Below are 57671 nucleotides of genomic sequence, written 5' to 3' on the forward strand. Positions count from 1 at the left end.
ACAAGGGTGCCGGCATTGCCATGTGCTGCACGTTCGGCGATGTAACCGATGTGCAGTGGTGGCGCGAGCTGAACCTTCCCACCCGCCCGATCATCCAACGCAACGGGCGCATCTCGATGAGCGTGCCGGAATGGATCGAGGACGAGGGCGGCCGCTCCATCTTCGAAGAGACAGCCGGCAAGACGACCTTCTCCGCGCGGCAGATCATCGTGGATCATCTGCGCGAATCGGGCGATCTGGACGGCGAGCCGACTCCCACCAAGCGTATGACGAACTTCTACGAGAAGGGTGACAAACCGCTCGAAATCGTCACGTCGCGCCAATGGTACCTGAAGAACGGCGGCACTGATATGAAACTGCGTGCCGAACTGTTGGAGCGCGGCAAAGAACTGGAGTTCCATCCCGATTTCATGCGCGTGCGCTACGAGAACTGGGTCAACGGTCTGAACACCGATTGGCTTATCTCCCGCCAGCGTTTCTTCGGCGTACCGTTCCCGCTGTGGTACAAGCTTGATGAGCATGGCGAAGCGGACTACGCCCACCCCATCACCCCGGCCGAGGACCGTCTGCCCATCGACCCGACGAACGATGTGCCGGAAGGCTACAGCGAGTCCCAGCGTGATGTGCCCGGTGGATTCACCGCCGAGCAGGACATCATGGACACGTGGGGCACCTCGTCGCTCACCCCGCAGATCGTAACCCACTGGGCCGAGCCGGACCAGGAGAGCAAGGATCTCTTCGAGGCCACCTTCCCCATGGATCTGCGCCCGCAGGGTCAGGACATCATTCGCACGTGGCTGTTCAGCACAGTGGATCGCGCGCATTTGGAGAACGATTGCCTGCCATGGAAGCACACGGCGCTTTCTGGGTGGATTCTTGACCCTGACCATAAGAAGATGTCGAAGTCCAAGGGCAATGTGGTGGTTCCCAAGGAGCCGGTAGACAAGTATGGTGCCGATGCGGTGCGCTATTGGGCCGCTTCCGCGCGACTGGGACTTGATGCCACCTACGACGAAGGCCAGATGAAGATCGGCCGGCGTTTGGCCATGAAGCTGCTCAACGCCGCCAAGTTCGCTTTGGCCATCGGCCGTGAGGACGACAACCATCATGTAGGCTCCCCTGCTGTTGCCTCGTGGAATCCAGCCGATGTGACCGAACCGCTCGACCGCGCGGTAATGGCGCGTTTGGCCGCTGTGGTGGATGAGGCCACGGCGTCCATGGAAGCCTATGAGCATTCCAAGGCGCTCGAAACCATCGAGACGTTCTTCTGGCAGTTCTGCGACGACTACATTGAACTGGTCAAGAACCGCGCCTACGGCACTGCCGATTCGACCGGTCGCACGCCAAGCGAAGCGGCAGTCAAGTCCGCTCGCACCGCGCTGGGTCTGGGCCTTGAGGCATTCACTCGTCTCTTTGCTCCCTATCTGCCGTTCGCAACGGAAGAGGTATGGCATTGGATGCACGCCGGCGAGGGTTCCGTGCACACTGCCAGCTGGCCGGATGCCGCGCCATACCAGGCCGCTGCAGGGGCCGCTCAGCCTGAGGTCCTCGTCTGGGCAGGCAAAGCGTTGACCGAGCTGCGCGGTTTGAAGTCTCAGGCCAAGGTTTCCATGAAAACGCCGATTCTTTCGGCCACGCTTTCTGTACCGGCTCCGGGACTGGCTGCCGTTCAAGCCACGCTGGATGACATCGCGGAAGCAGGGCGCGTTACCGGATCTCTCACGGTGGAGATCACAGGGGGTACCGGTGCCATCGAGAAGAATTCCGAGGGAGCCGGCGCCACTGCCACACCTGCTGCCCCGGGAATGAATTCCGGCACTGGAACTGCAGATGAGGAACATGTTGCCGTCACGCAGTTCGAGCTTGGCGAAGCTCCGGCAAAGAAGAAGTAAGGCTATTCACGCGTAGGTGAAGGTGTTTGGGTCGTGGCCCATGATGCCTTCACCATCGAGTGCGCTGATTGCAGCATGCTCCTGCTCACTCAGCGAGATGCCGAAAATATCGAGGTTCTCACGCTGGCGATCCGAGTGCACCGATTTGGGAATCACAATGGTTCCTTCTTCAATGTGCCAACGCAGAATCACCTGAGCTGGTGAAACACCATGCCGGTGCGCAATGGATTGTACGGTGCCGTCCGCTAGGTCGGCACCGCGCGCCATTGGTGAGTATGCTTCAATGGCGATGCCGTGCTCCCTGCAGAACAAGACGACTTCACGCTGCTGATAGGTGGGGTGCAGCTCGATTTGGTTGACGGCAGGCCACTCCCCCGTCTCCTCGTGGAGCCGCTCCAAGTGCTCTGGGAGAAAATTGCATACACCGAGTGTGCGTACTCTGCCTTCTGCGCGCAGCTTGGACATCGCTTTCCAGCTTGCGCCGCTGCGCCAGTTGAACGGTGTAGGCCAGTGCAGCATATACATGTCTACATAGTCCAAACCCAACAGTCCAAGTTGCCTGTCGAAGGCGTGCAGTGCACTGTCGTACCCCTGTTCGGAATCCTTGAGCTTGGTGGTAATCCACAGATTCTTACGCGCTTCACCTGCATTGACCCCTACGGCACTGAGTGCACGCCCTACTCCACCCTCATTCTCGTACCCGGCCGCAGCATCAATGTGCCGGTAGCCGGCAGCGAGCGCCGATTCCACGACCGCCTGCACGTCATGGTCACTGATGCGCAGCACACCGAGACCCACCTGTGGTATCGCGTTACCGTCACGCAATACCATTGAAGTCGTAGTGCCGCCCCTAAGTTCACGTTCGTCCATGCCCCCTCCTCGAGTGTCAATTTCAGTCTACGGAAGCAGCGGGAGAACCGCATTCGGTCGCAGCGGCATCAACGCTGTTCCACAGCAGACCGGCCACGCAGATGACCGTAGATAAGGGGTACCGCCGGCATACCGAATGATGGCAGCGAACCACAGCAACACCTCATGCAGACATATGTTACGACACTCACTATAGATAAATGGCTAAAATCACATTGAGAGATATTTGTCAGATACCTTCATCGCCTCACTGCCGTAAGCCGCACAGTCCCACCCTCGGTTATCTCGGTTATTGCGCAACATACAACATACCGGACAATGCATTCCTTTTTGTCGAATAAAATGCATCTCTCTTGGGCACGTAAAGTAGTGATTACGCATGTATGCCAACAAACTCTTTTATTTTTGTACATACAATCTGGCTAATATCCTAGACATCCGCGCCACGAGAGCGGTATGAAGTTAGTACACCAAAACATAGGAAACGATACGCTCCATGAAGCACCAACGCACCACTTCGCGTAAAACCATGAATCGTGCACTCCGATTGGTACGTAACCCCCGTGCCGCCGCTACAGCATTGACAGCGCTCACCTGTGCCATAGCACTAACCCTCACCGCCACTTCCAGCAATGCCGAACCGCTACCCGACACCTCTATCGCCAATTCTTCCAGTTCCGACACCGCCGCACCCCACCAGATCGACACCGCTGACAGCACTGCCAATATAACAGTGCCCTCCGCCGGTCAGCAAACCAGCACGCCGATTACCTCAGCAGGCAGCACCGCGGATCACACCAACACCACCGACAAAACCGCCATCAAAGCCGTCCCTCAAACACAAGACCAACCCGCCTTTACCACCGACACCACATCGGGACCAGACCAAGGCGGCACCCGCATCGCCCTGACACCACACGACCCCGCCCCGGTCAGATTCACCCAACTATCAGCCGGCTACTACCACAGCCTCGCCCTCACCGACTCCGGCAGAATCTACACCTGGGGATACAACAACGTCGGCCAGCTCGGCGACGGCACCGTCATCAACAAAACCACCCCTACACCCATCACCATTCCCGGCAACCCCACCATCACCCAGATCAGCGCAGGCCAATACCACAACCTCGCTCTGGACAGCAACGGCCACCTCTGGGCATGGGGATGGAACATCTACGGCCAAATCGGCAACAACACGAAAACCAACCAAACCAAACCAACAGACATCACCCCCGCAGGAGTCACCTTCACCCAAGCCAAAGCCGGAGGCTACAACTCCATCGCCCTCACCAGCAACGGCAGAATCTACACCTGGGGATACAACAACAGATACCAGTTAGGCAACGGCACCACTACATTCACTATCCAAACCGTGCCCCAACCCATCGCCGTTCCCGACCTGCAAACTGGAGAGACCATCACCACAGTCAGCACCGGCGAATACTCCGTCTTCGCCCTCACCAGCATAGGCCGCGTCTATGCATGGGGATGGAACCTGTATGGTCAACTCGGCAACGGCACCAAGACCGACAGTCCAACTCCCAAACCCGTCAGCCTGCCCGCAGGAATCCGCATCGCCACCTTGGCCAACGGACGCAACCACACCCTCGCCCTCACCGATGACGGCAAACTCTACACTTGGGGATACAACAACCAATCCCAACTCGGCAACAACGCCAAAATCGACCGAACCACACCCGTACTCATCACCATCCCAGACCTGAGCTCCGGGGAGCGGATCGATATGCTGTCCGCAGGCGAGGCCAACAGCCTCATCCACACCAACCAAAACCGCGTGTTCACCTGGGGATGGAACAACGTCGGCCAACTCGGCAACGGCACCACCACCAACAGCCTGACCCCCAAACCAATCCCCAACCTCACCACCCGCAGCGCCATCGCCTGCGGATACAACCACACCCTGACCCTCACCGATAGCAGCAACGGCAACCTCATCGCATGGGGATACAACAACCAATCCCAACTCGGCAACGGCACCAACACCAACCAAACCAAACCCACCACACTCAACAGCATCACCCCGAGCATGACCGTCACTTCCGTCATCTTCGACACCATGCCAGGCGTCAATCTCGGCCTGCACCAAGCCGACGGCCACTGGATCGTCTACACCCCCGCTCACCCTGCAGGCCAAGTAACCATGACCATCAACCGGACACTCGACGGGCAACCCCAAACACCCATCACCACCCCTTACACCTATACTTTCACCCCCACCTACACCGTCACCTTCGACACCAAAGGCGGCAGCACACCACCAGCAGACCAACACATCCTACAAGGCAAAACACCAACCTGGCCAAGCACCAACCCCACCAAACCAGGCAGCCTGTTCAACGGATGGACCCTCGACGGCACCACACCATACGACTTCGACCAACCCGTCACCCGCGACACCACCATCACCGCCATGTGGGGCGAATTCACCGCAACACCCCTACGCGGACCCAAAGAAGGCGGCACCCAAGTCAACATCACCCCGCCAGAAAATTCCAAATTCCTCACACTCAGCTCGGGCGGATACTTCACACTCGTCAGAAGCGCCACCGGAGACGCGTACGGTTGGGGACTGGATCATTATGGACAGCTCGGCAACGGCACCATCAATAACAACGGATACAATCTCCCGCAAACGACCATGCAGCCGTCAGGCGTAAAATATACCGATATCATCGCCGGCGGATGCTCCGCCAACGCCATCGGTAACGACGGCAACACCTATGCTTTCGGGAACAACATGCAAGGCGTGGCCGGAATCGGCGACTATGAGCACATCAATCTCACCGTCCCGCAAAGGGTACAGATTCCGCAAGGGATCACACTCAGCCACATTGCCAAAAGCAAAACCACCATGTGCGTTCAGGAGTTCGCGTTGGCCGTGGGAAGCGACGGCAACACGTATAGCTGGGGCAGCAACACGGACAATACTTGGGACGAAGACGAACCGTATGATCGTGAACCGTTGCCGGGAAACGGTACCTTGGGCAACGGTACAACCGACAATTCGTCCGTACCGGTCAAGGTTATCCTGCCAGCAGGAGTGAGGTTTGTTCAACTCGCTGCCGGTGGCAACTTTGCACTCGGCCTTGGCGATGATGGCCTGATATATGCTTGGGGAAACAATTCCCTTGGTCAACTCGGCATCAACAACCCCGCGATCGCCGAATCCGCCGCCCCTGTTCGGGTTTTGACCCCAGCAGGAAAAACCTTCACTTCCATTAGCGCAGCATACAGCTCGGCCTATGCCATCGCTTCTGACGGCACGGCATGGGCTTGGGGAAACAACACCGACATATACAACGGCTCGAACATTCTGGGCGACGGCGTTCTAGGCGACGGCACCACCACCAATCGAATGGTGCCAGTGCAGATTACCCCTGCCGGAGTAAAATTCTCGCAAATCCGCGCGGGGCAGGAAAATGTCATCGCCCTCAGCGACAACGGTACCGTGTACTCATGGGGCAGCAACAACTCACATGGCATTCAAGGCAATGGCACCACACGAGCCAACTCCACACCAACGCCAATCAACAACAGCCTAGGACAACCGTTCGTAGCCGTCCAAATCGGCATAAGCGACGTTTCCTCCTATTTCACCACCACAGACGGCACCATGTGGGCATGCGGATACAACGAGGAAGGCCAGCTGGGCAACGGCACCAACCTCGACAGCAGCACACCGGTCAGAGTCAACATGCCGTTGGTCAACGTCACGCAGGTCAAGTTCGGCACAGGCACCGGTGCTAAGCCCGGCACACGGCTTGCTTGGGATTACCATAACGCAGTCTGGACAGTAATTTCTCCGGCTTATCAGCCTGGCGAAACCGACATGACTATCACTTGGACACTAAGCAATACAGCGCAAACACCAGCGGTCTTACGGTACACATACACCACCGCTATCCCAGCACTCAGCGCCTTACCATTCACTGGCAGCGACATCACCGCGTTGAGCATCACTGTTCTCAGCTCCACCATAGCCGCAGTGTTCCTCGGGATAGCCATATGGCTTCGTCATCGACAACTCACCGCCCTATAAGCGCACCACTCGGTCGGCGATCAGCATGGCCGAAGGGCGGTGGGACACCAGTACCATAGCTTTGCCTTGTTCGGTGGCGAACGCTCGGATAGACCCCAGAATGACAGCTTCGTTCAGCGTGTCCAGCCGGCTGGTCGGCTCGTCGAACAACATGAGGTCGGCATCTGTCAGGAACATTCGAGCCAGACCGATGCGCTGGCGTTCACCTTCAGAAAGCCTTCCGCCAAGCTCACCCACGCGCGTGTTCAGTCCATCAGGCAGACTCTCCACCAAGTCGGACACCGACGCCTGCCGCAGTGCCTCATACAGCTGTTCGTCGCTGGCCAAGGCATTGGCAACCCTGAGATTTTCTGCGATGGTGCCATCGAACAGATATGTTTCCTGGCTCATCATGGTCTGTACCTTGCGGCGGTGAGAAGACTCCACACGTGGCAGAGGCACCCCGGAAAGCCGTACCTCGCCACCTTGCGGATCCCAATAACGCATCAGCAACTTCAACATGGTGGACTTGCCGCGACCGGAAGGCCCTTGTATGCCCAGTACACCGCTGCTCGGCACATCCATATGCCAATCGCTCATTACCAGCGATTGCGGGGCACTGTCATAGGAGAACGATACCGACTCCATGGCCATGCCGGTATATGTCGGTCGTTCAGTTCCCTCTTCACACACTGCCGGCTGCTCGTCCAACAGCGCAAACAACCGACGTGCGGATGCAAAGGTCTGCGTCAAACTGGCCGGCAGCGAGTTCAGCGCAAGTGTGGGACCAAACGAACTCGACAAGAGCACTACTGCCACCAGCGCACTGCCTGCAGACAGACCACCTCCGGCAACCAGCAACAGCGCCAGAGAAGCAACTACTATGGTACTTCCGGTAACCGCTACGCCACCCAAACCGTTGAATATGCCGTTGCGCCGGCTGAGCCTGTTCTGCTCATGCCATAGTCCGCGGCTTCGGGTCAGAATGCCTTCCAACCGTTCGTTGCTGCGACCAAATCGGATGATCTCGTCGAGGCCACGCATGTCGTCAAGCATCACGTTATCAAGCGCTGCAGCGTCGCGCCGCAAGCGCCCGCCCACACCGCTCACCGCCATGGAGAACAGTTTGGGAAGCAATACGCCAACCAGCAGATGTGCCACGATGAGCACCAGCGCAAACTCTAGCCGGAGCGTGGCCAGCATGATGGTGTAGACCACGGATGTTATCACGGCTATGACCACCGGCGAGATGGTATGAGCAAAGAATATCTCCAACTTTTCAACGTCAGTGGTGATGAGCGAAACCAAGTCTCCGCTGCCTTTGCCGTCCAGTTTGGACGGAGCCAGTTTGCGCAACGCCGAGAACGCTTTGGAACGGAACAGCGCGAGCAAGCGGAAGGCCAGATTATGGTTCATGAATTGCTCTCCATACCGTGCCACGCCACGCAGCAGCGCACAGAGCACCATCGCCGCCGCTGCGACGCCGAGCGATATGCCCCACACGGGCTGCCCAACCGCGGCCAACAGCGCACACACGGCGAACACCGGCAGGAACGTACCGGCAAGATGTCCGATAACACCAAAGCAGCAGGCCGCCACCATGAACGGCGCCAACGGCCCAACCTGTCCCAACAACCGACGAATCACAGCGAAAGAGCCCATCGGTTTGGCATCAGGAGAAGAGCCGGAAGATGAGAGCGATGCAGCGGTACCGGATTGCGATGCGCCCATTGAGGAGTGTACAGACGAGTGTACAGAGGAGTGCGCCGGCTCAGTTGCCAGGTCCGGAAGCTGCTCGGCAAGCTCATCCTCAGCAGGCACCTGCGCATGCAATGACGCTGCATCATCACCGTATACAGTTCGTTCGATGCTGTTCTGCCCCTCATAAAGCCGTGCATACTGACCGTGGACACCAAGCAGCTCGCTATGCGTGCCACGTTCCACCACTTCACCTTGACGGAACACCACAATCTGGTCAGCCTCCACGGCGTCCGCCAAACGATGCGTGACCATAAGCACTGTTTTGGATTGCGCCAAACGGCGTATGGTAGTGACAATCATGCGCTCACTTTCAGCATCCACACTGCTGGTCGCCTCGTCAAACACATAAATGGGGCTGTCTCGCAAGAGCGCCCGTGCGATGGCGATACGCTGGCGTTGTCCACCGGACAGATTGCGCGCATCCTGATCGATACGCAGGTCCAGACCATCGGCATGCGAGCGCACGAACTGGTCGATGTGGGCATCTTCCAGCGCCTGCCACAGTTGGGATTCGCTGGCCTGTGGGTTGGCCATGAGCAGATTGTCACGCAACGTGGCCGGGAACAGATGGCTTTGCGCCGACACCAACGTGATGGTGTTTGCCGATGCAGCGGAACTCAATGCTTTGATTTCGACAGTGCCGGGCGCGCAAGACGTTGAAGACGCAGAATCGAAGGTGAGTTTGATGGAACCGTCATAGCCGTATATCGAACCGGCGAGAAGATCGACCGCCGTCGATTTACCTGATCCGGAGGAACCTACGATGGCCGTGAGCGAATGAGGTTTCGCCTCAAAATTCACGTCGCGCAGAGCCACAACCGGTACAGTATCGGATTGTTTGACATCATTGCCGGTCTCACCTCTGCGCGGCCGTCCGGTTGATTTGCCGGCATCGATACCACTGTTGGTGTAGGCAAATTCCACGTGAGTGAAAGCGACTGCCACATCATGAGCGTCATGCGGCATCTCTGCTTGCCCACGTTCTGGCACCGGTGCGTCCAACAGGGCGAAGATGCGCTTGGATGAGGTCATGCCATTCATGGCCACGTGGAAATACGAGCCAAGCTGACGCAACGGCAGGAAGAAACTCACCGCAAGCAGCACGATGACCACTGCGGCGGAAAGGTCAATGCGCCCGGTGGTGAACTGCCAAATCGCCACGCCCATTCCGGCTGCGGCACCGCCATAAGCCACCAGATCCATCGCAGCCAATGACTGCAGTTCGATCTGCAGCACTTTCATGGTCGAAATGCGAAAACGCTCCGATTCCTTGTCCATCTTCTCGCCCGCCACCGCATCGGCGTCGAAAATCTTCAGTGTTTCAAGACCTTGCAGATTATCGAGGAACGTAGCTCCCAAATCAGTGTACGATGTCCAGTATTTGCCGAAAATACGAGCGGCGGTCATCGACACCAGTCCCAGCACCACAATGATCATGGGTGAGCAGACGAGCAGCACGAGCGCGGCGGGCACACTGATGGGAGCCAGTGCCACAAACAATGTCAGTGGAGCCAATACCGCAAAGAACAGTTGCGGAAGGAAGAGCTCGAAGAAACTTTGAATCTGGTCAATGCCTTCGCCGGCGGATTGCACCACATCCGAGGTGCGCACCTGCTGCGCATACGAGGGGCCCAAGTCAAGCATTTTCTGGTACAGTTTGCCGCGCAACGCCACCTTGGATTGCTCCGAAGCACGTGTACCGAAATACTGCCCACAGCGGGTGGCGATATATTTGAGCAGTACCACCAACACAAACACCACCACATACGCGCCCAACGGTGCCGGGTCAGACTGTGCGCCGCTTAAGGATGAAAGCGTACCGTCCACAGTACGCCATAGGGCTTGCACTGATGACTGACCGTGGGAATGCCAACCCAGCTGTAAGAACAGGTTGCCGGTGAAACCCACCAAGATGAACGCAAAGGCTATGTCCGTGAGCAATGAGACCCACAGCGAAAGGACTTTGGCGGCAACCAGCCAGCCTATTTGCGGGGTAAGAGAGAAGAGACGCTTATCGAACATTGCACCAATCCGGTCAGGTGGGCGCACAAGCCAAGCTAGGCCACACGCCCACAAGGAGCCACAACGGCCTTGTCAGGTTTCTTGATTGTAGCGGAGACGAGATGCAGATTCAATACTTTATGTGGAAAAATGCATAAATGACGGTTTCAGCAACATTGTTGAATACCGCCGGTATATCCCTCGGCACTGCCGTCAGCGATGTTGCGCGGCAGAGATGCACTGATGGTGTTTTTTGACCTCGGTCGTCACGAAATGCAGGTACTGCCTGGCAATGTCCGGATCGAGATCAAGCTGTTCGGCCTGCCGTTCGAGCTGCCGCCGCTGAGCTGCCTCGCGAGACCGATCTTCGGGAGCAAAACCGGCATCCGCCTTGAGCCGCCCCACCTGCGCCGTGCATGTAAAACGCTGTGCCAGCAGTTCTACAATATCAGCGTCGATGCGGTCAATGGACTTGCGCAAGCGCCCAATGGCCTTCACATCCTCAGCAACCTCAGGGTGAAGCGCAGCTTGAGTCTCATCAATGGTAGTGACCTGCCAGTCGCCTTCCTCACTGAGCTCGCCACCAGCCATTTGAGCGCCGTCTTGCAGTCGCACAGCATCACCATTGCGCTGTGCCGCAGCTCCAGCAGCCTCAACTGCACCACTATCGTTCACCTTGCTCATGCTCTTAAGAATACCTCACTCATCCGCATACGCCGGTGGCCGGCTCACGCATGTGCAAACCGGCCACTCTCGCGTATCACTCAGGCTGCGTCTGTCAGCCGTTCTGCTGCTGAACCAAACTCTGCAAAAAGTCGCGGTTCGTAGCCGTCTTCTTCATACGCGGCACCAGCGTCTGGTAAGCCTGCTCGGGTTCCATACCGCCCAACAGACGACGCAGTCGGTACACCACAGCCAACTCGTCGGCAGGGGTAATCAGTTCCTCGCGGCGCGTACCGGAAGCGTTCACATCAATGGCCGGGAACAGGCGCTTGTCCGCCAGCTCACGGTTGAGACGCAGCTCCATGTTGCCAGTGCCCTTGAACTCCTCGAAGATGACCTCATCCATCTTCGATCCGGTCTCCACCAGCGCGGAGGCGATGATAGTCAGTGACCCGCCGTTCTCGATGTTGCGTGCGGCACCGAAGAACTTCTTGGGCGGGTAGAGCGCCTGTGCGTCCACACCGCCGGAAAGGATGCGACCGGAGGCAGGAGCGGCAATGTTGTACGCGCGAGCCAGTCGAGTCATGGAGTCGAGCAGCACCACCACATCCTGACCAAGCTCCACCAAACGCTTGGCACGTTCGATGGCCAGCTCAGCCACCGCCGTGTGGTCGGAGGCAGGACGGTCGAATGTGGAGGAGATGACCTCTCCCTGCACCGTGCGCTCCATATCCGTCACCTCTTCGGGACGCTCATCCACCAGCACCACCATCAGGTGCACCTCAGGATTGTTCTCCGAAATCGAGTTGGCGATGTTCTGCAACGTTATCGTCTTGCCCGCCTTGGGCGGCGAGACGATAAGGCCACGCTGACCCTTGCCAATGGGAGACACCAAGTCGATGAGGCGGCCAATAAACTTGTTGGGCGCGGTCTCCTGCTTCAAACGCTCCTGCGGATACAGCGGCGTGAGTTTCGAGAAGTTCGGACGCTGTCCGACCTCTTCGACCGCAGTGCCATTAACCGTATCGATGTTCTGCAACGGCACAAACTTCCGACGCTGACGGCGCTGCTCGCCCTCCCGCGGAGGACGGATGGAACCGGTGACCGCGTCACCCTTGCGCAATCCGTATTTGCGGATCTGCCCCATGGAGACATACACATCATTCGGTCCAGGCAAGTAGCCGGAAGTGCGCACGAACGCGTACGAATCCATGACATCGATGATACCGGCTACAGGCACTAGGCCGTCGTTCTGCTCTTCACGACGATCGTTGCGGCGCGAACGCAAGTCAGCGTCTTCACGCTCGCCGCGATCACGGTCGTGACCCTCACGGCTCTCCATGTCACGCTCACCGTTACGGCCGCGCAACCTGCGCTGACGGCGCTCACCGTTGTCATGCTCGAACCTGTCATTGTGCTGACGCCCGCGGCGAGCAAAATCACGGCCGTGCGACTCATGGAGACGACCATCCTCATCGTACCCGTCATCGCTCTTGGGAAGCGTGGCGAGAATATCGTCCAAATCGCGCACCGAGTCTTCACCGGCATTGCGATCGCGACCATCACGTCGAGCATCATCATCGCCCCGACGGCGGAAATCACGGTCGTCGCGGTCGTTATGACCACGGTTCAGTGACTCGCGGCTGCGACGGCGTCCGGATTCCAAATTCAAACCATCAAGCAGATCATCATCGCCAGCACGACGAGAGGAGCGCTCGTCATCACGCTCGTCACGGCGGGTATACACGTTGCGTTCGCGACGCTGCACCCGCGCATTCCCACGGCTGCGTCCGGCATAATCGCCATCTTCGCGAGCACGTTCCCCACCGGCCTGACCGGAACGCTCATCTTGAGATTCAGCAACGTTCGACTGGTCGTTGTCCCCGTGCGCTGCGTCTCGCGCAGTCTCTTGCTCAATCGGCAGTTGTGCCTGATCGGACTCATCGGCCGGCGCGCTCTTCTTGACATTGCGCACCGAAGAACGGGCGGAGCGTTCCTTGGCCTGAGCTTTCTCAGACGCCGTCGCCCCTGCGCTCACACCACTGGGAGCGGCGTCTCCATTGCGTGCCGCCTGCAGCGTGGCCACCAATTCCTGCTTACGCATCGTTGACGTACCGCGAAGCCCCATCTGCTTGGCGAGCTGCTTTAGCTCAAACAGCTTCATATCCTCAATATTCTGGCCTGTTGCCACTGGTAATACCTTTGATACCTTTCCGTGACTCTCGGCGCACTATCCGCCCGGGAGTTATATGAAAAAGATGCGGTACCGATACCGCGATTCAACATTCGTTACCGTCTTACCTACAAGACTTCGAACTTGAGACCACTGTACAACCCCGCTCAGACCAGAGCATGAATCGTGTGCCGTGAGCAATATGCAAACGGCGGGCACCGATTACGATGCCCGCCGATACATAGCGCAACCAACCTGAAAAGACGCTACGCCTGCTTCTCCTCGTGGTAGGACTTTTCGGTATTCACCGACCACACGTTAGCCTTGGATGTCTTGCCTGATTCGATGTTGCCGACAGCCTCGATGGCCGTGGCCATGGAATGATCCTGGTTGTTGTACCGGTGCTGACCGTTGCGGCCTACGCAGTACAGATTGCCGAAGGAGTCCAAATATTCCACCAGTTCCGGCATACGGTCGTACGTGTCGAAGTAAGCGGGATATGCCTTCTTGACACGCTCACGATGAGAGTCGATCACATCGTCGGCGCCGTTGATGACGCGCATGCGTGTGAGCTCCTTGATGGCAAACTCGGTGGCTTCCTCATCGCTCATGTTCCAGAAGTCGTCACCCTCCTCGCAGAAGTACTCAAGACCCACCCACACGGTATTGTCCACGTCTTTGACGAGATACGGGCTCCAGTTGTTGAACACCTGAATACGCCCCACCTTGTAACCGGTGTCCTGCACATAAATCCAGCAATCCGGCACGATCGGAGGGTTGCCAAGTGTTGGGGTATCGGTCGTGTTCTTCAAGCGCAGGTTCTTGACCAGCAGACCCACAGTGACGAAATCGCGGTAGGGCAAGCCGTTGGCCACTGTGACCATGTCTTGTGGCACCGGCTTGGCCGCAACCTCCGCCGTCTGTCCGTCCTCTTGCGCCGCGGCACCAACTGCAGGAGCGGCCAGAGCGTTGACCAAATCCTTGATCGGCATGGAACTGATGAACTCGTCGGCGCGCAGCACGGTCTGCTGACCCTGCGAATCGCGGTATACCACAGCGCTCACTGCGCCATTCTCCTGGCGAATCTCCACCACGTTGGCGTCGGTGATGACCTTCGCTCCGGCATTGGTGCAGCGTTCTTCGACGGTTTCCCAAAGCTGTCCCGGGCCGAGCTTGGGGTACCAGAACTCCTCGATGAGAGACGTCTCCACGTCCTTCGCATCACGCTTCTTGGGCAGGAGCTTCTGCACGGCGTTCTTCAGTACCGCCACCACACTCAGGCCTTTGACGCGCTGGGCGCCCCAGTCCGCGGAGATCTCGCGCGGGTGCCGACCCCACAGCTTCTCCGTATATCCTTCAAAGAACATGGAATAGAGCTGACGGCCGAACCGGTTGATGTAGAAGTTCTCCAGATTGTCTTCGGGCAGCTTGTGCACCATCGACTTCAGGTAGCTGAACCCGGCCTTCATGGTCAGCTTGAAGCCCAGCGCCTTGAACAGGGAGGGCGAAAGGGAAATCGGGTAATCCAAGAAGTGACGGTTCCAGAAGATTCGGGAGACGCGGTGACGCTTAAGCATCACCTTGTCGGTCTGCTCCGGATCCGGGCCACCGGGCTCCAGGTCGTGGTGGCGGCCGAGCTTCTTGTCATCGTAGGAGGGAGCACCCTGCAGCGGCAGCACGTCCTTCCACCAGTCCATGATGCGGTCGTCCTTGGAGAAGAAGCGGTGGCCTCCGATATCCATGCGATTGCCGTTATGCTTCACCGTACGGGAGATGCCACCGAACTCACGGGTGGCCTCAAGAACCGTAACATCGTAACGTTCGGCGCCGCCGTCCTTAACCAATTCCCAGGCCGCGGTCAAACCTGCCGGACCGCCGCCGATAATTACCACGGAGCGCTTGCTCGCCATAGTACCTCCTAAAACCAAATCATGCCTACCCTACACGAACATGTGACATGTTCGCCGCCCGCGTCACCAAACGCTACGCCAGCGAGTCAGGAATATCGATATCTGTTTTCTGCACTTCTTCCACGTTGACGTCCTTGAACGTCACGATGCGTACGTTTTTCACGAACCGGGATGAGCGGTATACGTCCCATACCCAGGCGTCTGTCAGCTGCACGTCAAAATACACGTCCTGCCCGGCAGAACGCACGTTGAAATCAACCTTGTTGGCCAAATAAAACCTGCGTTCGGTCTCCACTACATAGGTGAACAGTTTGATGACATCGCGGTACTCACGGTAGAGCGACAGCTCCGCACCGGTCTCGTACTCGTCCAGATCTTCCGCACTCATTGAGACCCCTCCTGCTTACGCTGCCCCAAGTTACGCCACCAGGCACGCTTCGACTTCTTCTCGTGGTTCGCCGCATAGGGCCAGCGATTGCCTCCGCCCTTGCCGGATTCGACTCCGGTTGTATCCGAGTCGATGCCAATCTCGGCCGCGACCGGAGTTGTTGGCGCAGCCGCTTGCGCTTCCGGCTCCTGCCGTTCGGAAAACTCCACATGCTGGCGAATCTCCACCGAATGCTCATGGGCAGCCAAAGCCTCGGCCACACCCGGATTCTGTTCGATGACATGCATGCCGAAGGCGTCAAGCGAACGGATGGGGTCGTACTCGTCAGCCAACGTGTCCATGATGATGAGGTCCTGATACTTACCAATCTCAGCATCCCACAAGGCGTCACGCGACGTTCCGGAAGGCACGAAACCCAACGACTGGTAGACCGAAAGCGAACGGTTGCTCTTTTCCGGCACCGCCACCCAGATTCGATGCATGCCCAAGCCCGAGGGCTGAGAGGCGAATCCGTAGGTCATCACACGAGGCATGGCATCCCTGGAGTAGCCACGACCGCGATAATCCTTGCCCAACAGCACCTGGATACGAGCCGAACGAGCCCAGCCGTCGATGTCGATGAGGAAAATCATCCCGATGACATTATCGGTGCCTTCGGCATCCACCACACCGTCGGCGTCATGGTCGGCATCCGTAAGCACCGCCCAAGCAATGGTACGGCGTGATTGGGCGTCTCCCACACCGGATTCCTGGGGCTTGCTCCCGTTCTCCCAAGCCACCGAACGCTTGACCCACGCGTGCACCAACGCCCGTTCGGACTCGCTGTCCTTGCCGGTGATGCCGGAAGCGTTGTAGTACGCCTCAAGTTCATCGAGCTTGGGCAGATCTTCCAAAGTGGCTGGACGCAGATGAATCATCTCACCGCGAATTTCGGGAATGTTCAACCGCTGCTCAAGCTTGCGCAGCGTCTCCGTATCAGCTTGATCCCCGGGTTTTTCGGCCATGCTGTTTGCCCCTTGCGATTACGTGAAAACACTTTCAGCCTACTGCATCAGTATGACTATTAGCTGGGAATTCTGCGGGACCCCGACAGTGGCAGCAAGGCGAAACGAGCAGATGCCACAGCACTGCAGAACGGACCTAAGAACCACGCACAGCAGCTCAGCGAACATGCTCCAGCCAGCATGCGCTTTCAGGTAACACGAAGTGCCACCCGCGCAGACGCATTGCAGCGCAGGTGGCACTTCTCAGAGGACAACCTTGGGGCAAGGTCATCGCACAATGACAACTGCCCCGGGCATCACTCAGCCTTTGATCTTCTTCATGACCAGCGCGGTGACGGCCTTGGCGTCGGCCTGGCCGCGCGTGGCCTTCATGACCGCGCCGATGATGGCGCCCATCGGCTTCATGTTGCCGCTCTTGAGCTTCTCGACGATGTCGGGATTGGCTGCGAGCGCCTCGTCCACGGCCTGCTCGAGCGCGCCGTCGTCGGAGACCACCTCGTAGCCGTGCGCCTTGACGACTTCGGCGGGGGTGCCTTCGCCGGCCATCACGCCGGAGACGGTCTGCTTGGCCAGCTTGTCGTTGAGCTTGCCGTCTGTTATCAGCTTCTCGACCGCAGCCACATCGGCTGGGGTGATGGGCAGCTCCTGGAGCGTTACCCCACGTTCATTGGCTTCGCGCGAGATCTCGCCGAGCCACCACTTGCGCGCACCGGCGGCGCTGGCACCGGCTTTGACGGTGTCCTCGACCAAGTCGAGCGCGTCGGCGTTGACCAGGTCGCGCATCTGCGTGGCCGTCAAGTTCCACTCACCCTGCAGACGCTTGCGGCGCTCGGCCGGCATCTCGGGCATGGCCTTCGCGATCTCGTCAATGTGCTCCTGCGTGATGTGCAGCATGACCAGATCGGGATCCGGGAAGTAACGGTAGTCGTTCGCGTCGGACTTGACGCGGCCGCCGGCGGTGGTCTGCGAAGCCTCGTCCCAGTGGCGGGTCTCCTGCAGGACTTCCCCGCCCGCGTCCAGCAGCGCGGCCTGACGGCGAATCTCGTACTGCAGCGTGCGCTCGATGCCGTGGAACGAGTTGACGTTCTTGGTCTCGCTTCGGGTGCCGAGCTTGGTCTCGCCTTTGGGGCGCAGCGAAATGTTGACGTCGGCGCGCATGTTGCCCTGCTCCATGCGGCCGTGGGAGATGCCCAAGGCGCGCACGATGTCGCGGATGGCGCGCATGTAGGCCCCCGCGATTTCGGGAGCGCGATCGCCCGCGCCTTCCACCGGTTTGGTGACGATTTCGATCAGCGGCACGCCGGCACGGTTGTAGTCCACCAGCGAGTGGTCGGCGCCCTCGATGCGGCCGTCGGCACCGCCCACGTGGGTGTTCTTGCCGGCGTCGTCCTCGATGTGGGCGCGCTCAATCGGCACACGGAAGACGGTGCCGTCGTCAAGCTCCACGTCGAGGTAGCCCTCGCCGTTGGTAGGCTTGTCGAACTGCGAGATCTGGTAGTCGCGCGGCATGTCGGGGTAGAAGTAGTTCTTGCGGGAGAACTGGCTCCACTCGTTGATGTGGCAGTGCAAAGCCAGGCCCAATTTAATCGCGAAGTCCACGGCGGTCTCATTGACCACCGGCAGGCTTCCGGGCAGGCCGAGGCTCACCGGGGTGAGCTGGGTGTTCGGCTCGCCGCCGAACTCCACGCCCGCCGGGCAAAAGAGCTTCGTGTTCGTGCACAATTCCACGTGGGTTTCCAAGCCGAATACCGGGTCAAATTCCTTGACGGCATCGGCGTACTTCATCAATTTTTCAGCCATGATATGGTCTCCTTCGCCGATTCCTACTTGCCCAGCCATGGGGTCTTGAGCCCCTGCCAGATTGGGCCGCCCCACTGCTCCTCAAGCACCGCTTCCAGCGCCGCAGCCGGCTTGTACATCACATCGTCGCGCTTTTGCGGGGCGATGAACTGGAAGCCGACCGGCAGACCGTCGTCCGACAGGCCCGCGGGGATACTCATGGCCGGGGTGCCGGCCATGTTCGCCGGGATGGTGGCGATGTCGTTCATGTACATGGAGAGCGGATCGTCCATCTTCTCGCCAAACTTGAACGCGGTAGAGGGCGACGTGGGGGAAATGAGCACATCAGCCTTCTCGAACGCCTTGTTGAAGTCGTCGATGATGAGCGTGCGCACCTTTTGCGCCGAGCCATACCACGCGTCGTAGTAGCCCGCGGAGAGGGCGTAGATACCCAGGATGATGCGGCGCTTGACCTCGTCGCCGAAACCGGCCTCACGGGTATAGGCCATCATGTTCGCGGCCGTCTGCGGCACGCCTGCCGGCGGCATGACGCGCAGGCCGTAGCGCATGCCGTCGTAGCGGGCCAGGTTGGAGCTGACCTCGGAAGGCATGATGATGTAGTAGGCCGCCAGCGCGTAGTCGAAGTGGGGGCAGTCCACCTCCACGACCTCGGCACCCATGTCTTGCAGGAGTTTCACGGACTCGTTGAACCGCTGCTCCACGCCGGGCTGGTAGCCGTCGCCGCCGAGCTGCTTGATGAGGCCGACGCGCATGCCCTTGAGGTCGCGGCGCTGGCCTTCACGAGCTGCGGCGGACAGCGCCGGAACCGGCATCGGGATGGAGGTGGAGTCACGCTTGTCGTGACCGCCGATGACCTCTTGCAGCAGCGCAGAGTCAAGCACGGTGCGCGAGACGGGGCCGATCTGGTCCAGCGAGCTTGCCATGGCGATGGCGCCGTAGCGGGAAACCGCGCCGTACGTAGGCTTGACGCCGACGGTACCGGTCAGGGCGCCGGGCTGGCGGATGGAACCGCCGGTGTCGGTGCCGAGGGCGATCGGGGCTTCAAACGCGGCCACCGCAGCGGCGCTGCCACCGCCGGAGCCGCCGGGGACGCGATTGGTGTCCCACGGGTTGTGGGTGGGGCCGAAGGCGGAGTGCTCCGTGGAGGAGCCCTGCGCGAACTCGTCGAGGTTGGTCTTGCCTAGAATCGGCATGCCCGCAGCCTTGAGCTTCTCAACCACCGTGGCATCATAGGGCGGCACCCAGCCTTCCAGCATCTTCGAGGCGGCGGTGGTGGTGATGCCGCGGGTCACAATCATGTCCTTGACGGCGATCGGCACGCCGGCAAGTTCCGGCAGGCCCTCGGTTTGCCCGGCGGCATGCTTCTTGTCGAACGCATCGGCCTGGGCGCGAGCCTCGTCTGCAGACACTTCCAGGAACGCGTGCAGGCTCGGGTCAGCGGACTCGATCACGCTCAGCTCGGCGTCCACCAGCTCGCGGCTGGACACCTCATTGTCCTTGATTTTCTGCGCCATCTGCGCGGCAGAAAGCTGCACCAGCTCCTGCTCGTTGCTGTTACTCATCACTCATCACCTCCGAGAATCTGCGGGGCCACAAACATGCCGTTCTCCGTGGCCGGGGCACCGGCGAGCGCCTCGTCGCGATCCAATGGCTCGACCGGCACGTCGGGGCGCAGGTAGGCCTCAAGCGGCACGGGGTTGGCGGTAGGCTCCACGTCGTCGGACGCGACCTCCTGCACCTTGTTGATGGAATCGGCGATGACGTTGAGCTCGCCCTGCATGCGGGCTGCTTCCTCATCGGTGAGCGCTATCTGGGCCAGCTGACCCAGGTGCTCGACTGTTTCTCTAGTGAAAGTAGACATAGCGCAATTGTATGCGTCGATTGTGACACGCATGTTTTGAACCGGTAAGCACGGTGTACCGCCACCAGCTTAACCCTCAAGCAGGGTGTCACGCAGCTCCTCGACCTTGTCCGAGCCAAATCCCAACGCCTGCTCGGCATAGCTAAATACGTCGCCATAGGTGTCTTCCATCAGCGCCTTGGCAGAGAGCAGGTATTCGTCTTTGACGTACAGTGCCACTGCGAGCGCGTCGAGCGCATCCTGGTTGAAACCGTTACCACGGAACTGGTCAAGAATCTCGTTGTTGGCTTCCACACGGTCCTCATTGGTCTGCAGATAGTCCCGCATCACTTCCTCATCGTCCACCTCAAGTAGCCACAACACGAGCGCCGCCGCATACCCGGTCCGGTCTTTGCCTGCAAAACAGTGGAAATCCGTGGCTCCCGATTGGTTGGCGAGCACAATGTCGAGAAATTGCGCATACCCTTGCTGCGCGCCGGGATTGAGCACCAAGTCGCGGTAGGTGCCACGCATGTGATCGTCCACTTTATCCACATATCCCAGCGAAGCCAAGTCGTCAAGGCTCACGTTCTTAGTACCAGTCTGTCCCAGCAAATCAATGTTGGTGTAGTGCGCGCCCTCAATGTGGTCTTCGGGCTGTTCCGCAATCTCGGCTGGACGGCGAAAATCGACGATGTGCGTGACATGGTAGTCTCGCGCCAACGCTCGCCGGCTGTCTTCGTCCAGGCCCACAAGCTGACCGGAGCGCAACAGTTTGCCTGAGCGCACCGTCTGCCCATGCACGTTAGAAATACCACCCAAATCCCTGAAATTAACGACGTTCATCAACCCGTTCCTTCCATTTCTCGTGTTTTCCTTCACACTAGCAGAAGGAAACGGAGCACTCCGACTACCGTCAGTTATGCGTCTTGGTATGGGTCAATGGGCAAATTGTCAGCCATGCTCCCCAGACCTACAAGACGAGACTGAGAGATAGCACCAGCGCGAAGATACGGCCACACTGCCCGCAATACCGCATTGAGATCATCATCCTCAAAATGCTGCGCCGTCACCTGATATTGTACAGTCACTTCTGCATCAACTTCACCGTCATCATGCTCTCCTTGAGCAGAATTCAATGTCTTCGTAAAACGCAACTGCAGCTCAGTCAAAATCTGGACTTCATCCCCCATCGAGGCTGACATCTTATATGCCGTACGCCACTGAACTTCAACGTCAGATGAGACATCCCCACGCAACATGCGTATGACAGCGTCGGTCTGGGTTATATCAAATCGTGTTATCTTTACTGTCATATTATTCTTCCCTCACTGGCATATAACTAGACTACGCCGGAACTGTACCTTGTAACCACTGTTTACTTGCACTGCCGCTATCTCTGGCATCAATACCTAAATCGCTTGAAACAGCTGAAGCCTTGTACTCATCTCTTATGACAGCACCACTAAAATCTGGCTGGAATCCAGAACTTTCCATCTTGATTTCCGACATCACTGCGAGCGCATATTCGTGCAGCTCAGAGATTTTCGGATCAGCATCGTAATCTTCGAAGGCAGCAATGGTCTCAGGCTCTTCTCCCGAGAAATCAGCGACCTGCTGGAGTGAAAGAGATGCTTGCCGTTTCTCAACCAGTTCTTGCTTCATCATCAGAAAATTGTGGTGATTCCTTTCGGCAAGACACAGAAAATCATCTTTAGCGTGCATATCTTCAATGCGACGTACACCGCCGTTCACTGCGCCAGCACCAGCACCAGCACCAGCACCAGCACCAGCACCAGCACCAGCACCAGCACCAGCACCAGCACCAGCACCAGCACCAGCACCAGCACCAGCACCATTGTTATTCTCAATCATCTCACACCCCCAATTCGTCTGTAATCAACCGATTATTATCTATGCAATACCGGCATCTAAGGTTGGTATGCCCCCAGTTGTTCGAAGCATATGTTTTGAATCTAGCTTGTGCGGTTGTCATTTTCAAGTTTTGTCTACGCTTGATTTCAGCATCGTCGAGCTTTTCCCAAACGCCATTTTTCTTTTCTGCTACCTCTTTGCGATGTATTAACAGCATAACCAACTCTGGTGCATGCGCTCCGTCACCCTTCGGCTCAGCGAAATACAGACGATAGAGTTCACCTTTTCTCCCTCGATGCCGCAGCTCCCATATATCTGGCTGCGAGATGCACGGGGATACAGGAGGAGGATCTTTTCGCCGCGTCACGGCTCCACTGCTATCTGCAATATATTGTTCAGCAGGCTTTAATTCACCACGTGCTGCAGTATTGACCACGTCACGCAGAGTCCCTTCGAGCACCATTCGACTAGCAAATGGTATCCCCGAAACAATCTGCTTAAATTCATTGTCAAAGAAGCACTGCGGACTAGACCCTTTGGTCGTGCACTTGTGAAACTGACGCTCAGCGTCAACAGGCCCATAGCATATAGACTGACTCGATACCGATGCCATCAACTCCACCTCCCACCACACCAATGTAGCGTCAAAGTTACACATAGATGCTGACCTGTGCACCGGAACGCTACACGCGAACGACAAGACGAAATCAAATCACTACTTCCACCTACGCATGAGCGGAAGGAAACTGCTCGTAGAGATGTCACCTGATCTCATCATTATTCCCCAATCCAACACTAACCTAACGCGTACGGCGGGCAGAAAGGATGACGGATACGGCAAGGAGGGCACCGGCGAGCAGGAGGAACAGCGTTACTCCAGGGCCTCCTGCGATAGGCAGGGCGGGGTGCCTGCCGGAAGCAAGTTTCCACTGCGCGTAGAGCGTCATGCCTCCGCCAGACATCGTGTATGACTGGTGGGGCTGGTACCGGACGCCCATGCCATCCGCCGACGTGTTCCACCCGGTGAACTCGTAGCCGGGGCGCTCGAACCCGTTGTCCGCCAGTTCTATCACATCGTCGGTCACGCCCGACTGCACCGGCACAGCCCCTCCGCTGGCCCCGTTGGCGAGGTAGGTCACATGCGCCGGATTCGCACTCCACCGAGCGTACAGGTCGTTTAGTCCGTTGGTCAGCAACACCTGTTCCCCAGGTAGATAATTCGCACCGCTGCCGTCGGCCGCGGAATTCCACTGCACAAACGTGTACCCGGAGCGCGCATAAGTATTACTGGGAGCCGGAACCGTATCTCCCTCATACTTGTCTTGACCGACGTAGTCCATATCGCTGCCTCGCGCTCCGTTGGGGTGCAGCGAACCGCCCGCCGCGGGAACCCATATGGCGATGACGTACGTGTTATCGGTGAGAGGCATGTTCCTGTCGAACTTCACACCGGTATCCGTGCCAGCTTCTCCGGTCAGATAATTCCAGTGCTCAAAACGATGCCCGGGCCAGATTGTAGTGCTGCCACCGTCCGGGTTGCCAGCTACCAGCCCCCAGTCGTTAAAGTTGTAGCCGACAGTGCCATATGGATGCGCCTGACAGTCCACAGGACCCCACGGATCATTCGTGAACCCGGCTGTGTCGTAGCACAACAGCGGGTTCTTTACCCATACGGCGTGCAGAGCGACCGGACGGTCAGGCATGGTGAAATTCGCGTCGATGAGCGTGAGCCGAGCGGCTTCATATTCCGTTTTCCCCACTGCGGCAACAGCTTGGTCAGTTTCACTCCACCCCATGAACGTGTACCCGGAGCGTGTGAGTGTCGGCTGCGCCACCCGATCTCCTTCGAACAGTTCCTTCGATGCAGGCACGCTGCCGCTACCGCCATTGACGTCGTAGGAGAGCGGATACTTGGGGTCGAAGGTGATGTCGTCCACATCGTTGCCGTAGTTGGGCGATGAAGAGGCGATGTTACTGAAGGTGAAGCGGGTGACGGTCTGCCCTTCCGGCACCGTATATGTGCCGGTATAGGTCTCCCACTGTCCTTCATGCTTGAAGTCGTGGGACGCGTTGGCCGCCTTCGTGGAGATGACCGTGCCCACCGGGCCGAGCGTATCGCCGTTGCCGTTCACCGAGGTGCGCGTGGCATCCTGCGCGACCTCAGCACCTACAGGCCCGATCAGCACACTCATTTTGTCCAAGTATGTGGAATCCATTGACGTGTGGCGCAGACTCCAGGTATAAACCGCTCCAGGAACCGTGGCAATGTCCTGATAGATGGCAGTGCCGCCCTGCGCTGCGGCAAGTTCCGCATATGCATTGCCGCTGATGGCGTCATGTTGTAGCTCCACACCGTTGGCCCGCTGTTCCGACCCTGCCGCCGGACCGCCGGGCGGGTCGGTCTGGGTGGAATCCCAACCGAACGCAGCGGTGTCGAAACCTTCAGGAATTGGTTTCCATCGCCACGAACCGTAATCGAAGTATTGTTTGGTGCGACGTGCAATTTGCGTATACCCGGTGACACTGGACGGTGTCATGGAAAAATCAGGATAGTCAAAATCGCCGTTGACGATGTGCTGGGGCAGCTCGAGAACATCCCCGCTCTCTTCCTGTACAGCAGCTGCCCCTGACTCGCTTTGCGGCACGGGGCTTGCTGGGTTGCCGGCAGTCTCGCCCGAATGCCCAAGCGCAGTCAGCGGGGCAGCGCTACCGTCACCGAGAAATCCCCCCCCCGCGAGGTTTGTCTGCTCGGAAATGGGTGTGTCAGACGTAAATCGAGACGAGGAATCGTCACCTTGTGCATAAGCGGGAAGTACCTGCATGCCCAGCACCGCGAGCGACGCCAAGCCTGCGGCGAGGGCGGCAACCAGCTCGCGACTGTAGTGCGCGTTCACTTTGGCATGCCGGGCACGGCTCAATGATGTATGCATATGCAGCACCTCGCTCCTGGCTATACTGGCACAATCAATGTCAAATATAATCGAAGCCACCAACAACAAGTGCATATATGTGCAGCATCGTTAAAGGTTATACGTTAGGTGCTAAGCGTTATGCGCTAGAGGCGAGCACTCACATATGCTGCGCCAGGCAGCAGTGCATGGCGACGGCCGCCGCAGCCCCGGCGTTGATGGAACGAACCGAGCCGAACTGCGAGATGTAGACCACGTCGTCGGCCAGTTCGAGCGCTTTGCTCGACAATCCTGGGCCTTCCGCACCGAAGAGCAGCAAGCACCGAGCCGGGAACGCATAGGTCTCGATAGGCACGGCACCGTCGATGATGTCGAGCGCAATGATTCGGGCAGCACGAGCATCGGCTTCGGCCTGCTGGAACCGCCGTGCCTCATCAGCGGTCCGTGCACCGTCCCGAGCCGCACGTGCCTCGTCAAGTTCGCAGGCAATATCTCGCCTCCACGAAACAACCAGTTCCTCAATGGAAGGATGGTGATCCACGTGCTGGTACAGCTCGGTCATGAGCGAGCCTTTGCGGTTCCATTTGTGCGGCCCGACGATGTGCACCCGGCGCGCACCGAACGCGTTGGCGGTGCGCACCATGGAGCCGATGTTGAAATCGTGGGTCCAATTCTCCACGGCCACTTCGAAACCGTGCCGCCCCTGCCGGTCAAGCTCGGTTTTGATGGCATCGACCGACCAGTAGCGGAACCGGTCAAGCACATTGCGCCGGTCGCCCTCATCGAGCAGTTTGGAATCAAACCGCACATCGAAGTTCTTGGCTTGCGGGTCGTCGGGACGCGCCTCATCCGGATGTGTCTCACTCCACGGGCCGACGCCGATCTGACGGAATACCGGTTCTCCCGAAGCCTTGGCCGCTGCGGTAATCGGATTGGGGTCACGCATGGCCGCCCCCACACAGCTCATGCTCACGGAACACCTGCACGAACGGGAGCGTATGCCCCTCCCCGCTCACCGGATCCACCACGTCGAGCATGTCCTGACGCGCACCGCCAATCAGCGAAGCCACCGCCACCACTTGTGCACCTTCACGTTCCACAATGCCAAAATCAAGACTCAACTCGTTGCCGTGACGCAACGTGACCAGCGACGAGGTCTGCACATAGGACTTCTCGGAAAGCCAGGAATCCAGCAGCACCACGCGCTTGCCGGCCACATCGGGGCCTTTGACCGACGGATATACAAAGTCCATCACAAACCCGTCCATGTCCCAACCTCGAGACTGGGCAGCCTTCACCGTCGCCACCACAAGCGGAACAGCCGCGGCGGTAAGCGCACCGACAGCATCGACCCTGCCGGAGCCATACCCGTGGGATTCAAGCGCATCCAACACCACGTCGCCCATCAGTGAAGCGCCTTGCCCGCTCAACGTCACATCGAACAGCTCGCTGAACGGCTTGCCTGCCACAGCCTTTCGCAACAGTTCCTGCAGACTGTCCTTAGCGTCCATTCTTGCCCTTTCTCCTTGGAATAGCCTCAATCGTGCTCGCACCACTCATAAGGTCAGGGTACCGCCGTATCTCGCCAAACCGTGCACATTCCTTCTACAGCAGCAACGGCTATCCCGAAGCGCCGCCGGCAAGCCGCACATATGCAAACAGCCGCCCGCCTGGCCCACCACATGCAGCGGCAGGTCACGCGGACGGCTGTATAACAGGAACGCTACGCTTCTTCCTCAAGCTCAGGCGCTGTGAGTTCACGAATGTTGGCCTTCTCGGGGTCCACCATTTCGACCGACTCAATCACCTTGCTCTGATCGATTTTCTGCATCTTGCGAGCAGTGACGAGCACTCGAGACTCAAGCGAGGAAGCGAACTTGTTGTAGGCGCTCACCGTACGAGTGATGGACTGGCCGAGCTTATTGGCATTGGTGCCGAGCACCGCGAACCGCTCATACAGCTCACGCGACAAATCGAAGAGCATCTTGGCATCGTCGGTCAGACTTTGCTGCTGCCATGCGAACGCCACGGACTTGAGCACAGCCCACAACGTGACCGGCGAGGTAAGCGCTACCTTACGAGCAAACGCATCATCCATAAGCGTGGGGTCCACCTGCAAGGCCGATTCCAGCAACGCGTCGTTGGGGATAAACGCCACCACGAAGTCCGGCGACGTGGGGAACGCGTTCCAATAGGCCTTGTCTCCCAAAGTCTTGACGTGCTCACGCAGCGCCTTGGCATGCGCTTTGAGCAGGTCGTCACGCCGACGCAACTCGTCAGGGTCTGCGGTGTCAGGAATCTCGCAGGCACGCTGATAGTCCGAGTAAGGCACTTTGGCGTCAATAGGAATGCTCTTGTCCCCGGGCAGATGCACCACCATGTCGGGACGCTGGATGCGCCCCTCGGAGTCGGTGACCACCACCTGTGTGTCGAAGTCCACGTGTTCCAGCAGCCCTGCCGATTCCACGATGTTCTTGAGTTGCGCCTCGCCCCAAGCACCACGCACCTTGTTATTGCGCAAAGCCGCGGAGAGGGACGACGTCTCCTTGTCGAGCCGGGTCTGCTGCTCGTTCAGCCCCTTGAGCTGCTCGCCGAGAGCACCCATCTCATGCTTGCGCCCCTCTTCAATCTGCACCACCTTGCGCTGGAGCATGTCGAGGTTCTTCTGCACCGGAGCCAAGGCGGAGAGCACCTTGCTCTGCTCCGCCATCTGCTCTTGCTCTTCCATTTGGCGACGCTCGGCGGCTTCCTTATCGCGCTGGATACGCAGCTGCTCGGCCTTCTGCGCCTGTGCCAGTTGATCCTTGACGAACATAAGCTGCTCGTTGAGTCCGCCGGCCTTGGCGCGATACTCCACCATCTGCGAGGTCAGCTCGCCCACTTTACGACGCAACTCGTCGTTCTGGGCTCGCACTTCATCCCCTCGTTCGTCGCTGCGCGCAGCAGCCATACCACGCGCCCTGCCGAACAGGAAACCGATTATCAGGCCCACCACTGCAGCAACGACGGCAGCCACCACGAGACTCACCACAGAATTATCCATACCTATTAAGTGAAGTGCAACACATGGACTTCTCAGGTGTTTCTGAGATGATAGGTGTAACAGAGGAGGACACGTGCACATCGACTTGTTTAGAGGAGGCCTGACACTGGTTCTTGCAGCACTGGTGACATGGCTTATTATATGGTTTTTCAGCTCTTCCAGAGCATCTGTCTCAGACACCTCCCAGCATTCGCAAAACCTTCGCTCGGCACCTGTCAGGAGCACAGATTCCAGCTCTGAAAAAGTAGACATTTCCGCACTCAACACACCAATAAAACAAACTCGTCGATTATTGGTTATCTCCGCAACGCTAACAGTGTTGACACTGATACTCGCAGCACTGGCACGATTTGCGCCAAACCTTCTCCCATCTTGGATTAGCAACTCTTGGGTACAAGCCATACTCATCACACCGGTTATGTTTTATTGCGGAGCCGCCGTGCATGGCAAAGGATGGCACTCACTCATTAACCGGACACCAAGCATGGAAGTGTTGATTTCTTTAGGCACCATTGCCTCATATGTTTACAGCCTGGCGTTTTGCGTTATGGCCGGCGTGCTGCCCGATAACTCACACCCCTATTTCGAAGTCACCGGTCTGATCATCACCTTGGCACTGCTCATCGAGCTACTGACCATGAACATCACACGCAACAAGCTGCAACACCAAGAACACAGCCAAGCATCTGCGCTGGCACGTACCCCCAGCGACTCCCCTACCGCAGCCGATAATGGTGCAGCCAGTCGGCAAGACACCGCCACAAGTTCTGATACTCGACCCAATGAATCATCAGTGAGTTCCCGACGGCTCACAAGAGCGAACCGTTTCATCCAAATTTTCGTTATCGCCAGCCTGGTGGTTTCGGTGTGGATGTTCGCAATAGCGTTGGTGGCAGGGCCTCAACCCCGCCTGGCCAACGCCATCATCCTCACCGTGAGCATACTTGCCCTTGGAGGTTTTCTGCTCGCCGTCTACTCGATTTGGGAACTCACTCGTCTTGAGCGAGCGGATCGGCCGGCATCACGGTAAGCTCCAGGTGCTCTCCACCGGTCTGATCAACCAACACCGTGTCACCGTCGTGCACCTGACCCGACAGCAGCATACGCGCCATCTGATCGCCTACCTCGCTCTGCACCAAACGACGCAGAGGACGGGCACCATACGCCGGGTCGTAACCCACGTTCGCCAACCATTCGCGTGCCGCATTCGTTACCGATAGCGAGATACGACGGTCGGTAAGACGAGATGCCACCTGCTTGACCTGAATGTCGACGATGCCGCCAAGCTCGTCACGCGTAAGCGGTTGGAACACGACCAACTCGTCGAGTCGGTTGATGAACTCCGGCTTGAAGTGCGCATGCACCGCATCCAGCACTGCGTTGCGTTTCGCCTCATCATCCAAATCTCCCTGCACCAGGAACTGCGAACCCAGGTTCGAGGTCATAATGAGGATGGTGTTCTTGAAGTCGACCGTGCGCCCTTGCCCATCGGTAAGACGCCCATCGTCGAGCACCTGCAAGAGGATGTCGAATACTTCAGGATGCGCTTTCTCAACCTCATCAAACAGCACCACGGAGTAGGGACGACGGCGTACAGCCTCGGTAAGTTGACCACCCTCGTCATAACCCACATAGCCGGGAGCCGCACCGATGAGGCGCGAAACCGAAGATTTCTCCATGTATTCGCTCATGTCAATGCGCACCATGGCTTTCTCATCATCAAAGAGGAAGTCCGCGAGCGCCTTTGCCAGCTCCGTCTTGCCCACACCCGTGGGGCCGAGGAAGAGGAAGGAGCCAGTGGGGCGGTCAGGGTCCGAGATGCCGGCTCGCGATCGGCGTACCGCATCAGACACAGCCTGAATGGCTTCTTTCTGACCGATGACGCGCTGCGAGAGGAAGTCTTCCATATGCAGCAGCTTCTCGTTCTCGCCTTGCATCAGTCGACCTACCGGGATGCCGGTCCATTCCGAGACAATGCCGGCCACTGAATCAGCATCCACATGGTCAGGCACCATAGGCTCGGTGGCCTGCCCTTGCCCGTTCTCTTCGTCCGCTGCCTGTTGCGCCAGATCGAGTTGCTTTTGCATCGCCGGAATCTCACCGTACAGAATGCGGCTGGCCTCCTCGAGGTTGCCTTCGCGCGTGAATTTGTCGGCCTCGACCCGTTTGGCATCCATTTGGGCACGCAAGTCGCCCACCTTGTTGTGGCCAGCCTTCTCCTCATCCCAGCGAGCCTTGAGACCGCTGAGTTTCTCACGGGTGTCGGCAATATCGGACTGCAACTTCTTCAAGCGCGCCTTGCTGGCAGGATCCTCGGCTTTCTTCAGCTGCATCTCCTCCATTTCCAGACGCGTCTCACGACGTTGCAGTTCGTCGATCTCCTCGGGCTGGCTGTCGAGCTCCATACGCAGGTGCGCGGCGGCCTCATCCACCAGATCGATGGCCTTGTCCGGCAGCTGGCGGCCGGAAATGTAACGGTTGGAGAGGGTGGCCGCAGCTACAAGAGCATCGTCGCCGATAGTCACCTTGTGATGAGCCTCGTAGCGTTGCTTGAGGCCGCGCAGTATGGCGATGCTGTCTTCCACGCTCGGCTCGCCCACGAACACTTGCTGGAAACGACGCTCCAACGCCGGATCCTTCTCGATGTTCTCACGATATTCATCCAGCGTGGTGGCACCGATCAAACGCAGTTCACCGCGCGCCAGCATAGGTTTGAGCATGTTGCCCGCATCCATGGAACCTTCAGCAGCACCGGCACCTACTATGGTATGAATCTCGTCGATGAAGGTAATGATCTGCCCGTTGGAGCTTTTAATCTCATTGAGCACGGACTTGAGACGCTCCTCAAATTCGCCCCGGTATTTTGAACCGGCCACCATCGAGCCCAGATCAAGACTGACAAGCCTCTTGTTCTGCAGGGTAGTCGGCACATCTCCAGCTACGATGCGCTGCGCCAGCCCTTCCACTACGGCGGTTTTACCTACACCGGGCTCACCGATCAACACCGGGTTGTTCTTGGTGCGGCGTGAGAGAATCTGAATAACTCGGCGAATCTCCTGGTCTCGCCCAATTACCGGGTCGAGTTTGCCGTCTTTGGCCTGGGCGGTCAAATCGGTGGAATACTTTTCAAGGGCTTTGTAGTTGCCTTCGGCGTCTGCGCTGGTGACTTTCGCGCCGCCACGCACTCCTGGTACCGCCTTGCGCAGCGACTTGGGAGTAACGCCGTGCGATTTGAGGATATCGGCCGCCTCGCTGGGAGTAGCTTCGGCAATACCGATGAGCAGGTGTTCGGTGGAGACATACTCGTCCCCCATCGCACTCATTTCCTCTTCCGCCTTGGAAAGCGCCGCCGTCATTTGCCGGCTGGCTTGCGGCTGTGACGTAGACGAGCCGCTGGCACTGGGCAGCTTGACGAGCGCGTTGCGAACGGCGGCACCGATCGCCTGACGATCACCGCCAGCCGCTTCAACCAATCCGGGGACCACACCATTATCTTGACGCAGCAGCGCGTCCAGCAGATGAAGCCCATCAATCTGCGGGTTGCCCGCAGCAGAAGCGCTTTGAATCGCATCACCAATCGCCTCTTGAGCCATAGTCGTAAAGTTCTGTTCCATCAACTCAACCTTTCATTCGGGACCGGCGCGACTATGCACGCCGGTTTCGTACTCATCTGTTTGATTCAACAGCACAGATGCCGCATCTATTCCCAAAGTTGAGCGAAGTAGACTCAAGTTTATATTCGGCTGCGTTCTCAGGCATAGCATTACGCGATGTTATACGGTGACGCTATGCGTCCTTGACCACCACGTTCCGCAGCGAACCGATACCATCCACACTCACCACCGCCTCATCGCGAGCGTTCAGCTGCCCGGCCGGATAAGGGGTGCCCGTCAGAATCACATCGCCCGGCAGCAGCGTAGTGAAGTTTGAGATCTCGGCGATCTGTTCGGGAATCGAATGAATCAGATTCGCCGTGGTACCACAGGCCTGCGGCACGTCTTCGCCATTGAGCGCAAACGAGATACGCGCATCCTTCCAATCCAGGTCGGTCTCAATCCACGGACCAAGCGGGCAGGAAGTATCGAAAGCCTTGGAACGCGTCCACATCGGATCCTCACCTTGCACATCATGCAGGGTCACATCGTTCACGCATGTGTAGCCCAGCACATAATCCATAGCGTGCGCCACCGGAACGTTCTTGGCAATACGTCCCATCACCACCGCCACTTCAGGCTCATAATACACGGCGCTCGAATAGGACGGCATCACAATCGGGTCGTCGGGACCGATCACCGAAGTACTCGGCTTCATAAAGATGACCATGGGATCAGCCTTCCCCGCTTTGACCCCAGCCTCGTCAGGCGCGTAGTTCTTCGCCAAACCATAGACCTTGGAAGGAATGACCGGGGAGAGCAGGCGAATACCATCACCATCCACCGGGTAACGCTCCCCGGTGGGACTCACCTGCTGGGCACCGAGCGGATAGCCGTCGAGCGCCACCAAATAATCCTTACCGTCCGACTCGTCGGTCTGAACGAAGGCATACTGCGGAACATCATGATACGAAAAGCGTGCGATTCTCATGCCACCAGTCTACGCCAAGCTCACCGCAAGCACGCACCCCCAGCTTCAGATGAAAGCACGTTCTCCGAAGATGGCGGTACCCACACGCACCATGGTGGATCCCTCAGCCACAGCGAGTGCCATATCGTTCGTCATACCCATGGAAAGCTCACGGCAGCCGGCGGTGCCTGGCTCGCCGCTTTCGAGAATGCGGTCGCGAACAGTACGCAAATGCGCGAAACCACTACGGATGAGCGTCTCATCGTCACTGTGGGCACCTATGGTCATCAGCCCTTGTAATTCCACGCCTTCAAGTGCGCCAATCTGAGCGGCCACACGTTCCGCCTCCTGCGGATCGCATCCGGATTTGCTGGACTCGCCGGACTCGTTGACTTCCAGCAGCACGCCCACACCTGCACCGCGAGCCACAGCCCGACGCGCGATTTTCTGCGCCTCGTCCAACGATTCCACCGATTCGACAACATCGACCCACGGCAGGACTTTACCTATCTTGTTCGATTGCAGTTGCCCGATGAGATGGAACGGGATATGGTCCATGCCTTCCCCGGCGCCCTCGCCACCATTGGTATCAGCAGCGTCTGCCCTAGCTGCCCCGAGGGTAAATCCGCGTTCGGCACATGCCGCCACCAGTCCCTCGGCCTTTGCCGTCACTTCCTGCGGACGGTTTTCTCCAATCATGCGTACGCCGGCATCGATGGCAGCCATAATCTCACCGACATCGCGTGTCTTGGTGGCCGCCAACAGCTGCACCTCTCCGGAACGGCGATCCGCAGCCGCTTCGGCTTCAGCGATTTGATCGAGCACACGATGCACCCCATCCGCAATCTGGCGAGATCGCGCCTCGTCAATACGCTCATTGGCCAAATCCTTGTGTTCCATATATGCCGTCATCATCTCTCCTCAATCGGTACCACTGCTCTACGCTAGCACGCGCACAACCGGAATTTCTCTGCACAGACATAACCGCTTGCCAGCAGCAGCCAACACAGGAGAGCAACCGTTCACAAGCCGTCAGTTCACAGATCCATCAATTCACAGAACCGCCTTCACACCGACAGCAAGGCACCAAGCTCGTCGGCAGGCAAACGAATGTCGGCATGACGACGTTGCAACGCATCCCAAGAGAACTGTGCGAGCGCCTCGCGAGCCGTCATGGGAACAGGTGCCGGCACAAGACCGAGCAGCCATGCACTGTAACCGACCACTTGCTCCGGGCGCACACCAGCATCTCGCAGTATGCCAAGATCAAGCGAGTTCTTGCGCTTTGCCAAACGCTCACCCTCAGCGCTATCAATCAATGGAAGGTGCGCATACGCAGGATGAATACACGATGGCATGGAACCGGCATCAATATCAGCATCCATGAATCCAGCGGCAAGCAATGCCTCACGAATCCATATCTGCAATGCCGAAGAGCGTAATAAGTCGCGCCCTCGCACCACTTCGTTCACACCCATCAGCACATCATCCACCACTACAGCCAGCTGATAGGCATACAGTCCATCAGAGCGGAGCACCACCGTATCGCCAACTTCTTGTCCCAAGTCAAAACGCTGCGCACCAAATACACGGTCATCAAAGCGCACCAGACCCTTTGGATCGCCGGCTGCCGGTACTGCAATACGCCAGGCATGCCGCTGGTTTTGAGCAATCCGCTCACGCACCTGACCAGGCATGCTCACCGTTGCACGACGGCACGTGCCCGGATAGATCAGGAATCGGTCCCCCTCCTGCGGTGCCGAAGCGGCACGAATATCCGCTCTCGAACAGAAACAGGGATATATCAGCGGCACCCGCTCACCTGCGGCAAGCAACGGTGCCCCTTCAAAAAGCGACCGCAGCGCCGATTCGTAAAGATCACCACGCTCGGACTGGTACACAGGAGCCCCATCCCAGTCCAGCCCCAGCCACGCCAAATCATCCATGATCCAACGGTCGGCATCCGCCACAGCACGCGGTTTATCAACATCCTCTATGCGCAGCAGTATGCGACCGGGTTCGCCGGTACTCACATCACGCTGGGAACGCGCGGAAAGCCAGGCTGCCAGCATCGCCACCACATTGCCCAGGTGCATGCGACCTGATGGCGTGGGCGCAAACCTACCCACCACAGCGGCATGGCCGTCAACATCACGCTGCGTGCCGTCCGCGTCCTTGCCACAGCGTTGAGGGGCAGCCCCGGCTCCCACTACCCTATCCACAGCTCAGAGTCCGTGGGCCACTCGTTGGGAGTGCAGCCCCTTAAGCTCATCGATTGCTCTTGCATGAGCGGAGCCGGCTGCCCATCGGCGGGACACGATGGCTCGTTATCGAGATGTCCCAGGCGGTGCCCCACCTCGTGATTGATGACCATGGTGCGATAACGGTCCATGGTGCCACCGGCTTCAAGCCAATGTTTGGTGCCATGCATCCAGCGCGTTTCATTGACGATGACATTGTTGCCTACGCGGCAGCTGTATTCCGCCGAGCAGTTGGGTGAGAACGTGGTCACCAAGTCACTCTGCACCAGGTTCAACGTCATATCGCAGTTGCCGGAATCTGTGCTGTACGTAAACACCGCACCGGCCCTAGGCCACCCTCGAGGATCGTTCAGCGTACGGAACGCTGTGTTCTCGAACTGCTCGACACTGCCAACATCGCCCTTGCTCGACACACAGTATGAGAACGTGCGCACCGGTTTGCCGCTCGCCTGAGCAGTTTCCTGAGCTTTCGCCACAATGGCTGCTCGTTCCTGCTCGTTCAACGCCGGGTACTCAGTGATATGTTCGCGCTGCCGAAGCTCATCGGCGGCTTTCTCCTCCTCTGATTTGGCGTGCTTATCACCGTGCGCTCCCGCGGCATCCGGCGCAGCTCCGTCCTCGTTCTTGTCACCGCCATCTGGGGCGATGGTAGTGCCGGAGGTCTTCGGCGCATGCGGTTCATGCGCTGTTCCACCTACTCCAAGCTGAGCCGCCATGGCATCGATGCTCGCCTGCCCCTGCCCGGTCGCCGCCCACAGTGCAACCGCGGCAACGGCCAATACCACCAATATCGCTATGCCGATCAGCCATCGGCGCAGTCGCTTGCGCGGTTTGGAGGTTTTCTGTTGAGCATTGTCTGCAGATGCATCCGCGCCTGCCCCCACACCGTCCGAAGCGGTCGTATCACCCTGTTTCGAGCCCGATTCGGGGACGTCATCGTTCTTAGACGCCACCCCTGCGCCGGAAGCAGACCCAGATAACGCACCGACCTTCAACGTCTCTTCTGCTGCGCGACGCACATTTTCCGCCGTCGCAGCCGGAGCCTGAGCTTCAGACTTGGTTGCTTTCACCTCGGCAGAGGGCTTACCGTTCTTGGAGTCTTTGCCAGGCTTATCAGCTTTTCCAGATTTCTCCGTTTTTTCAACTTTCTCAGCTTTTCCAGCTTTTCCAGCTTTTCCAGGCTTCTCAGCTATTCCCGCTTTCTCAGCTGTTCCCGCGCCGTTACCCTTTTCAGCACTGTCAGAATGTTCTGGCGCACCAGCTTGTCCAACCCGGCCGTTGTTCTTGGGAGCAACATCGTTCCCGGTCTTGCCAAGACTGTCAGCTTTCCCGGCAGATACGCTCTTATCCGCAGTACCGCCATCCGCGGCGACAGACTTCCTGCCCTTCGCCATCGCATTCTCCGGCGTTGCCAATGCATCGCCGTTCTGCTTGTTCTTGCGCGATCGTCTCTGCCTTTTCGACACTATGTTCCTCCCAGCGTACGTCACGCATGCAGCCCAAATTGATGTTGCTCATCATCGTATGGCAGGTTTATGACTTCACCACCAGCCCCACGCAATTCTCAGCTCACAGGGTCAATGTGTTACATCACAAGGCGCGACACACCGGTATTGCGTTTTTCGCAGATGCAGCGTATAGTATCCTCTTGGTTTCGCAAGATAACCAGCGCCCCTATAGCTCAGCTGGTTAGAGCAGCTGACTCTTAATCAGCGTGTCCGCGGTTCGAATCCGCGTGGGGGCACCAATAAGTGGCGTATCTGCAGGTTAGTGCAGATACGCCACTTTTGTCGTTTGCCGAGACTCATCCGTGCAGGCTAGGCGACTGTATCGTCAACCCAGCCTCCACATCATCTCACTGCGTTCAGTTGCCTGTGCCGAAACGCTTGCCGCGATGCGCCACAGCAAGAGCGCAACCAGCGACAGCCAACGCAGCTGCCAGAAGCGCTACCAGCGCAATGTCTGCACCAGTGTCGCTCAGACTGCTCCCGGAGCGAACCGCCTTGCCGGGATCCTGGTCTGCTCGCTTGGCGGCCGTTATCGGGCTGGCAGGCACATGTCCGAGAGTCGGAGACCCAGGTACCACGTGAGCGGGTACCGGATCCTTGCCATCTTGGAAGACGCCCATCTTCAACAGTCCGTCTTCCACAAGACCGACCTGAGGCACAAGCGTGAACTTCTGCAGTGCAGTCACCATATGCCCGAACGGAGCCTTCACCTCGCTGACCGTCCAGTCACCCCACGTCAGACCGGTGACTTTGAATACACCAGGCTTCGGGTCTTGGTCAAGGCCGGCGCAAACTTGCGTTGTGCAGTCCCCTACTTCGACCGTGCGGCCGTCCGGTGCGCCCAGCACCCATGTGGAACCGGCCAGCAAGGTTGTGCCATCCTTGTCGAAGCGAGACCATTCCAAGGTTCCGGGCTTGTCGGTGTTCTCGAAATCAACCAAGACCTTGTCACCGGACTGTACGTCGAACGTACCGTCAGCGCTGGGCTCGACAGGCTTGCCGCCACGCATCACCGTTACAGCAACATGCTGGTCATAACCGATGTTCAAGGTCTGCACCAGCCCCTTGAGCAGGTCGTCGGCACTGTACACACCTGGCGCAAGAGGCTCAGGCTTGTCGAGCGTTACCGCCTTGCCATCACGTGTTATCTGCGATCCATCAGCAGCTGGAGAACCACCAAACCGGTAGTCACGATTGCGATGCACCGTGATTCCGGCGGGGCGCGGTTGGGGAAGAGGAGCAGAATCCGGCGTGTAGGTGAAGGTGACCGCCAAGCTCTGCCCATTGGCCACAGCGACTCCTGCCTCGGTCGGCGTAATCGGGTTGCCGTCCAGCAGGTAGACCGCCTGCTTGGTATAACCCTCCACATCTGCACCGGAGACCACGTACCTTCCCGCAACAAGCTCACTCTCCTGCTGCCCATTGGCGAATCGATACTGACTGCCGTCAGGATACGTAACCTTGCGCGCGATGTCATCGGCCGTGGCCGAGCCACCAGGCTCGACCACGGTGGTAACCGTGAGCGAAGCCGGTTCATCGACGTTGGCAATGTCCACCTGCACATCGTGTCCAGCCGGCACTTCGAATGTCCCATCAGCACCAAGAGCAATGGGGTACCCGGTCGTCCGGTCGGTGATGGTGATGCTGTCTTGACGATAGCCCGCGTTGAGCAGCTGGCTCACCGAGTACACTCCAGAGGAAACGACCGTCGAGTGCGGCGAGTTGATCGGCACACTCACCGCCGAACCACCTGTTGCAACGCTCACCCGGGAGCCGGCGCCCGCATCGGTACCGCCGAACTGGTAGTGACCAGAGACGTTGACCGAAAGACGGGTCTGCTGCGCATAGGTGATGGTGGCCGTCACGTCCTGTCCGGATTGGATTGCCAGTCCCGCTTCGTCAACCGTGAGTACGGTACCGTCCGCGAGCGCATACTGGTAGGTCGGGTCAGCGTACCCTGCAGGTGCCGGAGCTCCGGTGACCTGGTAGGTTCCGGCAGGCACTTCCTGCCTCTCACCGTTGGTGAAGGTGTGAATGTACCCATTGGGACCGGTGACTGTGCGTGCCAGAGCGTTCGGGTCAGCATCCCCGCCCTGCACCACGGTGACCACCTTCAGGTGACCCGTCTGTACAGCGGGAGGCTGAGGGGTAGGATCATCGGTCTTGACGTACGTGACGAAGGCTTCCAGGTGTTGGCCTACGCCAACCGCCACACCACGGGCGCCGATTGCCGAAGCAGGCACGTCCACTCCGTCGAGTCGGTAGCTCACACTCTTCGTGTATCCCGGCACTTCCTGCCCGTCGGCCATATAGGTTCCGGCGTTCAGGTCGCTCCGAGTTTCACCGTTGGTGTACGCAGTCGTGCTGCCGTCGGGGTTCGTTACGGTTCGTTCCAGAGCAGCGGCATTGAGGGCACCGTCCTGAGGCACGAGGGTTGTGACCGTGACTTGCGCCGGCTGGTCGTTGTAGGTGAGCGTCGCGATGACGTGCGTACCGGCTGCCATGGCGGCTTGTGCCTGATCTGCGCTCAACGCATTGCCCGCTCCATCCGTGTAGGTGGTAACCGGGGTTGAATATCCGGCCTTGGTGGAGCCGGTAACCTTGTAGGACTTGCCTTCACTCACATTCGAGGTCTGCCCGTCACCGTACTGCACACTCGTACCATCACTGTCGGTCACAGTACGCGTAAAGTCGTCCGCGGTAGCGGTGCCACCATGGGTGTTGTTGACCACCGTCCTGACCGTCAGCTGCGGAGCAATGGCTTCGTATGGCACGGTGCATGTCACGTTTTCACCGTCGCGCACATTGACCTTGTTGGCGTTTGCCCCAGTCATGTCGAGCACCCAGCCTTGCGAGCGCTGATCCGAGGTGCATACGACGGGATCGGTGGCGCTGAGCTGGTACCCACTCGCCATGGTGCCGGGCGCCACGCTGGTGTATCCCGCAGGCACCGATTGCGCTTCGTTCAGCTGCGTGTATGCTATGGGATTGCCGTCGGGGTCTGTCGCCGAGGGAAGAAATGCCGTCTTGGCTGCGGTACCCTTCACATTCACGTCGAACTTAAGGCTGCCGACTTCACGAGTGTCCGTGAACACAAGCGCAGGCGCGTCGAGAGCGGTGTCTTTGATCTCGAACGTCGCCGGTTCAGTGTCGGCGTTGTACCCTTCAGGTGCGCTCTTCTCGGCGAGCTTGTACGCACCCCAAGCCAAGTTGGTGAGCTGGAACTGCCCTGCCGCCGGGTTCTTGTCGGCTCCGGCGCAGTCGTTCGCCGACGCAGCCACACAGTCGTTGATCTGCTGCGTGGTGCGCTGTGGGTCGGTGAGCATCCATATGGAGCCAGCCAGCAGTCGGCCGTCCGCACTGTCTTGCTTCGTCCATGCAACCGATCCGGGGTTGCCGGTGTAGGTCAGGGTGCAGTTGTATTCTTGCCCGTCCTCCATGGCGAGTTCGCCTTGCAGTGGGGTCATGGCTCCACCGTCTACGCTGCACGCGATGACCGGCTGTGAATAGCCGACCTGGGCACCACCGGCGATGGCATAGCTGCCCGCGCCCATCAGCTCCATGATGCCGTTGCTCATGTCGTTGGCGGCACCGCCGTTGGGAGTGACCGTACGGTTCACCGAAGTCGGATCGGGAAGAGCCGCACTGTAGTCGTTCTGGAACACCGTGCTCAACGTGAGCCGGGCATGCGTTGATTCGTCGGTAGGTGCCTTGGAGATGATGCATTGAACATTGGCGTCATCACCGGGCATGGTGACCGCACCGGTCGCCGAGTCCACCGGCACAGCAGGGGAATTCGGGCGGCTGATGTCGCGGCATTGCACAGCCGTGTTGTAGTCACTGTCCTGGCTTGCAGAGCCGGGGGTCAACTTCGCGCCGATGGTGTAGTCCGCTCCGGCTTGTACCGGGCTGTCGGAAATCAACGCTGTACTCGGAATGGTCTGGGCACCTCCTGACTCTCCTTCGGTTCTCGCCGTAGCCAAACTGTTGCCTTGACCGTCCTTCAGCGAAAGTTCGAACTGATCGCTCGGTTCCTTGCGGCCGCCTGTGGATGCAAAATCATTGCTCGGCAGGTTGGCCATCACGCTGATGACCGGAATTCGGACCGCCGCCTGATAGTCTTCGACTTCACCGGCTGGGGTGAAACCAGTCGGTTCCGGTGCACTGTTGGAGCTCGGTACCATCCTCACTCGTTCGAATGTGGGTTGTCCGCCATCGTCCCCTGCCACCGATCGTTTGACATCGTCCGGAACGGTCCAACGCAACGTCACGTTGCCGCCGGCCGGGCATGCCACGGTATCACTGGCATCGTCCGCGCCATCGAACGCACCACTGCGATTCCAGTCGATCCAACCGCGCACGTTACCCGTTCCAGCACACTTGACTTGTTGGCTGAACGTATGATTCGTCATGTTCGGAGCTACTTCAACCAGATTATGGCCATCGGTATCTTCACTGACCGCAACGCCGTCCTCGTCTCCGGGTGCCGGTTGAGCGGCACCGCTCTTGTCATCACCGTCGGCCCATTGACTGGCGCCGTTCGCGGTTTCGGAATCTTCACGGTCTCCCAGACGAGGTGTCGGTTCAGTCATGCCGGCCAGCAAGCCGGACTCATTGGCCACGTTGGTGCCTGGTTCCACACCGTCTTCGCGCGCCTTGGAGAGATTGTACCAACCTTCATCCTTCGCATCGGTGCTGGGGGTGATGTCTGCGCCGAGTTGACCGCCCTCCCAGTCAGGGCCGAACTGCGAGCTTGCGGTGCCGTAGCTTTGCGGAGCATCACCAAAGTCTATAGCCGGCATCACGCCCAGAGCAACGGCTGTGCGGCCGCCACCCTTGACACTCACTTCAGCGCTCTGCGAGTTCTCCAGGAACATGGCCGAAGCTGGCCCCTTGTTGCCGTAGCCGTCGTTGGCGCACTGCCCGCCATTGGACCTAAAGGTCATCGCACCGGTGCTTGCGTCAATGTTCGCCAAGGAACTCGTGTCGCAACCATCGGTACGGTAGCTGTCGAGCAGACGCCATGTAGGTGTCTTGCCAGCCGCGGTTCCTTCCGGCAGAGGACTGACACCGATGCTTTCCGTCTGATACCACAGCCAGTTGTTCGACTCTGCATCAGCGAACACGAGGCCTTCCAATGGCTGCTCCTGAGCGCTCTGCGGTACGGTCTCCCCCTCAAGCGTCGGCGCCCCTTGGGAGGAAATCACATATTCTTTGCAGCTGTAGTCAAAAATGGCGGTTCCGGCATCATCCCGGTTCGCCACACCAACAATGTTGTTCGCACCGATGTCATACATGGTACTGAACGCATCACCGTAAAACTCTCCGGTCCGATAGGTTTCCAGCGGGCTGCCAGGCTTGGCGGTAACAGAGCACTGCGTGGCGATCCACTGATCGTTGCCGGCGTCGTGCGGCGTTGACCATACGGTTTTCGTAGTGCCCGTTTCGATGGTCTGATCTGGCTGCGTTGCCCATTGCAACCAGTCAATGCTTTCTTTGTATCGGCCTTCCCCAGCTCCGGCTACAATCTTTGTCCCGCTTGCGGTGCGCGACGGTTCGGCAACTGCCACACCCACCGCTCCGGTCAAGCTCATCGCCACTGCTCCAGTCACAGCACTGAACCATGTCAGCACTCGCTTCATCAGCGGCTTCGTCGTTGAACTCCCTGACGTTCCATGCTTCCTGGACATATCTGCCTCCTCTGCTCCTGTACGGCGTTCATACCAACGCAGTAGGCACGGACGCGCACGGTGACACTTCCAGTATGCGCCCGAAGCAGCAAGAAATATGCGTTTATGCAGTAAATGGGCCACGCGCTAAACAACTTTTGGAACACAGGAAAACCGAGATACAATGGTGACTTGTGCGATGAGGCATGTACACACATCACCACCAGCTCCCGAACCCGACATGTGCCTCGCATACGCAAATGCCCCTCACACCCGTCGTTTCCGGTGATTCCACCGGAAACCGACAAATGCAAGGGGCACCGTCCAGATCAGCACACTGACCGGTCAGCCTTTGCAGACTTTACAGGAACTGACGCATGATCTCCTTGAGCGGGGGCAGCTGCGGAATCTTGAACTGCTCGCCGAAGTAGTCGAAACCGAACTTCATGTAGCCCTTGGCCTCGTCCCAAACAATCTTGCCCGGCAGCGGAGCCTCGTCGTCCGAAGCACAGTTGATGATGACCGGCTTGGTGGGGTTCTTGTACTTCTCGAACGCCTGCGCGAACTCCTCATCGTTGTGCACGTTCACGCCGATGCCGCCGCACGCCTCAGCAAACTTGGCGAAGTCGATGTCTGCCAGGTCGATGCCGTAGTTCTGCTGACCCACGGACTGCTGTTCGTACTCGATGAAGGCGAGCAGATGGTTGTTCAAGACCACCACCACAATCGGCAGCTCATACTTGACGGCGGTGACGAAGTCCTGCATCACCATGGCCATCGCGCCGTCGCCGCACACGGCGTACACCGGACGGTCGGGCATGTCGATCTTGGAAGCGATAGCACCAGGCAGAGCGCAGCCCATCGTGCCCAGCCAAGCCGAGATGATGTACTTCTGCGTAGCCTTGGCATCGATGAAACGGGCACCGAAGGAGGTGGAGGTGCCCACGTCAATGGACCACACGGCGTTGTCGGGAGCGATGTCGCTCATGGTGGAGAAGGCGCGCGAAGGCAGAACGCCCTTGTGCGACTTGTTCTTCACATCCTCCATCCACTTGCGCCACGTGCCCATGTTCTTACGGCAAGCCTTGAGCCAGCCAGTCTCCGCAATGGCTTCACCCTTGGCGTTGAGCTGTGAGAGCGCATCCTTGGCATCCGCCACCATGCCGACCTCGACCGCATGGCGCTTGCCGATACGCGTGGGTTCAAGCTCGATCTGGATGGCCGGAATGGACTTGTTGAGATACGGTGCGTACGGATAATCCGTGCCCACCAGCACCAGCAAATCCGCGTCGAACATGGCCTCGTAGGCAGGCTTGGTGCCCAACTTGCCAATCTGTCCCAATGCGTTCGGATGATTGTCATCGATGGTGCCCTTGGCAGGCATGGTCTGGATGAACGGCATGGAGTAGCGCTCCACGAACTCCTTGGCCTCGGCCTGCGCCCCCTTGGCACCCACGCCGAAGAAGGCGACCGGGTGCTTGGCGGCATGAATCATCTCCAAGGCCTTGTCCACGTCGGCAGGGTTGATGACCGGGTGAGCACGCTGGAACTTGTCGGCGGTAGGCTGGAAGGTATCTTCGATCTTGTGGTCCGGCACATCATCGGGGATGGTCAGCACGGCCACGCCCTGGTGCAGGTAGGCCATGCGGATGGCCTCATCCATCACGGCCGGCACGGTCTCGGGGCTGGTGACGAGCTTGTTGTACACAGCCACATCATCGAACAGCTTGGCGGTGTTGACTTCCTGGAAGTAGCCCGTATTGAGCAGGTGGGACTGAATCTCACCCAAAATGGCAACCACCGGCACGTGATCCATCTTCGCATCGTAGAGGCCGTTGAGCATGTGGATGGCACCCGGGCCGCCAATGGACAGGCACACGCCCACCTGTCCGGTCAGCTTGGCGTGGGAGGCGGCGGCGAGGGCCGCGACCTCCTCGTGACGCACCTGAGTGAACTTTACCTTGTCGCGCTCGCGGTACAGCGCCTCCACTGTGGTATCGACCGAGTCGCCGGGCAACCCGTACACGTTGTCGATGCCCCAGGCCTCCATGACCTGGACCAGCTTGTCTGCCGCGTTGATTTTCGCCATGTTGATCAACCTCGTCTCTTAGAAATCTTCGTTACTGAATCTCCTTCACCATATCATTTCGGTTCATGTTAAAATGGCTGTTTTCCGCCGTTTTTCCTTGCAGAATCTATGACTTTTATCACAAGTTTCCTTGTTCACACCCGCGTGCACGAAACGCTTGCGCCACTCGGCACAGCACAACCCCACCCGAGGCACACGCTATTCGTCGAGCTCCCAGATGCCCTTGGCGCGATTGAATGCCGACCATGCTTTGGGCCAGCCCACATAGAACGCAAGATGCGTGATCATCTCAGCGATTTCAGATTGTGTAATGCCATTGGCTTTGCCTATGGTAAGGTGCGCGTCAAGCTGCTCGGTGGCACCCATCGCGATAATTGCCGAAATAGTGATCATCGAACGGTCATGCGCCGACAGCTCATCCTCACGACTCCATACCTCGCCGAACAACACATCATCGTTCAACTGTGCGAATTGCGGGGCAAAGTCTCCCAATTGCTCTCGTCCCGCGGTTTGCTTCTTAGCCATCAATGCTCCTTTGGTAACCGTGCCGCGCCCATGCGCAGCACATCACCTGCAGCTTACGCCTTCAACCCGGCTTCAAGTCAAGCCGTTACAGTCTGTCGGCAAGCACACCGCACCATGAACCATCTCAGGCATACCGGCACGCCTATGCTCAGCTACGCATCCACCGGTTGCATGGCGACCTCAGGGGCTTTCCGCACCTTAATGGAAACCAGCGTGAGCACCAAAGCCAGCGCCGAGAGCACAATGAGCAGCAGGAACGCGTGCTCGGCACCGGCAGCCGCAGCGGCCTGCGGATGTGCAGGCATGTGCAGTTCGCTCACCGAAAGCGACATGGACAGCACCGTGGTGCCCAACGACCCAGCGTATTGTTGCAGCACGTTGAACAGCGAGTTGAAGTCAGTCTGGCGCTTGCCCTCAACAAACTTGCTGGCATCCGACATGGTGTTGCCGTAGCCGAAGTTGAAACCGAATCGCAGGAACATATACAACCCGGCGAGCAGCAGTACCGTGGATTTGCCCGTGAGCGCGAAAAGCGTAGTGGCACCGATCAGCAGCGACACGTTGGATATGACGAGCACAAGAGCCGGCCCACGGCGGTCATACAGCTTGCCGACCAGCGGAGCGACCACGGCACCAAGCAGGGAACCCGGCAGCAACAGCAGGCCAGCGGTGAGCGAGTTGATTCCCAGGAACGTCTCCGCAAAGACCGGCAGCAGGAACGAGCTTCCGATGTTGATGAACTGGAGAATGAAATAGTTCGTTCCACGCAACGCGATGATGGGTTGATTAAGCAACCGTACGTCGAGCAGCGGCGACTTGGATCGCAGGCAACGCCACAAGAAGAGCGCGAGCGCCACTACAGCCACGGCGATAGCCAGACCGACGCGAGACGACCATCCTCCTGCCTGGCTGATTTGGTCGAAGATCTGTGTGATGCCCAGCAGCGTGAAGCACAACAGCACCAAGCCGATGCCGTCGAAGGATTTGTCGGTGCCGCTGGCTTTCAGACGCAGGCCAAGCTCACCGAGCACCCAGGCGATAAGCAGCAGTGGCAGCACGGCCACAAAGATGACCCTCCACGAGAAGTAGTGGTTGATCAGTCCACCGTATGTGGGCCCGAGCGCCGGGGCGAACGAGGTGACCATGTTGGCCAGGCCCATGTAGGTACCGCGACGACTGATGGGGATAAGGGAGAGGATGACGTGAATGAGCAACGGCGTGGAGATGCCCGTGGCCATGGCTTGCAGGAGCCGACCGACGAGCAATACCCAATAGTTGCCGGGGATCAGGCACATGGCCGTGCCGGTGATGGCGATGATGATCGCGACACGGAACAGGGGGCGTGCATCGAAACGTTTGAGCAGGAACGCCGAGGTGCTCATCACCAGCGTCACCATGAGCAGATACCCGGAGGTGAGCAGTTGGATGGTAGAGAGCGGCAGACCGAATTCGCGCGTCATGGTAGGGAATGTGACGTTGAGCGAGGTTTCGGTGAGGATGCCTATGAACGAGAGCAGCGCCGAAGCGGCGATGGACAGCTTGGTGCCGGTGGGCACACGTTCTTCTTGCACGGATGTTCCTTTGAAAAGTTGTATGAGACCAAGCTTGCATAAGCCGGCCTTTATGTAGTTTAGTAGCGGGTCGGAATTCGTTTGGTATGACGGTTCAGACATCTACATGCATCAAACGTCACGCACCGCATACAAAAACGCGGCAGTTACATAAACACGACATTACATCGCATGATGCCACAGCAGTGAACCAATTCCGACAGTGCACAACCTTACCTATTCTATCCTTATTCACACGTTTATGCACGTTTCATTGCTGCCGGCAAAGAACTCTACAAAGCCGTCCCAAACCTCCTACCGTAGGAACCAAGAGGTTTCCATCGCAATGTGAAGGAGGCGACATGAAACACGGTAGCAAATTACTCATCGGTTGGATTGCGGTCATTCAGCTGCTGCTCTCCCTGTTTTTCGCGGCAACCATGCTGCTGGCCTCATGGTCACCAGCCGATGCCGTAACAACATGGTTAGGCAGTGAAGCCGGCCAATGGTTCACTCTGGCATCCTGTGCTTACTGTGCACTGGTGGCGCTGTGCACGTGGTTGATCATCCTCTTTGTACCTACCACTACAAAGACCTTGACGCTTACGCAAGATCGCAGCCACAAGCTCACCATCAGCAAGAAAGGCGTAGAACACAGCCTCACGGCCATGCTCTCTCGCGAGTACCCGCAGCTAGCCAACGCCGAATCGTCAGTCAAGCTTCGCCGCCGCAAGCAGGACGCAATCATCACCATCAGCGCCACAGTGGTCGAGCCGGTCGATATGACGACTTTGGGGCAGCGTATCAGCGCAGACGCCGAACATAATCTCGGTACCATCCTCGGTATCTCCGTACGCAAAGTCAAGGTGAGACTGAGGCCATACCAACCCGGTGAAACCATTGACGTGACCTAACGGCCATACACATCCACCATCAATCACCAAAGGAGGCAAAGCAATGAACACTACAACATTCGGTGCGCTGCTGGGGTTCCTCATCAGCGTGGTGTGGCTGACCGTAGGGTTCCTGCCCATGCTCATCGTCCTCGTGGCCACTCTGATCGGAGCCGCGCTAGGGCATTGGCTTACCAGTAAAGGGCTGGGCTCACCCAAACGCCTGGCCACCGCAATTTTGAACAAAATAGCAAATTAGGAGGATACCATGACCACCAATAACGAAACCACTCAAGAAGTACAAGGCAAACTTACCTTCGACGACGATGTCATCCGTAAAATCGTCGGCATCACCGCACAGCAGATTGACGGTATCATCTCGCTCAACGGCAGCGCGCTCAACGAGTTGGCAGATGCCGTGACCAGCGGCGACGATCCGAAGAAGGGCATCAGCGCCAACGTGGGCGAGGAGCAGGTGTCGCTCAAGATGAACGCCACCATCCGCTACGGCACCGATGCCAATGCGCTCTTCAAGGAAGTAACGCACAAGTGCAGCCAGGCACTCAAGCAGATGACCGGACTGAACTTAGTACAGCTGGAGATGAACGTCGACGACGTGAAGACCAAGGAGGAGATTGAAGCCAAGGAAGCTAAAGACAAGGACTAGTGCAAGCAGCGCGGCAGAGGGGTTGAAACTCCTAAGCCATGCGCCGGGCGAGAGCCATCGTGCGCATGTGTTCCAGCACCTACACCAGCCGCGCTCGGCAGGGTTCGGTTCCATGCGTCTTGAATCCGCGCAAGGAACCGAACCCTGTGCTATGTGTACGAGATGACGATATACAAAGAGGGCCACCACCTCATAGGTGATGACCCTCCCAGCGTTATTCAGCGTTTACGCTGACCCGCTATCCTGCGCTATAGCACAGCACTACTCAGCGATGACGCGCACCGTGAAGGATGCGCTGATCTCCGGGTGCAGAGCCACAGTGGCAGCGAAGTCACCCGTGGTCTTGATGGCGTCGACCGTGATGCGCTTGGGGTCAACCGCAGCCTTGCCTTCCAGCGCAGTAGCGATATCAACCGCCGACACACCACCGAAGAGCTTGCCGGAATCGGAGACCTTCGCGGAGATTTCCACGACGGAACCTTCAATGGCGGCCTTGGCTGCCACGGCGTCTTCACGGGTGGCTACGGCCTTGGCCAGACGAGCGCGCTTCAGCGACTCAATCTGAGCTGCCGCGCCCTTGCTGTAGGCGAAGCCCAGGCCTTGCGGAACGAGGTAGTTGCGAGCGTAGCCCGACTTGACCTCGACCACGTCACCGCTCTGGCCGAGGCCGGGAACGGACTTGGTAAGAATGATCTTTGTTTCAGCCATGATTATTCTCCCCTCAGCGACCGTTGCTGGAGTAGGGCAGCAAAGCCATCTCTCGCGCATTCTTGATGGCGAGAGCGATCTTGCGCTGCTCCTGAACGGTGACACCGGTGATGCGGCGGGAACGAATCTTGCCGCGATCCGAGATGAACTTACGCAGCAATGCCACGTCCTTGTAGTCGATCTCAGTGATCTTGGCAGCCTTCAGCGGGTTCGGCTTCTTCTTGAATGGTTTGACCGGTGGTTGCGGCCTCTTGCGTGACATTTCGATGTTCTCCTTTAATACGCGTTATACGATTGGTACTGCATGCGCGGCCTAGTGCGGGCGGCGCTTACTGGCTCAGAATTCAGGCTCGTCACCATCTCCGCCGAAGTCGGCACTCCCCCCGAAGGACGAGAAACCGTCGCCGGACGACGTGGAGGAACCCCACGGATCGGCCGCCGGAGCGGACTGTTGCGGAGCCTGGGAAGCGCCACCTTGGTAGCCTGCGCCGCCGGAATATCCTGCCCCGCCTTGGTAACCCCCATTGGAGTTGCCGCCGGAGTAGTTGTTTCCGCCGCCGTTGCCGCCTTGGAAGCCGCCGCCCTGTGCCTGACGCTGCACCTGGGCAGTGGCATAGCGGAGCGAGGGACCGATCTCATCGACCGTCATCTCCACCACCGTGCGGTTGGTGCCGTCATTAGCCTGGTAAGAACGCTGTTGCAGCCGACCGGTAGCAATGACTCGCATGCCTTTGGTCAAACTGGAAGCGCAGTGGTCAGCCAAGTCCCGCCACGCCGAGCAGCGCATGAACAGCGCGTTGCCGTCCTCCCACTGGTTGGAATTGCGGTTAAAGCTTCTTGGCGTCGACGCAATCGTGAAGCTCGCCACGGAAGAGCCGCTGCCAATGGTGCGCAGCTCCGGATCCGCAGTCAGGTTTCCGATAATCGTTATGGTCGTTTCCCCTGCCACAGCGTACCTCCTATTGTCTGCCGCAAAGCGGCCTGCCAATTGTTTGCATGTACCGGTGAGACCTTTAATTGCAAGGCCTCATTGTCGTACGTTTACTTGGCATCCTTACGAAGGATCTTCGTACGAATCACGGAATCGTTCAGGTTCAGCACGCGGTCGAGCTCGGCACTTACGGCCGGCTCGCAGCTGTAGTTGACCACAACGTAGTTGCCTTCGCTCTTGTCGTTAATCTCGTACGCGAGCTTGCGGCGACCCCAGATATCGGGTTCCTCAACGCTACCGCCCTCTTTAGTGACGGTTTCCATGTACTGATCGGTCAGCTTCCTGACGGCGCGCTCATCCAGATCAGGATCAGCAATGAACATCAGTTCGTATTTATGTGCAGACATCACCCACCTCCTTCGGACTCAAGTCGGCCACGGTACTTCCGCGGCAGGAGTGTGTATGCTTCAGCCTCTACGACCGACTGGCGAGCCAAACGGCCGAAGACACTTAGTTTTCAAGCTTAACTTCACACACTGACTTTGCCGACACCAAGGGCACACGAAATGGCGCGGTTGCCTGTATATTAGAAGCTGACTCGATGCGCCGTGAATCAACGGAGCCAGAACCAATCGGAAGGCAAGACATGTCGGCGATTTTGAACGGTACTTCCAAGAAGCGCATGGCGCTCGTGACAGGCCGCGCCTATCCCAAGCAAGCCGAATCCACTGCCGCATGCCTAGGCTGCGACCTACTTGAGACCACCGCCTACGACTTCGCCAACGGTGAGATGTATGTGAGGTTCGCCCAACCAGTACGCGGAGCTGACGTGTTCGTGCTGCAAAGCCACACCGATCCCATTAACCAGTGGATCATGGAGCAGCTGCTCATGATCGACGCGCTCAAGCGCGCTTCGGCTCGCTCCATCACCGTCGTGGCGCCCTTCATGGGCTACTCTCGTCAAGACAAGAAGCATCAGGGCCGCGAACCCATCACCGCGCGTCTTATGTTCGACCTCTTCTATACGGCCGGTGCCGACCGCATTATGACCGTCGACCTGCACGCTTCTCAGGAGCAAGGCTTCTTCAACGGTCCAGTTGATCATCTCACCGCCATGCCGGTGCTGCTGGACTACGTCAAAGGTTCTCTGCCGCTCGAGAATGCAACCATCGTCTCCCCCGATGCCGGCCGCATCAAGGTCTCCGAGCAGTGGGCTGCCAAGCTCGGCGGGCTGCCGCTGGCTTTCATCCACAAGACACGAGACATCACACGCCCCAACCACGCCGAAGCTCATGGCATCATCGGAGATGTAGCCGAGCGCGACTGCGTAGTGGTTGATGACATGATCGACACCGCAGGCACCATCTGTGAGGCCGTCAACACACTGAGCAAGGCCGGAGCCAAAAGCGTCACGCTCGTGGCCACGCACGGCCTGCTGTCCGGCCCGGCAATCGAACGTCTGCAAAACTGCAACGTGCGCGAAATCGTGCTCATGGACACCGTGCCCGTGCCGGAGTCCAAGCGCTTGCCCAACATGACAGTGCTCTCCATCGCGCCGCTTCTGGCCGCAGGCATTCGTTCCGTCTTCGAATCAGGCTCGGTGAGCAATCTGATGAACGGTCTGCCCGAAGACATGGGCCCTCACAGCATGTACGCAGACTGATTTGGACATCTCAACTTCGCTTCATATTCCTCGCAAGACCGGCATGCGTACATGCTCTAGGGCACCTGCGAGGGATTGAGGCGAAACCCCAATCCGCTACCGAGAGCGCTTTTTCGCCTTTGCTTTGGCGCGCCTGCGTTTGGAATAAATATCAAACACAATCCATAGCGACAGTGCAAACGCCACCACATACCCCATGAACCCCACCACGGGAATACCGAAGATAATTGGCTTCATACCAGCAAAATAGGTGATGGAAGACCCAACAAAGAGTCCCACCACGATCAATGCCATGGTCAACCGGTTCGTCATATCGGAAATCTGCTGCAGCGGTTCCCCCGATCCCACCAACTCCATATTGATTTTGAGCTGCCCACGAGTGAGCATACGTGCAGCGGTCTGTGAATCAGCCAGCGCCGACAGCACTCCATGCAGGGCTTTACTGCTTTCGATAGTCAGACTCTTCAGCTCTTCCTTGCCCGCTGCCCCAGTAGTCTTGCCCTGCACCAAGTGCTTGCTGATGATTTCAATCATGTTGATGTTGGGAATGAACTCGTCAAGCAATCCTTCCAGAGTGACCAGCGCCCGCCCCACAGTGGTGATATTGCTCGGCACTTCGATGCCGTGTCTCTTGGTCAGGTTCATGACCGCTTCAAGAAAGGTCGCCAGGTTGAGATCCGCCAAGTCTACGTTGCCGTACTCCTCCACAATGCCATCAAGATCGGCGAGCAGACCACCATACTCCTGCGAGTCCAGCCGTTTGCCGGTCAAACGCAGCAACCCGTCGGCCAGTCCTGGCGAATCCTGCTCACCGACAGCCATCACAATGCTGCTCAGCACTTGACGCAGACGTTGGTCGAGCCTACCCACCATGCCCAGATCAATCAGCACAATATGCCCATCAGAGATAATGATGTTGCCTGGGTGGGGGTCAGCATGGAAGAAGCCGTTATCAAGAATCTGAACGGTATAGTTGTCGACCAACTTGGTGCCGATCTCTTCCAAGTCATAGCCGGCCGACTCAAGATCAGTCACATGGGAAAGCGAAATGCCTTCCACATAGTCCATGACCACTACGTGTGCCGTGCACAAATCCATGTATGGCTTGGGGCAGTCCATGTAATGGTAAGGTTTGCAGAAGCGTTTGAACTCGTCGAGATTGCGCGCCTCCAACAAGAAGTTCGTCTCGTCCTCGAACGTGTCCCACAGCTCTTCCACCACACCTTGCAAATCCACTATCTGAGTGTTATCACCCATCATCTTGGTGGCGCCTTTAGCAAGGGAACGCAGAATGGCGATGTCTTCGGCCATGGTCTCACGCACTCCGGGACGCTGCACTTTGACCGCGACGTCCTCTCCGGTAATGAGCGTGGCTCGATGCACTTGGGCCAGCGACGCCGAACCAAGGGGCTTGGAATCTATCTCAGCAAAAATCTCTCCCACCGGCCTACCGTATTCCCGCTCCAGTGTCGCGGTAACGGTCTCGTATGGCATGGGATCAGCATCGGCACGCAGTTTGGTGAGTTCGTTACAAAAATGCTGCGGCAGAATTTCAGAACGCATGGAAAGAATCTGGCCGACCTTGACAAAGGTAGGCCCCAGGTCTTCAAGCATAAGGCGCAGGCCACGGGGAGTGACACCGTGGAAGATGTCGAACCGCACCATGACCTGCGCGATCTCGCGCAACCGCTTAAGCTTGCCGCGACGGGTGAGGTGGTACCGCTCGTCAAACGAGGGTGCGCGCGTAGAGAAGAGACCTATGGTCTCCTTTGCTGCACTACTGCTCGGATGTAGCAGAGGCATCGTCACGCAGATCCTGACGTTCTTTGGTCTGTTCGGCGGTATGCTTCAGTTCAGCGTTGAGTTCCTTGCCCTGAGCCACGGTAAGCTCGCCTTTCTTGACCAAGTCGTCAACGATCTCCTGTCCTTTTTCCACCGTGGTAGCCAGCGCCCCCACACCGGCGAGGAACACTTTGTGCAGGCCTTCACCCAAATCAAACTCAGACATGATACCCTCCTTGAGAACCGCTTTCTCACGCTGCGAACCCGCAGGTACTGCCAGTCTAGCGTATACATCACAATATGACTAATTTCACATATTGCAGATAGTACAATCGTACAGAGCTTGAACACAAGCGCAATGCCGCACGCTTGACTGAACACCCACAACAAAGACAAGAAAACCGCGCCACCGAAACGGACGCGGTTTCCATTCACCTCCTGCCCCATGGAGAACATCCCACAGGTGCGAGAGGAGGAGCCTACTTGCTGGCTGAAATCTCAGCCTCATCCTTGCCATAGATGCCCTTGCGCACAATCAAGTAGTAAACCAGCGCAATGAGCACTACTGCGGCGCAGCCGAACAGCAGGTTGGAATAGTTAGCTGCAGCACCGGTCTTGCCGATGAACGAGAAGCCGGCAAGGCTCTGGTCGGAGATGATGGTGCCGATGATGGCCACGCCAATGGAGGCAGTGATGTTCATCGCCAAATCATTCATGCCTACACCGCGCCCGGACTGCTCGGTAGGCAGCGTGCCCAGCACGGTATCCATCACCGGGGAGTAGAGCATGCCCATACCAGCGTAGAAGACACAGATGGTGCCGGTCATCGCCCAAAAACCTGAGTTGATCAACAAGCCGGTGCCGGCCGCACCACAGATGATAAGCACTGCGGCAATGATGATGGACGCCTGACGCCCGATGCGATCCACGATGGCGCCGGAACTCGTGCCCACGATGGCAGCCACCACGAACGCCCACACGATGTGCTGCGATACCTGTGCCGTGGTCATGTGGTACACGCTACTGCCGATGGCGTTCATGATAGGCGAGGCAGAATAGTTGATGAAGTAGAAGAACAGGATGAGGAAGATGGCCTTCACCCAGCGGGTGTTCTTGAAGAAAGCGGGGGTGACGAATGGGTCGGAAGCGCGAGAGATGTAGAACGCAAATACCACGAACAGCGCCACAGCCACCAGTACCATCCACACCTTCATATAGGAGAAGTACAATGCCAGGAATGCAGAGGCAAGACCGAAAATCGTGAAACCGACCCAGTCCACCTTGTGTCCCTTCTGAGACTTGTCAGGCAAATTCTTGAGCAACGCAGGCAGGAAGAAGATGGTGACGGCGGGAATGAGGAAGAGGTACTGCCAGTGTATGGAACTGAGGATACCTGCAGCGAAAACACCGATGGCGGAGGAAAGCTGGTAGCCAGCGGTGTAGATGCCGAAGAAGATCACCTTGAGCGAGGGGCGCAGGTATTTGGTAGCCACCACCAAGTAGGCCGAACCGGTCACCTGCTCGCCGGCGGTCTGCAGAACACGTGCGATGATGACCGTCCACAGATTCGCGGGGAACAGGAAGTTGGCCACGAAACCGAAAATCGACCCGAGGAACAGCACTATCAGACCGACCGTCACCAGTCGTTTCAGGGAGATGAAGTCACCGAGCGAACCGTACAGGAAGCAGACGATGCCGAGCACGATGCTGGGCAGTGCCGTGATGAGTGAGGCTTGGGCGGGGGCGCCCACGTCTTGGCCTACCTGTGTGAATACCAGATTGAAGCCTTGCAGGCACAACGTGCCTAGGATGAAAGCGATGAGCAGGAGGATGAGAGCCTTTACGGCCTTCGCGTTCTCGGCGTCGGACACACCTTCTTTATCGGTGGTCGTGCTGGAAGCTTGTTCGTTCATGAAGAGTTCCCTTAGGAGTTGAAACGTGTGAATGCTAATGAATTGACCGGATGGTTATCGGTAGACATTGAGAATCGAGCATCTGGAAAGGGCTGCAACGTGCAGCCTTAGCATAATTTTCTATCACCTCCCTGCCAGTGCGGTGATACGAGTCATGAATTCGCTCAGGAACCGTTCGACATCGACGCCGACGGCTACCTGAGATGTCTTTACCGGATCGCGCAGCAGGTCGCCGTCGCCGATGGTACGGCCACGGGTCGCCCCTTCGGTCTCTACCTGCATATTGATGGGAAGCGTGGTAACCAGCGTGGGATCGATGGCCACCGCCACTGCGAGCGGATCGTGCAGGCCGCAACCACCCAACTTGGGCGCCGTGGTCTCATAAGCCTTGATGTAGAAGTCAGTCATATCCGCCAGGAACGTGCCGGCAGGCGTGTTCAAGTCGCGCCAACGCTGGGTCTCCTGATAGGTCAGCAGCGTCTGCAGTGTCACGTCGAGGCCGATCATGGTGACTGGGGCGCCGGAGTGGAACAGTACGTTCGCCGCCTCCGGGTCTTGACTGATGTTTGCCTCACTCCACGCATTGACGTTACCCGGTACGGTGAGCGCACCTCCCATAATCACAATGGAACCAATTTCCTGTGCGATCTCAGGGGCTTTGGCGAGCGCCGCGGCGATATTGGTCATCGGGCCGGTAGGCACGTAAATCAGATCACTGCCGTAGCGGTGAGCCGAATCTATGATGAAATCAACCGCCGAAGTGGTTTCCGCACTACGCGGCGAGTCAGGTATGACGGTTTCGCCAATGCCGTTCTTGCCGTGGATGAATGCAGAAACCTCGCCCACCGTGAACGATTGCTGTGCACTGGCATGCGGCAACCCAGGGTACACACCGACCTCTGGGTGCCCATACAGTTCTGTGATAGCCAAGGAATTCCGCATACTCTGTTCGAGTACTACATTGCCGTACGTGGCCGTGATGCCTATAAGCTCCACTTCCGGGCTAGATAAGGCGTAGGAGATAGCAAGCGCATCGTCCACGCCGGTGTCAAGATCAAGGATAAGTTTTTTCATTATCTAATCCATTCGAGCCAACGAAAAGTACTTGAGAAACAAATACGCTCTCAGTATAAACCCGGGTCGTGCCAAACGCGCCAACAGGCGGCATGGCAGTCCAAATGCCAGCAATTCCAACGGTTTCGATATATAACGAATATTGCTGTGCGACATTGCTATATTAGGAGGTAACGCCAACCCGACCCAAGCGAGACGACCATGAACGAAACCCTTGCACAGCTCGAACACATCAACGGCTCAGTGAGCGTGGTGGGTTCCATGAACGCCGACTACACCGTCACCACCGCGCGCCTACCCGAGCCAGGAGAAACCGTAAACGGCGGAGCGTTGGAAATATTGCCAGGCGGAAAGTCCGGCAACCAAGCCGCCGCCGCGGCACGCATCGGCGCCGATGTGCGGATGTTCGGTGCAGTCGGAGACGATGCCAACGCAGATTTCCTGTTAGGAGAACTAGACCAGGCCGGCGTGGACACCTCGCATGTGCTGCACGAACACGGACCTAGCGGCACCACCGTCATCACAGTGGATGAACATGGCGAGAACACTATCGTCTATTCTCCGGGATCCAACGCTCTGGTAAGCCCGGACTATATCCAGTCCCAGCGTGGGGCGCTGCTCAGCTCCTCCGTACTCGGTTTGTGCTTGGAGAGCCCCATGGAGACCGTTATTGAAGCGGCAAGACTGGCACACGAGGCCGGGCTCACCGTACTGCTCAACGACTCGCCGTTCCAGGCGACGCTGCCCGACGAACTCGTTGCCAACTGTGATGTGCTGCTGGTCAATGAGCATGAGATGGCGCAGCTGCTTGGCGTAGGCAAGCCTTCCAACGGCGATTGGTTGGAGGCTGATTGGGATGACATTGCGCACCGTATGGCCGATTTCGGATTCAAACAAGCCATCGTCACGTTAGGCTCGGAGGGGTCAATGGTGCTGGGCGCAAACAGACAACACCATGAGTCAGAGATGTCCTTCGCTGTGACGCGCATCGAAGCGCAGCGAGTCGAGGCACGAGACACCACCGGCTGCGGAGACGCATTCATGGGCACCGTACTTGCCGGATTGGCCTCCGGTTTCAGTCTGGAGGCCGCGGCTCAGCTCGGCTCATACGTGTCCGGGTTCGCCGCCACCGGCTACGGCGCCCAAGCCTCTTACGGTTCCGCCTCTCAGATTCAAGGTTTCTTCGACAAGTAGGATTCACAGGAATGTACGCTGTTGTTGGGAACGGCGGCTGCGCCATGCCCAACAACGCTGCAGATACATTTTGAGGCAATGTCTTTGCAGTAATACCGGTTGCGCAAACAGCCAAGGTAAGGTATACTGAAACATCCGGCATTGCCGGGGCTTGATAATTCAAGATTGGGGCTGATCGGTTTCGACGGTGACCTGCTCGCTGCAGGGAAGCGTGCCGAGAATGTAGAGTCCACTCGTGATGACCTCTACAACAAATTAAGTGCTAAATCTAATCGCACTGAGTTTGCACTCGCTGCCTGAGCTTCGCGCCAGGATTAACCAGTGAGCTGCTGCTCCGTTCACTCTCCCTCGTCTTCGGGGGGATGCTGAACGTCATGAGAAGACTTGCTTCAGGCGCTGGGCCGCAGGGCGACTGAGGGACTTTGACTGTAGATATGCTCGCCATCCTTTGCCTGCGATACGGATGGGGGCAGAAAAACTGCCATACGGCCAGCAGGCTACGCACGTAGAATT

Annotated in this window: 43 protein-coding genes, 1 tRNA gene and 1 other RNA gene (2 of these 45 cut by a window edge); 10 read left to right on the top strand and 35 right to left on the bottom strand. The window is 58.2% G+C overall.

What is annotated here, in order from left to right:
• Window positions 1-1892, top strand: partial view of a valine--tRNA ligase gene (gene valS, locus AC3B5A_RS04065; RefSeq protein ID WP_489799067.1) — the 3' portion only. 922 nt of this gene lie to the left of the window's left edge; 1892 of the gene's 2814 nt are visible here — the last part of the coding sequence; its start codon lies off the left edge, out of view; its stop codon occupies window positions 1890-1892.
• Window positions 1893-1898: 6 nt separating this feature from the next.
• On the opposite strand, the gene AC3B5A_RS04070 is transcribed toward valS, so the two are convergent.
• Window positions 1899-2762, bottom strand: coding sequence for an aldo/keto reductase (locus tag AC3B5A_RS04070; RefSeq protein WP_489799069.1), 864 nt, complete (start codon window positions 2760-2762; stop codon window positions 1899-1901).
• Window positions 2763-3258: 496 nt separating this feature from the next.
• On the opposite strand from AC3B5A_RS04070, the gene AC3B5A_RS04075 reads away from it, so the two are divergent.
• Entirely contained in the window at window positions 3259-6822 is a 3564-nt protein-coding gene (locus AC3B5A_RS04075) for an RCC1 domain-containing protein (protein ID WP_489799071.1), read from the top strand.
• Here AC3B5A_RS04075 and AC3B5A_RS04080 read toward each other — a convergent pair.
• From AC3B5A_RS04080 to AC3B5A_RS04160, 17 genes are all read right to left on the bottom strand, one after another.
• Window positions 6817-10584 (bottom strand): thiol reductant ABC exporter subunit CydD/CydC, encoded by a 3768-nt coding sequence (locus AC3B5A_RS04080; RefSeq protein ID WP_489799072.1) that lies wholly within the window; start codon window positions 10582-10584, stop codon window positions 6817-6819. The genes AC3B5A_RS04075 and AC3B5A_RS04080 overlap by 6 nt on opposite strands.
• Before the next feature lie 192 nt (window positions 10585-10776).
• Window positions 10777-11247: a chorismate mutase gene (locus AC3B5A_RS04085; RefSeq protein WP_489760560.1), complete on the bottom strand. Its 471-nt coding sequence runs from the start codon at window positions 11245-11247 to the stop codon at window positions 10777-10779.
• 94 nt (window positions 11248-11341) lie between these two features.
• Complete coding sequence (gene rho, locus AC3B5A_RS04090; RefSeq protein WP_489799074.1) at window positions 11342-13417, bottom strand: transcription termination factor Rho; 2076 nt, start codon at window positions 13415-13417, stop codon at window positions 11342-11344.
• Window positions 13418-13665: 248 nt separating this feature from the next.
• Entirely contained in the window at window positions 13666-15309 is a 1644-nt protein-coding gene (locus AC3B5A_RS04095) for an NAD(P)/FAD-dependent oxidoreductase (protein WP_489799076.1), read from the bottom strand.
• Window positions 15310-15382: 73 nt separating this feature from the next.
• Window positions 15383-15697: a DUF2469 domain-containing protein gene (locus AC3B5A_RS04100; RefSeq protein ID WP_489760563.1), complete on the bottom strand. Its 315-nt coding sequence runs from the start codon at window positions 15695-15697 to the stop codon at window positions 15383-15385.
• On the bottom strand, window positions 15694-16614 hold the full coding sequence (locus tag AC3B5A_RS04105) for a GNAT family N-acetyltransferase (RefSeq protein ID WP_489799270.1): 921 nt from the start codon (window positions 16612-16614) through the stop codon (window positions 15694-15696). The genes AC3B5A_RS04100 and AC3B5A_RS04105 overlap by 4 nt, the downstream gene beginning before the upstream one ends.
• A 387-nt stretch (window positions 16615-17001) precedes the next feature.
• Window positions 17002-18501 (bottom strand): Asp-tRNA(Asn)/Glu-tRNA(Gln) amidotransferase subunit GatB, encoded by a 1500-nt coding sequence (gene gatB, locus AC3B5A_RS04110; RefSeq protein ID WP_489799077.1) that lies wholly within the window; start codon window positions 18499-18501, stop codon window positions 17002-17004.
• Between the two features lie 23 nt (window positions 18502-18524).
• Window positions 18525-20063, bottom strand: coding sequence for an Asp-tRNA(Asn)/Glu-tRNA(Gln) amidotransferase subunit GatA (gene gatA, locus AC3B5A_RS04115; protein ID WP_489799079.1), 1539 nt, complete (start codon window positions 20061-20063; stop codon window positions 18525-18527).
• Window positions 20063-20362 carry an Asp-tRNA(Asn)/Glu-tRNA(Gln) amidotransferase subunit GatC gene (gene gatC / locus AC3B5A_RS04120; RefSeq protein ID WP_489760569.1) on the bottom strand — a complete coding sequence of 100 codons (300 nt, stop codon included), beginning with the start codon at window positions 20360-20362 and terminating at the stop codon, window positions 20063-20065. The genes gatA and gatC overlap by 1 nt, the downstream gene beginning before the upstream one ends.
• A gap of 69 nt (window positions 20363-20431) precedes the next feature.
• Window positions 20432-21187, bottom strand: coding sequence for a tyrosine-protein phosphatase (locus AC3B5A_RS04125; protein ID WP_489799081.1), 756 nt, complete (start codon window positions 21185-21187; stop codon window positions 20432-20434).
• A 74-nt stretch (window positions 21188-21261) separates the two neighbouring features.
• Entirely contained in the window at window positions 21262-21657 is a 396-nt protein-coding gene (locus tag AC3B5A_RS04130; RefSeq protein WP_489799083.1) for a hypothetical protein, read from the bottom strand.
• 31 nt (window positions 21658-21688) lie between these two features.
• On the bottom strand, window positions 21689-22009 hold the full coding sequence (locus tag AC3B5A_RS04135) for a hypothetical protein (RefSeq protein ID WP_489799085.1): 321 nt from the start codon (window positions 22007-22009) through the stop codon (window positions 21689-21691).
• A 208-nt stretch (window positions 22010-22217) separates the two neighbouring features.
• Entirely contained in the window at window positions 22218-22829 is a 612-nt protein-coding gene (locus tag AC3B5A_RS04140; protein WP_489799087.1) for a hypothetical protein, read from the bottom strand.
• Between the two features lie 187 nt (window positions 22830-23016).
• On the bottom strand, window positions 23017-25146 hold the full coding sequence (locus tag AC3B5A_RS04145) for an InlB B-repeat-containing protein (RefSeq protein WP_489799089.1): 2130 nt from the start codon (window positions 25144-25146) through the stop codon (window positions 23017-23019).
• Between the two features lie 139 nt (window positions 25147-25285).
• Complete coding sequence (locus AC3B5A_RS04150) at window positions 25286-26071, bottom strand: TrmH family RNA methyltransferase (protein WP_489799272.1); 786 nt, start codon at window positions 26069-26071, stop codon at window positions 25286-25288.
• Window positions 26064-26636 (bottom strand): orotate phosphoribosyltransferase, encoded by a 573-nt coding sequence (locus AC3B5A_RS04155; protein WP_489799091.1) that lies wholly within the window; start codon window positions 26634-26636, stop codon window positions 26064-26066. Before AC3B5A_RS04155 ends, AC3B5A_RS04150 begins: the two co-directional genes overlap by 8 nt.
• Before the next feature lie 212 nt (window positions 26637-26848).
• On the bottom strand, window positions 26849-28168 hold the full coding sequence (locus tag AC3B5A_RS04160; RefSeq protein ID WP_489760578.1) for a DNA recombination protein RmuC: 1320 nt from the start codon (window positions 28166-28168) through the stop codon (window positions 26849-26851).
• A 484-nt stretch (window positions 28169-28652) separates the two neighbouring features.
• Here AC3B5A_RS04160 and AC3B5A_RS04165 point away from each other — a divergent pair, with 484 nt between their 5' ends.
• Window positions 28653-29198, top strand: a complete 546-nt coding sequence (locus tag AC3B5A_RS04165) for a hypothetical protein (protein ID WP_489799093.1) — start codon at window positions 28653-28655, stop codon at window positions 29196-29198.
• On the opposite strand, the gene clpB is transcribed toward AC3B5A_RS04165, so the two are convergent.
• The 5 genes from clpB to AC3B5A_RS04190 all read right to left on the bottom strand — a co-directional run bounded on the left by clpB (window position 29158) and on the right by AC3B5A_RS04190 (window position 36458).
• Window positions 29158-31782, bottom strand: coding sequence for an ATP-dependent chaperone ClpB (clpB, locus tag AC3B5A_RS04170; RefSeq protein WP_489760582.1), 2625 nt, complete (start codon window positions 31780-31782; stop codon window positions 29158-29160). The genes AC3B5A_RS04165 and clpB overlap by 41 nt on opposite strands.
• A gap of 172 nt (window positions 31783-31954) precedes the next feature.
• On the bottom strand, window positions 31955-32752 hold the full coding sequence (locus AC3B5A_RS04175; RefSeq protein ID WP_489760583.1) for a fumarylacetoacetate hydrolase family protein: 798 nt from the start codon (window positions 32750-32752) through the stop codon (window positions 31955-31957).
• 45 nt (window positions 32753-32797) lie between these two features.
• Entirely contained in the window at window positions 32798-33643 is an 846-nt protein-coding gene (locus tag AC3B5A_RS04180) for a YggS family pyridoxal phosphate-dependent enzyme (RefSeq protein WP_489760587.1), read from the bottom strand.
• A gap of 155 nt (window positions 33644-33798) precedes the next feature.
• Complete coding sequence (locus AC3B5A_RS04185) at window positions 33799-34863, bottom strand: glutamyl-Q tRNA(Asp) synthetase (RefSeq protein ID WP_489799274.1); 1065 nt, start codon at window positions 34861-34863, stop codon at window positions 33799-33801.
• Between the two features lie 77 nt (window positions 34864-34940).
• Window positions 34941-36458, bottom strand: a complete 1518-nt coding sequence (locus tag AC3B5A_RS04190; RefSeq protein ID WP_489799095.1) for a DUF3152 domain-containing protein — start codon at window positions 36456-36458, stop codon at window positions 34941-34943.
• A gap of 204 nt (window positions 36459-36662) precedes the next feature.
• On the opposite strand from AC3B5A_RS04190, the gene AC3B5A_RS04195 reads away from it, so the two are divergent.
• Window positions 36663-36739 (top strand) — tRNA-Lys (locus tag AC3B5A_RS04195).
• A gap of 117 nt (window positions 36740-36856) precedes the next feature.
• Here the strand turns inward: AC3B5A_RS04195 and AC3B5A_RS04200 are convergent.
• The 4 genes from AC3B5A_RS04200 to AC3B5A_RS04215 form a co-directional block, all read right to left on the bottom strand.
• Window positions 36857-42190 (bottom strand): CshA/CshB family fibrillar adhesin-related protein, encoded by a 5334-nt coding sequence (locus AC3B5A_RS04200; RefSeq protein ID WP_489799097.1) that lies wholly within the window; start codon window positions 42188-42190, stop codon window positions 36857-36859.
• A 340-nt stretch (window positions 42191-42530) separates the two neighbouring features.
• Window positions 42531-44258, bottom strand: a complete 1728-nt coding sequence (locus tag AC3B5A_RS04205) for a pyruvate oxidase (RefSeq protein ID WP_489799099.1) — start codon at window positions 44256-44258, stop codon at window positions 42531-42533.
• Window positions 44259-44456: 198 nt separating this feature from the next.
• Window positions 44457-44783, bottom strand: a complete 327-nt coding sequence (locus AC3B5A_RS04210) for a carboxymuconolactone decarboxylase family protein (RefSeq protein ID WP_489799101.1) — start codon at window positions 44781-44783, stop codon at window positions 44457-44459.
• A gap of 152 nt (window positions 44784-44935) precedes the next feature.
• Complete coding sequence (locus tag AC3B5A_RS04215; RefSeq protein ID WP_489799103.1) at window positions 44936-46354, bottom strand: MFS transporter; 1419 nt, start codon at window positions 46352-46354, stop codon at window positions 44936-44938.
• A gap of 341 nt (window positions 46355-46695) precedes the next feature.
• Between AC3B5A_RS04215 and amaP the strand changes: the two genes are divergently transcribed.
• Genes amaP through AC3B5A_RS04230 form a run of 3 tightly spaced genes read left to right on the top strand, consistent with a single transcriptional unit; the run spans window position 46696 to window position 47893 of the window.
• Window positions 46696-47247 carry an alkaline shock response membrane anchor protein AmaP gene (gene amaP / locus AC3B5A_RS04220; protein WP_489799104.1) on the top strand — a complete coding sequence of 184 codons (552 nt, stop codon included), beginning with the start codon at window positions 46696-46698 and terminating at the stop codon, window positions 47245-47247.
• A 43-nt stretch (window positions 47248-47290) separates the two neighbouring features.
• Window positions 47291-47485 carry a DUF2273 domain-containing protein gene (locus tag AC3B5A_RS04225; protein WP_489799106.1) on the top strand — a complete coding sequence of 65 codons (195 nt, stop codon included), beginning with the start codon at window positions 47291-47293 and terminating at the stop codon, window positions 47483-47485.
• Window positions 47486-47494: 9 nt separating this feature from the next.
• Window positions 47495-47893: an Asp23/Gls24 family envelope stress response protein gene (locus AC3B5A_RS04230; RefSeq protein ID WP_489799107.1), complete on the top strand. Its 399-nt coding sequence runs from the start codon at window positions 47495-47497 to the stop codon at window positions 47891-47893.
• 261 nt (window positions 47894-48154) lie between these two features.
• Here AC3B5A_RS04230 and rplI read toward each other — a convergent pair whose 3' ends face one another.
• From rplI to rpsF, 4 genes are all read right to left on the bottom strand, one after another.
• Entirely contained in the window at window positions 48155-48601 is a 447-nt protein-coding gene (gene rplI, locus AC3B5A_RS04235; protein ID WP_489799109.1) for a 50S ribosomal protein L9, read from the bottom strand.
• Between the two features lie 13 nt (window positions 48602-48614).
• The gene (gene rpsR / locus AC3B5A_RS04240; protein ID WP_489799111.1) at window positions 48615-48863 is read right to left on the bottom strand and encodes a 30S ribosomal protein S18; all 249 of its coding nucleotides are present in this window, start codon (window positions 48861-48863) and stop codon (window positions 48615-48617) included.
• Window positions 48864-48938: 75 nt separating this feature from the next.
• Window positions 48939-49550, bottom strand: coding sequence for a single-stranded DNA-binding protein (locus tag AC3B5A_RS04245; protein ID WP_489799113.1), 612 nt, complete (start codon window positions 49548-49550; stop codon window positions 48939-48941).
• Window positions 49551-49642: 92 nt separating this feature from the next.
• A complete protein-coding gene (gene rpsF, locus AC3B5A_RS04250; protein WP_489799115.1) occupies window positions 49643-49939 on the bottom strand; it encodes a 30S ribosomal protein S6 in 297 nt (98 codons plus the stop codon).
• Window positions 49940-50178: 239 nt separating this feature from the next.
• On the opposite strand from rpsF, the gene AC3B5A_RS04255 reads away from it, so the two are divergent.
• Entirely contained in the window at window positions 50179-51195 is a 1017-nt protein-coding gene (locus AC3B5A_RS04255) for a ribose-phosphate diphosphokinase (protein WP_489799117.1), read from the top strand.
• Window positions 51196-51291: 96 nt separating this feature from the next.
• On the opposite strand, the gene AC3B5A_RS04260 is transcribed toward AC3B5A_RS04255, so the two are convergent.
• The 4 genes from AC3B5A_RS04260 to AC3B5A_RS04275 form a co-directional block, all read right to left on the bottom strand.
• Entirely contained in the window at window positions 51292-52998 is a 1707-nt protein-coding gene (locus tag AC3B5A_RS04260) for an ABC1 kinase family protein (RefSeq protein WP_489799119.1), read from the bottom strand.
• Window positions 52973-53203: a phasin family protein gene (locus AC3B5A_RS04265; RefSeq protein ID WP_489799121.1), complete on the bottom strand. Its 231-nt coding sequence runs from the start codon at window positions 53201-53203 to the stop codon at window positions 52973-52975. The genes AC3B5A_RS04260 and AC3B5A_RS04265 overlap by 26 nt, the downstream gene beginning before the upstream one ends.
• Before the next feature lie 253 nt (window positions 53204-53456).
• Window positions 53457-54890, bottom strand: a complete 1434-nt coding sequence (locus AC3B5A_RS04270) for an MFS transporter (protein WP_489799123.1) — start codon at window positions 54888-54890, stop codon at window positions 53457-53459.
• A 123-nt stretch (window positions 54891-55013) separates the two neighbouring features.
• Window positions 55014-55964, bottom strand: coding sequence for a nucleoside hydrolase (locus tag AC3B5A_RS04275; protein ID WP_489799125.1), 951 nt, complete (start codon window positions 55962-55964; stop codon window positions 55014-55016).
• A 201-nt stretch (window positions 55965-56165) separates the two neighbouring features.
• Here AC3B5A_RS04275 and AC3B5A_RS04280 point away from each other — a divergent pair, with 201 nt between their 5' ends.
• On the top strand, window positions 56166-57158 hold the full coding sequence (locus AC3B5A_RS04280; protein ID WP_489799127.1) for a ribokinase: 993 nt from the start codon (window positions 56166-56168) through the stop codon (window positions 57156-57158).
• A gap of 167 nt (window positions 57159-57325) precedes the next feature.
• Window positions 57326-57671: a transfer-messenger RNA gene (gene ssrA, locus AC3B5A_RS04285) on the top strand (it continues 49 nt past the right edge of the window).

This window comes from Bifidobacterium sp. ESL1133 (assembly GCF_058107325.1).

Bases quoted from the DNA above. Each gene is read 5' to 3' on its own strand.
- AC3B5A_RS04070 (WP_489799069.1), bottom strand. From the start codon at position 2,762: ATGGACGAACGTGAACTTAGGGGCGGCACTACGACTTCAATGGTATTG.
- AC3B5A_RS04075 (WP_489799071.1), top strand. From the start codon at position 3,259: ATGAAGCACCAACGCACCACTTCGCGTAAAACCATGAATCGTGCACTC.
- AC3B5A_RS04080 (WP_489799072.1), bottom strand. From the start codon at position 10,584: ATGTTCGATAAGCGTCTCTTCTCTCTTACCCCGCAAATAGGCTGGCTG.
- AC3B5A_RS04085 (WP_489760560.1), bottom strand. From the start codon at position 11,247: ATGAGCAAGGTGAACGATAGTGGTGCAGTTGAGGCTGCTGGAGCTGCG.
- AC3B5A_RS04095 (WP_489799076.1), bottom strand. From the start codon at position 15,309: ATGGCGAGCAAGCGCTCCGTGGTAATTATCGGCGGCGGTCCGGCAGGT.
- AC3B5A_RS04100 (WP_489760563.1), bottom strand. From the start codon at position 15,697: ATGAGTGCGGAAGATCTGGACGAGTACGAGACCGGTGCGGAGCTGTCG.
- AC3B5A_RS04105 (WP_489799270.1), bottom strand. From the start codon at position 16,614: ATGATTCATCTGCGTCCAGCCACTTTGGAAGATCTGCCCAAGCTCGAT.
- gatB (WP_489799077.1), bottom strand. From the start codon at position 18,501: ATGGCTGAAAAATTGATGAAGTACGCCGATGCCGTCAAGGAATTTGAC.
- gatA (WP_489799079.1), bottom strand. From the start codon at position 20,063: ATGAGTAACAGCAACGAGCAGGAGCTGGTGCAGCTTTCTGCCGCGCAG.
- gatC (WP_489760569.1), bottom strand. From the start codon at position 20,362: ATGTCTACTTTCACTAGAGAAACAGTCGAGCACCTGGGTCAGCTGGCC.
- AC3B5A_RS04125 (WP_489799081.1), bottom strand. From the start codon at position 21,187: ATGAACGTCGTTAATTTCAGGGATTTGGGTGGTATTTCTAACGTGCAT.
- AC3B5A_RS04130 (WP_489799083.1), bottom strand. From the start codon at position 21,657: ATGACAGTAAAGATAACACGATTTGATATAACCCAGACCGACGCTGTC.
- AC3B5A_RS04135 (WP_489799085.1), bottom strand. From the start codon at position 22,009: ATGATGAAGCAAGAACTGGTTGAGAAACGGCAAGCATCTCTTTCACTC.
- AC3B5A_RS04140 (WP_489799087.1), bottom strand. From the start codon at position 22,829: ATGGCATCGGTATCGAGTCAGTCTATATGCTATGGGCCTGTTGACGCT.
- AC3B5A_RS04145 (WP_489799089.1), bottom strand. From the start codon at position 25,146: ATGCATACATCATTGAGCCGTGCCCGGCATGCCAAAGTGAACGCGCAC.
- AC3B5A_RS04150 (WP_489799272.1), bottom strand. From the start codon at position 26,071: ATGCGTGACCCCAATCCGATTACCGCAGCGGCCAAGGCTTCGGGAGAA.
- AC3B5A_RS04155 (WP_489799091.1), bottom strand. From the start codon at position 26,636: ATGGACGCTAAGGACAGTCTGCAGGAACTGTTGCGAAAGGCTGTGGCA.
- AC3B5A_RS04160 (WP_489760578.1), bottom strand. From the start codon at position 28,168: ATGGATAATTCTGTGGTGAGTCTCGTGGTGGCTGCCGTCGTTGCTGCA.
- AC3B5A_RS04165 (WP_489799093.1), top strand. From the start codon at position 28,653: ATGGAAGTGTTGATTTCTTTAGGCACCATTGCCTCATATGTTTACAGC.
- clpB (WP_489760582.1), bottom strand. From the start codon at position 31,782: ATGGAACAGAACTTTACGACTATGGCTCAAGAGGCGATTGGTGATGCG.
- AC3B5A_RS04175 (WP_489760583.1), bottom strand. From the start codon at position 32,752: ATGAGAATCGCACGCTTTTCGTATCATGATGTTCCGCAGTATGCCTTC.
- AC3B5A_RS04180 (WP_489760587.1), bottom strand. From the start codon at position 33,643: ATGACGGCATATATGGAACACAAGGATTTGGCCAATGAGCGTATTGAC.
- AC3B5A_RS04200 (WP_489799097.1), bottom strand. From the start codon at position 42,190: ATGTCCAGGAAGCATGGAACGTCAGGGAGTTCAACGACGAAGCCGCTG.
- AC3B5A_RS04205 (WP_489799099.1), bottom strand. From the start codon at position 44,258: ATGGCGAAAATCAACGCGGCAGACAAGCTGGTCCAGGTCATGGAGGCC.
- AC3B5A_RS04210 (WP_489799101.1), bottom strand. From the start codon at position 44,783: ATGGCTAAGAAGCAAACCGCGGGACGAGAGCAATTGGGAGACTTTGCC.
- amaP (WP_489799104.1), top strand. From the start codon at position 46,696: ATGAAACACGGTAGCAAATTACTCATCGGTTGGATTGCGGTCATTCAG.
- AC3B5A_RS04225 (WP_489799106.1), top strand. From the start codon at position 47,291: ATGAACACTACAACATTCGGTGCGCTGCTGGGGTTCCTCATCAGCGTG.
- AC3B5A_RS04230 (WP_489799107.1), top strand. From the start codon at position 47,495: ATGACCACCAATAACGAAACCACTCAAGAAGTACAAGGCAAACTTACC.
- rplI (WP_489799109.1), bottom strand. From the start codon at position 48,601: ATGGCTGAAACAAAGATCATTCTTACCAAGTCCGTTCCCGGCCTCGGC.
- rpsR (WP_489799111.1), bottom strand. From the start codon at position 48,863: ATGTCACGCAAGAGGCCGCAACCACCGGTCAAACCATTCAAGAAGAAG.
- rpsF (WP_489799115.1), bottom strand. From the start codon at position 49,939: ATGTCTGCACATAAATACGAACTGATGTTCATTGCTGATCCTGATCTG.
- AC3B5A_RS04255 (WP_489799117.1), top strand. From the start codon at position 50,179: ATGTCGGCGATTTTGAACGGTACTTCCAAGAAGCGCATGGCGCTCGTG.
- AC3B5A_RS04260 (WP_489799119.1), bottom strand. From the start codon at position 52,998: ATGCCTCTGCTACATCCGAGCAGTAGTGCAGCAAAGGAGACCATAGGT.
- AC3B5A_RS04265 (WP_489799121.1), bottom strand. From the start codon at position 53,203: ATGTCTGAGTTTGATTTGGGTGAAGGCCTGCACAAAGTGTTCCTCGCC.
- AC3B5A_RS04270 (WP_489799123.1), bottom strand. From the start codon at position 54,890: ATGAACGAACAAGCTTCCAGCACGACCACCGATAAAGAAGGTGTGTCC.
- AC3B5A_RS04275 (WP_489799125.1), bottom strand. From the start codon at position 55,964: ATGAAAAAACTTATCCTTGATCTTGACACCGGCGTGGACGATGCGCTT.
- AC3B5A_RS04280 (WP_489799127.1), top strand. From the start codon at position 56,166: ATGAACGAAACCCTTGCACAGCTCGAACACATCAACGGCTCAGTGAGC.